We start from the raw sequence: 57,671 nt of genomic DNA on the forward strand, positions 1-57,671 counted from the left end.
GAGAGACATCTTCTCGACGGTCGAAGATTCGGCAAAAGCAGCATTGTTGACCAGGGATGCGATACCGGAAGCTTGGTCCGCGTCCACATTCCCGCGTAGCGGGAGGCGACGTTGACCACACTGGCCACCGATGGACTAATACGAGTGATCAGCCTCACTGCGAGGCCAACTTTCCCTGCCCGTTCGCCGATCAGCTCTCTCACATCATCTCCTACAGCGAAATTTCTAGAAGTCGAAATCCATGGCCTGGATCCAGCAGTAACAACGCTCGGCGGAAGGTGAAGTCCGATGGTGAAGAGCCGGAACGTAAGTCGGTATCTGGCCAAGCTGGCAGCAGTGCTGCTGTTGGTGAGCTTGGCGACATTTCTACTCCTGGAGTTGATTCCGGGAGATCCGATCGATGCTTTGCTTCCGGACGGGGCCACAGAGGAGATGCGGGCCGCGGCGAACGAACGATTCGGTCTCGACGGACCGATGTTCCAGCGTTACTTCGAATGGCTCGGTAGTGCCTTACAAGGCGATCTCGGACGATCGATTCAATCGCAAATGCCCGTGGCCGATGCGATTGTCGATCGTCTACCCGTCACTCTGGAACTTGCCTTCGTGTCGATTCTGCTCGCACTCCTGATCGCGGTTCCTGTAGGCGTGTATTCGGCGTACCGACCCGGTGGTCTCGTCGACAGGATCACAACATTGATCTGCGCTGTGACACTGTCGATTCCGAGCTTTCTCCTGGGGGTGCTGCTGGTTTTCGTTTTTGCAGTCACCCTGGGCGCACTTCCTGTTACCGGATGGACTCCTCTGTCCGAGGGCCTGATACCCCACCTGCGCAGCTTGGCTCTTCCCGTGATAACGCTCGCCGCATTGGAGGCTGTCGGCTTCATTCGGTTGCTACGCAACGACATGATCGCGACACTTCAGCAGGATTTTGTCCTTTCTGCACGAGCACGCGGGCTTTCCGCTCCGCGGATTCTTTTGACCCACGCACTGCGTCCCTCCGCCTTCTCACTCCTGACAGTCATGGGAGTAACGCTCGGACGTCTGATCGGCGGGACCGTGATCGTGGAATCACTCTTCTCACTTCCAGGGCTGGGTTCTCTTGTGCTGACATCGATTACCGGCCGAGACCTGTTCATGATTCAAGGCATTGTTCTGGTCGTCGCCGTGGGCTACGTACTCATCAACGCACTGGTGGACCTCACCTATCCCTTGCTAGATCCGAGAGTGAGAACAACATGAGCGTAACTGGATCATCACGCGACTCCACGTCCGTTGATGTCTTGCCACAGGTCTCCTTCGAAGCGCCGAACGGTCTGGAAGGTGACCCACACACGCTCCCCGTTGTGCCCGAAGAGGTCAAACGCCGTCGGCGCCGACGGCGAGACGTCGGCGCCGGGCTCGGCGCAGCATGGATGGTGATCATCGTTCTCGCCGCAGTTTTTGCGGACTTACTACCGCTTCCCGCATATGACCAGATCAGCAATGTGTACTCGCTACCACCCTTTCGCGACATGGGGCACATTCTCGGCACTGATCAGCTCGGCCGAGATCAACTCAGCAGGGCGCTCTACGGAGCGCGGGTCTCCCTCGCCGTCGCAATCGGCGCAACGCTGTTGGCACTGACGGTCGGAACCATCGTGGGCCTTCTCTCCGGATACTTCCGGGGCGCAGTCGACACGATACTGGGCATCAGCACCGATGCGGTGCTTGCTTTTCCACCGCTCATCCTGCTGATCGCCCTGGTTGCGGTACAGGAACCAAGCGCGACCACGTTGGCTCTTGGACTCGGAGCGGTAGGCGCTCCTACCTTCGCCCGAATCGCGCGAGCCAACACAATTGCCTTCGCTTCCCGGGAATTCGTCACTGCAGCAAGGTCGATGGGTTGCACCGATCTGCGGATCATCATTCGGGAAATTCTGCCGAACGTGTTGCTGCCGGTGGTTTCGTTTGCCACCATCGTTGCAGCGGGTCTCGTTGTTGCCGAGGGGTCATTGAGCTTTCTGGGCTTGGGAATTCCACCGCCTACCCCGAGCTGGGGCGGCATGATCGCTGCAGGACGCGAAAGCCTTTACGAAACACCATTTCTGGTTCTCGTGCCAGGTGTCTTCTTCTTTCTGACGGTGTTTTCACTCAACCGAATCGGCGACTGGGCTCGCGGCCGTGTGGGTCGGGAGTCTTCGCTGTGACTCCCGGAAGCAGGCAGAATGCCATGACAACACTTGACTCAGTCGGCATCGCCGACGAGCCGACTCCGTCTATTCTCGAGGTGTCTGATCTCCGCGTGTGGTTCGATACGCCACGCGGCATGGTTCGTGCGGTCGACGGCGTCACTCTCGACGTACAAGCGGGCCGCACCCTTGGAGTGGTGGGCGAGTCGGGATCCGGAAAATCGGTGCTGTCGCGAGCTGTGATGAACATCCTCGCACCGAGCGCTGTCATTCAACCTCGATCGCGAATCGAGATCGAGGGCCGGGACACCGCCTCCCTGTCCAAGGCGCAGGCTCGTGATCTGTGGGGATCACGCGTTGCCATGGTTTTTCAGGACCCGATGACGTCATTGACGCCGGTCCTGACGATCGGGCATCAGCTGACCGAGACACTGCGACGTCATATGACGATGAGTAAGGCCGATGCCCTGACCCGGGCCGAGGAACTTCTCACCTGGGTCGGCATCCCTGACCCACGCAAGCGCTTGAAGCAATACCCGCACAACATGTCCGGTGGTATGAGGCAGCGTGTGGTCATCGCACTCGCACTGGCATGCTCACCTCGCTTGCTCATTGCCGACGAACCCACCACCGCGCTCGACGTGACGGTCCAGCACCAGGTTCTCAACCTGCTGGCGCGGCTTCAGAGTGAGAACGGCATGGCGATGATTCTCATCACTCACGATCTCGGTGTCGTGGCCGGCCGCACCGACGAGATAGCCGTGATGTATGCCGGGCGCATCGTCGAACAGGCTCCGACAAATGCCCTCTTCACGGAAATGCGTCACCCGTATACGCAGGCACTACTACGATCGATTCCGCGCGTCTCGGATCCGAGTCACACTCGCCTTCAAGCGATTCCCGGACGACCACCGTCCGTGATCGACCCGGCGCCTGGTTGCGCTTTTGCCGCCAGATGTCTCCATGCGCGGCCACGGTGCCTGGTCGAAACGCCGGCGCTGATGCCCACCAACGGGATCAACGATCGTCACCGGCATGCGTGTTTCTTTCCTGTCGGGACTCCATCCGGGGACCAGGCTCTCGCCGACAACGTGCGCGAAGGTCGTTCTGCAGCAGGTCTTCCCGTCGACGAAAGGAACGTGCTCTGACATGGCCGGTACTGGTACCGCACACTTGAGAGAAGCCGAGAATCCGGTGCTTCGAGTGCACAATCTTGTTGTCGAATACTCCACCGGAGGCGGCGAGAAGTTCGCGGCCGTAGCCGACATCAGTCTCGACATACTTCGCGGCGAAACCTTGGGTTTGGTGGGCGAATCCGGTTGCGGCAAATCCACAGTCGCAAAAGCGATCATGCAACTTCCCAGACCGACGTCCGGTGAAGTGTTATTCGACGGCCGTGACCTCGCCGCGATGTCCGCTTCCGAGTTGCGCTCCGAGCGTCGCAAGCTGCAAATGATCTTTCAGGATCCTATTTCCTCACTCAACCCTCTGCGTCGCGTTCGGCATATCGTTGGCGAAGGCCTCGACGTAGCGGGTAAGGGCAGTCGAGCCGAACGGGCCGCGGCCGTCGACAACATGTTGTCGGTCGTCGGACTGGATCCGGAAGTCGCCGGAGATCGTCGTCCACATGAATTCTCCGGCGGTCAGTGCCAACGGATTTCGATCGCGCGAGCCATTGTCGTCGAACCCGATCTGGTGGTGTGCGACGAGCCGGTATCCGCACTTGACGTCTCGGTACAGGCACAAATCCTGAACCTCCTCGAAGACATGAAGGAACGGTACGGATTGACCCTGCTGTTCATCGCCCACGACCTCGCGGTGGTGAAGAACGTCAGCGATCGAGTGGTGGTGATGTACCTGGGAAAGATCTGCGAGGTCGCTTCCCCGGACTCGCTGTATGCAGCACCTCGCCATCCGTACACCGAGGCTCTTCTCGCCGCAATTCCCGAACCCGACCCCATGGCGGCGCCGACCGGCGACGCACTTGTCGGTGAATTGCCGTCACCACACGATCCGCCCAGCGGATGTAGGTTTCGCACGCGATGCCCGAGGGCGGATTCGCTCTGTTCTGCAGAGGAACCCGTGATCCGCGAAGTTGCGCCGAACCATTTTGTCGCATGCCATTTTCCACTGTCCGAACCGAACGATAGGAAGCAGCCATGACTACAAGCACACGCCATCCCATGACACCAGCGGTGCCACCGCAATTCATCGAGGACATCTACACGCCCGACGAGACGGCAGTCCTCTTCGACATCGTCCGCAACAACGGACCGTGGCGGCTCATTGCAGCTCACCATTTCAAAAGCGCTGAGGAGTACCTCGCCGTCTCGGGGCCGAAGAATCGCGATCCTGATGTGAAGCTGGAGTTGTCCGATCTCCTGACACCGACCTTCCGCAGCTACTTCGGCGATCGGGGTGTGGCTTACGAGGACAAAGCACACGAACTTTACTTCAACAGGCGACTCCTCGACATGATCAAAGGCATCCACGGTGCCTCTTATGCAGTTCCGAGCAGCTACCTCTTCAACCTCCGCGCACCGGCACACAGCTACGACGCCGGTCACTTCGACGGCGCCAGCTGGCGCGGGGTCGACATGGGCAACGCACCTCTATGGTTGATCAGCGTCATGGCGAAGTCCGGACTGTTCGAGCGCTGGGAAATCAAGACCGGACAGGTTATCGCGTACTACTACAACTCCGACATCGATGGCGGTTTCACCTACTGGCCCGACGGCCCGGACCTCGCACCGAGTCGATTCGCCGCTCCGTTCTGGAACAGCGGACTTCTCACCAACAACGAGAAGATGTTCCATCGGGGTGAGGCGAGCGGTCCTCGCGACAAGCGGTCCATCCCCAAGCTCCAACTCGATTCCGTCATCGAAGGAGTCGGCACAGACGAATGGGTCATTCGCAACGGATCCGAAGAGATCGCCCGATATCACGATAGCGACATGCGCTTTCTTTTCCACTACAGCGCAAATGTTTTCGATGATCTTACGGACGTCAAACGGTACCTCGATCACACCGACGATCTGACAGTCGAGCAAGCCATCGGCATGCTGATCGACGACCTCGACGCCCGTGGCGTGTCGTACACGAGCCCATCGGATCCGCTCAACGACGCCGACTTCGTCGCGACACTCACGCACACGTACGCGATGGCGCCGTCGCACTACCCCGCAGAAGCTCCGCTGGACATCATGCGTAGCAAACACGGAAAAAAGTCCTAGTCACCGCCCCCACGGGCTCGATTCAAATCTCCCGCTACGCGAGACGATCATTTCTGCAAGGGTTTCGACCAGAAGTAGGTTAAAAGCATGGCAGGCGAGAAGGTATACGTGATAGACCGGATCATCACGGAACCGGGGTGCGGGAAGAAGTTCGTCGATGCGTACACAACCGAGTACGTACCAGCGGCGCAGCGCCGCGGCATGATCCTGAAAAATGTTCTCGTCAGTCCCCCTCTATGGGTCGAGGACGAAACCAACATCGTGACGATCAGCTGGGCGGTGGAGGGCACGTCCGGCTGGTGGAATATGACACGCCAGGGTCGAGCCGATCCGGAGTCCAGCCAGTGGTGGGAACGGCATTCTGCGTTGATAGTCGAGCGCAGTCGCACCATGGCCGCTGAAGCAGCCGATATCGAAGGGCTCTCCGATGTATAACGTCACTCGAATCGTCCACGCTGCCGAGAATGCAACGACCGAGACGTGGGACGCCGCCGTGGCCTCTGTGACAGCGGCGGCCGAAGCGTCGGGTGCTACCCGCCAGATTGTATCGAGAACACTGCCGGGCGTGATCAACGGCGGCGATTTGATCGTCCACTTACAGTTCAGCGACGAACATTCGTGGGAAATGACGAGCGGCGCCCTCGACGGCAGCTTCGAGCATCCCGCGATCGAGCGGTTCCACGGCGTTGAGTACCAGTCAGGAACGAGCGGACGGTCGGCGATCGACACCCGTAACAGTGTCTACCGAACGTTGCTCCTGCGAGTTGCGCCCGGCACCGAACCGAGCAGCATCGAGCATTTCGAAAGCGATTTGTTGCGGATGCCTGCGCTCGTCTCGTCGATCGGTGCATGGCGGCTGAGCCGTGTAACAACTGCCGTCGGTCCGACGCCGTGGACACATGTGTGGGAGCAGGAATTCACCGACCATGCCTCGTTGCTCGGACAGTACCTCGATCATCCGATTCATTGGGGTGTCGTAGACCGTTGGTTCGATCCGGAATGCACCGAGGTCATCGTCCGTGATCGGGTCTGCCACAGCTTCTGTGCGCTCGGCACACCAATCTTGCTCGGTACTTAGAACGCTGTTCGGTAACGGTTAGGACATTGTCTGGAAGACGGAGACGTTGAAGCGGCGACCACTGAACATCACATCGCCTACGGAAGTCTCACCGACACCACCTGGTGACTGATCGAACCGAAACTGCCGATCTCGCAAAGTCTGCGTGGTCACCCTTTCTGCAACAATCACCAGATCACGGAAGACGTCGTGTCGGTTCCGGACCGGAATCCAACAGCAGCCCACCAGGGGATCGGGGACACGATCTTGGCCGGCCTCGTGTGCCCACACCGACGCTCGAGCCTCGTCCACTGGACCGTGTTGGTGGACTAGTCGACTTGTCGCGTCCACCAACACGGGACGAAGTCATTTGCGGCCCAAGCGGGCGAACCCACTGTGCACCCAACCGTACCGGGATCTCAGCACAAAGATTCACCGACTCAGCGGCGGCAACGACGACCCCTGACCTTCTCACCGGACCGGTAAGACCGGAGACTCTCCCGCGTTTCCGCTGGCGATGAAGGAAATTGTCATGCCACGGACGGGCCAGGGTGGGGCGATATGCGCCCAAATGCGGAATCGGCGCCAAGGCTCAGTCTTAATCCAACCGAACTTATCTGCGATCTCGAGGCACCGAAGTGGCTACCGCAGAGCCTGATAATCGAAATGCAATCGATTCGGACGAGGCGCGGCCTCGACCAGTTCCGAGTCGATTCCAGGCAACCGCGTAGTCGAGGATCTTCTGCGCTCCCGCCAGCGGCAGGCGCTCACAACTCGGTACGTGGCTCTGAGCAGTATGTATCTGGATCAAGCATGTGTGGATCAGCAGACAGGTCCGGAACTCAACGCACGAATGTCCTGCATCGGGATCGCTCGCCGATGCAGGACATTTCGACGCGCTGCAGATGTATGTCCGACGTCATTCCAGGAGAAACCTCAAGAAATACCAGAACTCCTCAGGAGCCTGAATGGCACCGAACCACCCAGGCTCCCTGCAACGCACAGACCGCTACAAACCTGTCATTTCTGCACCCACGCCAGTTCTGGACGGAACCAATACTGGTATGCCGGCTCCACACCGTGGACGGACGTAGGAGTGATCAGGGTGGAAACAGAGGGACGCCAGAAGTGGTAGGCGGTTGTATCGATGATTTGTCTGATCGCCGTCTTGTAGGCCTCGTTCACGACAATCGGGTCATTCGAAGAATGTGTCGTTTCCAATGCTTGATCGACGATCGGATCAGAGTAGCCGGCGGTGTTGCTCGAACCTTTCGTGTGGAACACCTTGTATAGGTTGTCCGGATGCGCACCACCCAGCGAATTGAGTATGAGATCGTAGTTGCCAGAGATCAATGCAGACGAAAAGCCGGCTCCGTCAAGTGGCTTGACCTCTAGCTTCAGACCATCCACCTGCTCGAGTTGAGCTTGCAGCAGCTCCGCCACCTGGGTCAGGCTGGGACTACCTGCTGTCGTGACATACGACAGCACAACATCGCCACCACCGTTACGGGCACGGTACTCGTCAATCAACTTCTGAGCACCTGCGACATCGTTGTCCGGCCATACGGCGGTCTCGTCGTGGAGCGGGTTTCCCTCCGGTATGAAGTGATCGGCCACCGCGTCATCGGGAAAGACCGCAGCCATGATCTGGTCATTGTCGATCAACTTGCCCACAGCTCTCCGAACCCCCGGATCAGCCAGTGCCCCGCGGCTGCTCAACCGGACACCCTGTCCACCAAGAAGATTCGTCGAGACAAGATCCATGCCCGCATTCTTCGCCCGGGAGGGGTACTTGGCGCCGCTGACCATCATCACGTTGACATCACCAGACTGGAGGGCATTGAAGCGCTGGTCGTCTGCGGGGATTGTCTTGACCACGACGCGGTCGACATACGGCCGCGGCTGGTCCCAGTAGCCCGGGTTACGGTCGAGAACCATCTCGGTGCCTCGGGCCCAGGACGTCATCACGAAAGGACCTGCACCAACCGGGGAATTGCCGAAATCTGCACCCTTCTGCGTTATCGCGGTAGGTGACCCGACGAATGCCAGCGACTCGGTCAACATAAACGGAAGTTGATGATTAACTTCGGTTGCAGTCACTGTAAGCGTGGTTTCATCCACCACGCTCCACGAAATTGATTTGGCTGCAGCCATACTGGGTGAGAGCATCTTCGGATCCAGAATGCGCTGCCAATTGAAGGCAACAGCCTCGGCATTAAAGGGCGTTCCGTCGGTGAAGGTCAGACCGGGACGCAGCGCGAGAGTCCAAACTTTGCCATCCTCACTGGAAAAGGACTCTGCCATACCAGGCGAAACTTCACTAGACGCGATGTCGTAGTAGAGCAGTGCGCCGTAGACCGCCTGACACGGCGCCAATCCAATCCCATTGGCGCATGTAACAGGATCCACCGACTGCGCGTCCGAGTTGTAAGAGAAGGTGAGAGTGCCTCCACGCTGGGGCTCGCCTGCCTGACCACTCGGAGCTGCAGTCGAGTCGCTCGAGCACGACGACAGCAATAGGGTCAGTGCGGCGCCGGCACTCAGCGCCATGAGAATGCGAGATCGAGTTTTCAATCGGTAACTCCTCTGGTGATGATGCTGGGTTGATAGTTGTATGCGTCCTGAATTTCGAACCGAATGACCTCTGGGGCCTTGTCGAACCTGAACATTGGGCGCCAGGGGGATGATCGATCTGGGTAGCTTTTGTCCCTCATCTTCCCCGAGGCGCACCTCCACTGCGACAACAAAGACGAAGCGATTGACGTCATGCGATGCGAAGCTCTTTGTTACTCAGTAGAATAGAAGCCCAAGAGGCAGTAGACGACTGCATTGTCGGCATAACGATGAATGCTGTCATCCACTTTCGCGATTGTGCTTCCGCCCCATTAGGCGACGGACTTCTGTATTAGCTCATCCATCGAATGTTCAGGCAAGGCCTTCTCCCATGTGGCGGACAGCACTCATCCGTCGCCAGATGCAGGAATTCCAAATTCGCACGGCGGCAATGACATTTATCTACGCAATGGAATCACTCATCAGTTCGTGGACTCTCGTGAATCATCGCACTCCGACTGCCGCCCGCAGGTGCTCTTATCGAGATCTCAGCGGGCCTGCAATCTGCCAATACGTACACAAGTCTGTGACGCAGTCGCATCCAACGATCAGAATACCGAGCCTCGTCCGTCCTCCCACGGGACTCGAGAATCGAGAAGCACCTTGTCCAGAGCATTCCGAGCAATGATATAGCTACTCGCGTCCATGACCTCGTCGAAGTTGTCGCGAAGCAACTCCATACTCAATTCGCCTTGCCCGGCCTGGAATCCGGTTGCGATACCCACAAAGACCCTCCGCATGTGATCGCCGCCGATAGCGAACATCTCGCCACTGACCGGAACATCGTCATGAACGAGGAAAGCTGCTGCCGCCGCTGCAGCTTCAGGCGGATAGTACTTGTCCATACCCGCTGAGATGGTGTCACCCATCAGCCCGGTCATGCGTGCCGCAGCAGTGGGCATTACGCAGTTGACTTTTATATTCTTGTCGCCGGCGGCTGCTCGATAAGCAAGGTTACGAGTGAGTCCCCACGTTGCGCCCTTGGCCGCTGGGTAACCAGCGGAGCTGTTCATCCCAAGAAACGCAGACGAGGACACATTGAGAATTCTCCCAAAATTCCTGCCCCACATATGTTTCCATGCCGACTTCGTCACAAAGAAGGCGCCACCGGCCGCAACCATCAGATCGGCTACGTATTGTTCGTCGGTGTTCTCGTCGATAGGACCACGCGCCACTACTGCGCCCGCGTTGTTGACGACTACATCGACGTGACCCCAGGTTGCCAATGCTTGGTCGATGATCGCACTACCTCCGGAACCTGTTGCGACGGAATCGAAGTTGGCTTCGGCAACCCCACCGGCATCAACAATTTCCGCCGCGGTTCTCTTCGCCGGACTCTCGTCTGCGCCGCCGCCGTGAATGCTCCCTCCCAGATCGTTCACCAGAACTTTCGCTCCCCGCTCAGCGAGAGCCAGTGCATACGCACGACCCAGGCCGTTTCCTGCACCCGTTACTACAGCAACCTTTTCATCGAATCTCATCTCGACCACTGTTCACGCCCTCGTTAGTTCCGATACGTCAAGGCACCAGTGTCACTGGGCTGATCAACGGCGATTCGCTCGGAATCGGCGACGGTAAATCCTGAGGTACGAGGACACATCGTGTACCGGTAAAGATAGTTGTCATGCATTTGTTGTTGTGATTGCAGAGCGAACGAACCGCTGAGTCGGCCGCGATTCGGTTGATCAGGTCCGGCTCCCGTAGCAGCGCACGTCCCATCGCGACAAACTCGAAACCTTCCGACATCGCACGATCCATGGTCTGCTTGTTCGTCACGCCGCCGAGAAGAATCATCGGCATGTCGACAGCTGACCGGATCTGTAGAGCATCATCGAGTAGGTACCCGTCGTAATAGGGGTACTCGCGAAGGACATGCTTGCCGACAAGCTTGATTCCCGATCGAACAGGTTCGGGCACAGCAGCAGCGAACTCCGTGATCGGGGAATCCCCCTTGAACAAGTACATAGGATTGAGCAGCGAACTTCCCGCAGTCATCTCCAGAGCGTCGACAGTGCCCGACTGCTCGATCCACTGCGCGACCTGGCATGCTTCGTCGATCCAAAAGCCGCCAGGGACACCGTCATCCATATTCAATTTGGTGATGATGCCCAGGCGATCCTGTGCTGCCTCACGCACCTCGTGAAGGATCTCGAGCGCCAGTCGGGCTCGATTCTGCAGTGAGCCACCGTATTTGTCTTCACGCCGGTTCAGTTTCGGACTGAGGAAGGAACTTGCCAGATAATTGTGCCCGAGATGCACCTCCACGGCGTCGAACCCCGCGTCGATCGCCATTCTCGCGGCATTTCCGTGCGCCTTCACAACCCTTGTGATGTCTTCTCGTGTAGCTGGGCCGACGGCGCGAAAGAACTGCTTGTTGAAATGCCGACTCGGAGCAATGGGCCGAGTGCCAGTCGACTTCCCGTTATTGACCGGCCCCGAGTGTCCTATCTGAGCCGAGATCGCCGCGCCCGCATCGTGAACCGCATCGGTCAGCTTGCGGAGACCTGGCATAGCCTCGTCGCGCCAAACAATCTGATGGCCGTCGGTGCGTCCATCAGGTGCCACGGCGCAGTAGGCAACGGTCGTCATGGCAACACCGCCACGGGCATGTGCGACGTGGAAGTCGATCAACGGGTCGGTAACCAGACCGTCGCGAGCCATATTCTCGTAAGTGGCTGCCTTGATAGTGCGATTACGCAGGCGAACCGGGCCAAGCTTCGCCGACGAGAAAATATCGGGTCCATCAGATCGAGTCATGTCTTCTCTCATCGTCCAATCACTTGCCGACGGAAATAGGTTCAGGTAGAGAAAAAGCCCCGTTCGGGCGAAAACGTAAACACCCGAACGGGACTCGCAAGCTCACTCTGCCGCGTTTGCAGCCATCTCCTTGGCCCACAACCACTCGTGGCCCCAATAGCTGTCCGCAGTGATTTCTTCCGACGTGTAATAACTCTCGTCGACCAGGGCTCCCTCGGTTCCGAACTCGATGTCCCAGCCACCCGGAACCCGGACGTAGAACGAGATCATCTTGTCGTTTGTGTGTCGGCCCAGTGTCGACGAAACAGGGAAGTCCCGTTTCATCACCTGGTCCAACGCACGTCCAACCGTGTCCAGATCCTCGACCTCGACCATCACATGCACCAAGCCTGGGTCTTTGCCTTCTGGAACAGGCATCAGAGCAAGACTGTGGTGACGCTGATTCACTCCGAGGAACCGGATGCGCATGGGCCCGTACTCCGGCGGAGCCGGCATTCGGAAAGCGCCTCGGGGCAGGAATTCCAGTGTCTCGGTGTAAAAGCGATACGTTTCGTCGAAATTCGGGCTCGGCACGACGACGTGACCCAAGCCCTGATCACCCGTAACGAACTTCTGACCGTAGCCGGTCAGTACAGGGCTGTGATCAAGCACCGGCCCGTGGAAGAACTCCAACGGTGTTCCGCCCGGATCGTCCATCGAGAATGCCTCCTCGACACCACGGGCATCGGCTTCTTCGAGGGACATCGGCTTGACTACGTGCCCCAAACCCTCGAGTCGCTCGCGCAGTCGCGCAAGCGCCGACTGATCACGAACCTCCCATCCGACGGCCGTCACCCGGTCGATCGCAGCCGGTGCGATCACCAGACGCGCACCACGCTCATCCATCCGTAGGTGTAGCGCTCCCTCTTCGGGGCCGGATCCTTCGGCGAATCCCAATACGTCGAAGGCCAACTCCCGCCATCTGTCGATGTCGGTTGCGTCCACCCTGACATACCCCAGGGCCTTGATCTCGCTCATATTTCCTCACTGACTTTGAATGATACTGCGCAGGAATAACATCGACGCTCAGATCATGATGCGTAGTGTTCCCTGCGGCTCTGCCCCGAGTGAACTGAGCGCCGACGAGTGGTACGGAATACTCGACACGTGAATAGCGTGGTGCAGACCCGCATGCGCATCTCGCCAGAATCGTTGCAGCGGATTGTCGTTCCGAAGTGCATTGCCGCCTGATCGGTCGAAAATCTCGTCGGCAGCACGCACGGCACGCCAGGCCGCGCGAGTCTGGTTCCGCCGCACAAGTGCTCGTTCCTCGAATGAAATCGTCTGCCCTGCATCAACCTTGTCGAATATGCGGTCGACTTGACTCAACAACTGCTGCCGCGATGCGTCGATTTCCGATGCAGCCTCACCGAGGGCGTGCAAGGTGTATGGATCATCCTTGATCGCTGCGCCCGTTGCCCCGACCCGCTCACGCTGATAGGCGATCCCGGCTGCGAGAACACCTTCCGCGATCCCGATAGTGGCGGAGGTAATCCCAAGCGGGAACATCGTCGACCAGGGCATCTTGTACAGCGTCTCGGTAACGCCGTACTCCTGCGCAGCGGTACCGTCGATGACCTTACCCGCGTCCATTACTCGGTAGCTCGGAATAAATTGGTTTGTGACAATGATGTCCTTACTTCCGGTACCGCGCAGGCCAACGACATCCCAACTGTCCTCGACTATTTCGTAGTCGGATCGAGGCAGAATGACATGCAGCCCCTGCGGTGGCATGAGCGGCGCACCGTTCTTGTCGCCGATCATCGCTCCGAGGAAGATCCAGTCACAGTGGTCGGTACCGGAAGAAAACTGCCAGCGACCGGACACGATGTAACCGCCGTCAACCGGGGTCGCGACGCCACCCGGCATGTACGGCGATGCCTGCCACGTGTCACTGTCCGAACCCAGCACTTCCTGCTGAACCTTGGGATCCGCCATAGCCAACTGCCACGGATGCACGCCGACGATGCCGGCCACCCAGCCCGCCGAACCGTACACGCTGGCAGTCTTCATCACCGCTTCGGAAAAGTCTCGGGGATGTGCTTCGAACCCGTCGTACTCCTTGCGTGCGAGCATGCGGATGATCCCAGAGCTCTTGAGACCCTTCGCCATGTCGTCGGGCAGTCGACCTAGCGACTCTGCTTCTTCTGCGCGAGCACGCAGGTCGTCTGCGAGAGCGACGATGTTGTCAAGAACTTGATGGCTCACAGTGCTTCTCCTGAAGATTTTCGAAATGTGTCGGGATTCAGGACGCGGGCGCCGGAATCGCGCTACGTCCGGCAGCTAGGTTGGCATCGATCTCTTCCTGCCAACTCGTCAAAGCTCGTTCGGTATCGATCTCGTACTCGAAGCGATTGACCATTTCCGGTTCGATGTTTTCGACATCCACGTAGAATTGCTGGTACCAACGGCGCAATTGGTATACCGGCCCATCCTCTTCCGACAGAAGAGGATTATCGATGGGAGACTTGTTCTTCCAGATCTCGATGTCTTGCTCGAAACCTATTGCGACGCCGCCGGCAATCGTGTCCGCGATCTCTGCGGCCACCTCATCCGACACGCCCTCCGGCTTCTTGACGATGACGCCGTATTGCAGAACGAATGAAGTCGGAGAAATCGGGTAATGGCAGTTGATCAGGATGATGTTCGGGTCATCTTCGAGGGATTCGGTCCACAATTTGTCAATCATGTACGAAGGCCCGAAATATGATGCATCTGATGCACTTTCGCGGTCATAGTTGCTTCCGATGCTTGCGTCGACAGCGTCAGCTCGTGGCTTCGATCGCATAACTTGGGTTGCGACGTGACCTTCGAAGACATTCCGGAAGTATTGCGGCATCCCATAATGGACGTAGAAGAAGTGAGCCATGTCCACGACATTGTCGACGATCTCTCGACAGTTCGACCCTTCTACCTTCAGCGTTTTCCAAGTCCAGTCGGTCCATTCCGGATCTCCATAGACCGCAATTTCGGGAATGGTGACTTCTTCCGTCGGTTTACTACCCTGCGGGTCGTGCCAGACGTACAGCTGTCCGTTGCGCTCGAGAGTGGTCCACGACTTCGTTCGCGCAAGGGGAGGAACACGCCGCGCGTAAGGGATTTCGGCACACTTGCCATCACCCCTCCAACGCCAATCGTGGAATGGGCAGGCGATCGTGTCACCTTTCACGGCGCCGAGTGCCAGATTCCCTCCCATGTGTGGGCAGAAGGCATTGAGTACGTTGACTTTTCCGTTTTCTCCCGCGAAAACAACCAGTTCTGTTCCGAACGCGGAGATCTGGTGCGGCTTCCCGTCCTTGAAATCGCGTAGCAACCCTAGACAGTGCCAACCACGGGCAAACCGGACCGGCGGCGCACCTGCCTCGATCGTTCTTACCTCTTCGGAATTCGTTGCGGTAGAGCTCATGTGAAACCTCCTGCGTTTCGATCGTAAAGCGCCCCGAAGGTGAATGTGATCAGCCTCTCAACGAAAACCGGCCGACAGATGGCGCGTTCCCGAAGAACGGGAGAGTAATCGGGTGCTGCGACCGTCTCGACTGGACACGACACATCCGGATCTCACGAGGGGAACCAGAGATATCTCTACCTGGTCTGGGAGCCACCGTTGAAGTCGATGGTCTGCCCCGTCATACCCCCGGATTCATCGGACGCCAAGTAAGCACATGCCGCGCCTACTTCGATGGCATCCCCCAGACGCCGGATCGGTATGGTTGCGATGATGTCGTTGATCATCTCCTCGGGCATCTTCTCCTCGAGATTCTTCTGATGCCCTAACGCCAGAATGTTTGCAGTGACGCCGAATTGGCCAGTCTCCGCAGCAAGGTGACGGATAAAGCCCTCGACACCGCTCTTTCCCGTCGCGTACATCGAGACCCCGATATTCTGGCCGGTACGAGCAGAACCTGACGAGATCTGAACGACACGACCCCATCCTGCGTCACACATGCCTTCGAGAACCACCTGGACACAATTGAAAGCACCGAAGATATTGAGATCGATCGGCGCACGCCATTGCTCCGGTGTGAGCTGCCGGAACGGAAGGTTGAACCGCCCCTCGGCAATTCCGGCATTGTTCACGAGAATGTCCACATGCCGCCCGAACAGCGTCTCCGCAGCGCGCACATGCTCGACAACCGCGTCGTAGTCGGTGACGTCAAAGGCGGAAGCGAGCGCTCGACCGCCCTCTTCCTCGATAGCTGCCGCCACTTTCTCTGCACGATCGGCAAACAGATCGTTCACGATTACAGCTGCGCCCTGGCGCGCAAGCACCGTGGCAATCCCTGCTCCGACACTCTGACCTGCGCCGGTCACAAGTGCGACCCGACCTTCCAAGCTGAACACGAAGGTTTCTCCTCTCGATAGACACGAACGCCACGTCGACGACGTGTGATCCAGTCCACAACTTTATATGACAAAAGTCAACTGTCTGGACAAATTATTGGATCCAATAATGTGGCAAGAAATCCTGCCTTGACATAGAGCTCACATCGTCAACGAATCGTGAACGCCGACAGATCAGGCTCGCGCAACATCGTCCAGAAGTCGACCATGCGCCAAGGGCTTGGGAGGATCACACGACCTGCCCGATTGCGGTAGTAGGTGTGCGCACCGGTCGCGATAGTCCACACTGTGTTCTCCAGTTGCGCTGCGACTCTGGCGTTGTACTCCACGGCTGCCTCGGCAGTCACTTCGATGGAATTGCCGCCGTTTTCCACGAGGATCTGCAGGCATTCGAAGATGTAGTGCAGGACGGATTCTGTAGGAAAATTGTGCCCACCACCGTGTCCGGGACTGGTATTCGGGGCCGACGTCACGAAAAGGTTCGGGAAGCCTGGGACTGTACCGCCAAGGTAAGCGAACGGATCATCGCCCCGCCACTCGTCATTCAGAACACGACCCTCACGCCCGACGATATCCATCGGAGACAGAAAATCGAGAGTGAAACCCGTGGCGTAAATGATGACATCCACTTCATGTGTCCGGCCGTCGGCAGTAACCACCCCACTCGGAACAATCTTCTCGATGCGCTCACTCGTCAGGCCAACGTGCGGAAGTTTGAGCGAGGCATAGAAATTGCCGGGATCCCGGATCAACCGCTTGCCGGCCGGCGCGTAATCGGGGGTGAGCTCGGCCAGAAGATCCGGCCGATCGGCAAACATACTGTGCAGGTAGGCAAGCCCTGTTTGCATCACTCGATCGTTCGCGGCCGAAATAGACACGTTGTTCTTCGCCCACTCCGGATCTGCACGAATGTTGTCGTACAGGTTGTCGCTCAGACCCCAATAGGTCTTGAGTCGAAACCACTGGTTGTAGAACGGCAACCGCGCGAGGAGCCAGCGCTCGGTGTCCGGCACGACGCCCGAACCCGGAGCACCCGGCATCACCCAGTGTGGTTGCCTTTGAAAGAGAGTCAGATCGGAAACGGAGTCTGCGATCTCTCCTACCACCTGCACCGCGGTAGCTCCCGCACCGATTACTGCGACTCGCTTGCCTTGGAGATCTGCATCTTTCCACTGGGCAGTGTGCATGGAGATGCCCTCGAAGTCTTCGATTCCGGAGACCTCCGGAAACTTCGGGCGGTTCAAGAATCCGAAAGCAGTGATGACGATGGTCGCCCGCGAGGTTTGCATCGTGCCGTCGACGGCACGAATCGATAACTCCCACTCCGAATCTCGTTCGATCCATCGAAGTCCGGTGACCTCGGTGTCGAAACTGATGTGCTCCTTGATGCCGTGCGATTCCACGACCCGTCGCAGATACTGCTGGTACTCGTTGCCCACGGGGTAGTACCGAGTCCAGTCTGCATTCAGATCGAACGAATACGAGTAGTACAGACTGGGAGTATCCACAGCCACTCCGGGGTACGTGTTCATTCGCCATGTGCCCCCGATGTCGTTGCTCTGTTCGAAAATCTCGTATTCGTAGCCGAAGCGCTCCGCCATGATTCCCGCAGCGATACCGGCCATGCCCGCACCGAGGACAGCGATTCGCATGCCCGGCTTCGGAGACTTGGTTCGCGGTACAACCGATTGCGACGGAACAAAGCCGCTCTGTTCCAACAGCAGAGGCAGAAATTCGGGCGACACTTTCTCGCCCACTGCGATCTCGACCATGCGTGCGAACACGTCGAGGTCTCCGACAAGCAGTTCCGGGACGCTCGGCGCAGCGCCGAGCGCTCCTAGTAGAAGATCCGTTACCGATGCACGAGCACCAGCTTCCATCGTGACCACAGGCAGCGCATTGCGCCCCTCTCCCGGCCGACGGCTGATCGACGACGCGTATCGATCGAGAAGTGTCAGATCACCGGTCGCGTGTGCGGCGCATAACAGCAGGATCGCCGGATCCGCATCCTGCAGGTTCCTGGCGAGAGTCTCACGGTCAAGCGCAACAGGTTCCTGGTCGAATGTTTCCACAGCAGCTTGGTCGGTCGATTCGTTCATATGCCTTCTCTATCGTTATTGGTATAGGAAATTGGATCCAGCAAAATGCAGATGGACCCGTTCTCTCCATTCCACCGAATGGGGCAGAACGGTAGGTCAGTGCGCCGGCCGCGTCGCTCCACCAGCGCGAAGCATCAGACTGGTACTTGCTTCGCCACCGTGTCGGTGCAAATTCATCAGATTCACAAGTTGCTCGTTGTCACCCACAGACAACGCTGCGATCATTTCGTCGTGCTCGCGCACCACTCGAGCGCGCCCTTCAGGGTCGTACAGGTACACGGCGTGATAGGGCATAGCCAGCGTCCACAATCGGCGCAATTCCGAAACGATCAATTGCAGCGGCGACCGATCGAACATCGCGAAATGAAACTCCCGATTTCGCATACGCATCAGTAGGTAATCCTCCGAATCGGCCGCTGCAGCCACTGCGACGGCCAAATCTTTGACTTCCGCCAGAGCCGCATCGTCGAAAACCGGTAGAGACAGAAGCACTTCCTTCTCGAGTGCAGCCCGCATGAGGTAGATCTGATCGAACTCCGACTTTTCCAGCCGCGCTACGGCGTACCCGACATTGTGTACGTGCCGGACAAGGCCCTCCGAGGTGAGTTGCCGCAGTCCTTCCCGGATAGGCAGTCGGCTGACGCCCAGGCGTTCTGCCATGGTTTCCTGCCGAATCTGTTGTCCCGGCAGCAGTTCCCCGGTGATGATCATTCGCTCGATCTCCGCAACGACCCGAGATGCTGCCTGCTCCGAGACCGATCGCCCCTGAGCTACTACTCCGCCGGTCGACGACGACTCGGTCTCGAGCTGGCGCGCTTTCGATCTGGGGGACACGAATTTCTCCTCTAGGACATTTTTCTCGACGGTTCCGATGCTCAGCGTGGCGATCGGCACCGATCTCGGATACACCATTGTTGCATCACCGCTGTCTGCTGCCGTTGCCTCTCGGTCGCGTCTCGCCGCCGCTAAGCGAGAGTGTCTATCGACTCCGCGTCGTATCCCATGGCCGCCAGAACCTCGACGGTGTGAGCGCCGCACTTCACCGCCGGAGTCTGAGCGGCCGTCTTCGCATTGCCCAGCGAGATAGGAACACCGATTCCCCGGTATCCGTCACGTTCGACAAATAGCTCACGATGGCGCACTTGAGGTGACTGCAGCGCCTGCGCCACTGTGTTTACCGGACTGCACGGAACACCAGCTTCGGTGAGCCGGGCACCCAACTCCTCGCGTCGCCAGGTCTCGATCAGAGGCGCGATCAGCGCAATTAACTCCTCGCGGTGTTTATGGCGGTCACGATTGGCAACGAAGCGAGGATCCGTAACGATCTCGGGAACACCGAGAACCGCTGCAAGCGAGGCGAACTGCCTGTCATTTGCTGCACTGATGAAGAAATCACCGTCACGTGTAGCAAAGACCTGATAGGGCACGACTGTCGGATGGAGCTCGCCGGTCCGCTGGGGCACAACACCACTGACCGTCCAATTCGCGGCGTGGGGATGAAGAATCGAGATCACCGCGTCGAGAAGTGCAATGTCGACCAGTTGCCCGTTCCCGGTCCTCGTCCGATCGAGGACGGCTAGCAGAACTCCGCTGAACGCCAAGTTCGCTGCCACGATGTCGACGATCGGAACACCAACTCGAAGCGGATTGCCCTCTGGATACCCGTTAACGCTCATCAATCCGCCGAACGATTGCAGTACTGCGTCGTAACCGGGTAGGCCGCCCATCGGGCCATCGACACCGAATCCCGTTATCCTGCAATAGATCATGCCTGGATTCGCCGGAGCGAGAACGGACTCGTAGTCGAATCCCCATGCAGCGAGCGTCCCGGCCTTGAAGTTCTCGACCACTACGTCGGCAGCTCTCAGGAGATGCCCGAGTACCTCACGCCCCTGTTCGGTTCGCAGGTCGAGGCAGATGTTGTCCTTACTGTGGTTCATGCCGCCGTAGTAAGCACTGATTCCGTCCTCGTCGAACGGTGGCCCCCAACCCCGGGTTTCGTCCCCGCTGGGAGCCTCTACCTTGAGCACGTCCGCGCCGTGATCCGCAAGCATCTGAGCAGCGTACGGTCCGGCCAGAACGCGGCTCAGATCCAGAACACGCAACCCGGAAAGGACGCCGTCACGATCCGTCGACCGCCACGCCGCTCGGCCGTCGATCACGACGGGTGGTGTGACGGCATTGGCTTCGCTCGACGACGTGAACACACTCATGCGCTGATCTCTCCCTTCACGATGTCCCTACCCGGTTCGAAACCGGTAACTACGTCCCACAGATCAAACCCCTGATCGAGCACCCGAGAGGCCACCTGATCGGCCCAGTACTCCTCTGATTCCCATCTCTCACGCCACGCCCAGAGCGATGTGGTCGAACGACCGAGCGCATGTTCGGAGGTAAATCCAATGGCACCGTGGATTTGGTGTCCGGCAGCTCCGATCTCACGCGCCGATGCAAACACGAAGCTGGCCGCGGCAGCTACGTCCACTGCCGACGACGGCGCGTCGGCGTCAACTGATTCGCGCGCCGTCGCTGCTGCTGTCTCGACAGCCTTCGTAACGCTTGCCAACTGGGCCAGGCGCTGTTGCACAGCCTGGAACTTCGCCAAGGGTCGGCCGAACTGAGTTCGTTCACCGGCGTATCGGACGGTCGCATCACAGACCGCGCGTGCGGCCGCAGCCGACGCAGTCGTGTACGCCAACGCTCCGCGTCGGATCACATCGTCTCGAACTACGTTCTCGGCGCAGCCGTGGCAGGTAACCGGCGTTCCGCTGAGCACTATGTCGTTCACCGGAATTCCGGTCGTATCCGTCCCGGGCAACACCGTGACCGATGCGTGGTCCGTGGATACCAGCGCAACATGGCAGGTCGGCTCGCGTGGGATCACGACAACAACAGTTCGCGCCAGTTCACCCCACACGACTGCCTCGAGTCGACCGTCGAGAATCAGGCCGCCGGCGCCATCGTCACGCACAGCGATTTCGCCCTTCGTCGATACCGTTGCAATGTCGTCGCCAAGACTCAAACCGGCTTCGGCAGCAATCCAGGCGGCCAACACACTGTGCTCCACGATCGGTGTTGCGGCACCGCGACGAGAGAGGACACTCACGATTTCGAGCGCGTCGGAAAGGCTTCCACCGCTTCCACCCGATTCTTCCGGCACTCCCAGCGTGGTGAAACCGGCGTCATGCAACGCACGCCATACTGCGTCGTCCGCATGCTGGAGGGGCACCTCGTGGCTTGGGCCGGCGCGGTCGATCATCGCGTTCGCGGCATCGATGAGATCCGCTCGATATTCACTCATCTGAGCCCCATTCCGCGTCCGATGATGGAGCGCAGGATTTCGTTGGTTCCGCCACGAAGGGTGAACGCTGGTGTGTGCAACAGGCTCTGCGCAAGCAATTCCGCAAACGGATCCTCGGTGTGCAGACGCGCGGCCACGGCACTCGATCGCCGGACGACGTCGACGAGGTCCCCCTCGAAAGTCGAACCCAGATCCTTGACCATCGCAGCCATGACGTCGGGCGACCGTCCTGCCGCCAGTTCCGTGGCGACGATCAACGACATCCTGCGCAATGTCCACGCTCGGGACGTGAGCATGCCCAAAGCCACGCGTTGTTCTGGCGTAGCTCCCTGTGCTCGTAGCCTTTCCGCCCACGCCCGCAGCAACGGCATCGTGCTCAGATACCGCTCCGGCCCCGAACGTTCGAAGGCGAGTTCACTCATTACCTGCACCCAGCCGTCGGCCCGTGTCCCGAGTAGCGCCGAGCCGGGAATCTTCGCATCGTGGAAGATGACTTCGTTGAAATGCGCCGCTCCGTCGATGCTCCGGATCGGGCGAATCTCGATGTTCGGGTTCGGTAGGTCCACCACGAACTGAGACAGTCCCCCGTGGCGGCCCGACTCGTCAGTGTCTGTACGGGCGAGAACGATCATGGCGTGCGCGAGATGCGCTCCGGTGGTCCATACCTTCGTTCCGGTCAGACGCCAGCTGTCGCCGTCCTCGACGGCCTTGGTTCGAACGGATGCCAAGTCGGACCCGGCATCCGGTTCGCTCATTCCGATGGCAAAAAAGGTTGTACCGGAGGCAATTCCGGGAAGATAGCGTTCCTTCTGCTCCTCGGTGCCGAACTTCAGCAGGTTTGGTGCCGTTTGCCGGTCCGCGATCCAATGGGCGGCAACGGGCGCTCCGTGCGCAAGCATCTCCTCGGCGACGACCAGTCGCTCGAGGGGGCTGCGGCCATGCCCTCCATAGGCAGTAGGCACGACCATGCCGAGCCAACCTCGCTCTCCGACTCGCGCACTGAAAGCAGGGTCGAAGCCAGCCATCCAACTATCGCATTGTGGGATGAAAGTCCCGGTGCTGATCTCGGCCGCGAGAAATTTGCGAACTTCGTTTCGCAATTCTCGATGCGTCGAATCAGCACTTCCAGTAGTTGGCGCCATCTCGGTGGCGGTCACAGCACCCTCCTCGTCCGGTCTGTCGAAGACCCGTCGAACTCACCATACGTTATTGGATCCAATTTATGATTCTTTTTAGATGATCCGTGTACCGTGGGTGACACTTCACCCCCGATGCTCGGTAGATATTTCCTCGACGGAGGCTCACAGAAATCATGACCATGTCCGCCACACCACACTCGAAATCGAGCCGGACGAATCATCAACTGGACCCCGAGGTCGCGGCGATGGCCGAGACCATGAAGCGGAACAACGTTCCTCGATCCCACGAAAGAGGGGTCGAGGAATCCCGGCGCGCACTCGAGTCGATTGTGCGCGGCCCCGGACCCGACATGCGCACCGTCGAGACGACGTCGTTCACTGGAATACACGGCGAAGTACCTGTGCGCGTATACATTCCATTCACGGCACCTGAGACGGGAGCGCCCGCACTCGTTTGGTTCCACGGCGGCGGCATGATCATGGGTTCGCTCGATTCCTTCGATCTGCTCGCGCGTGAGATCGCCGCCGCGACCTCTGCGTTGATCCTGAACGTCGACTATCGGCTCGCACCGGAACATCGGTACCCCGTCGCGAATGACGAAGCCTACGAAGCACTTGCATGGGCCCACAGCGAAGCCGATCGTTTCGGCATCGATCCACTCCGTATCGGCGTAGGCGGAGACAGCGCCGGCGGGAGCCTGGCTGCCGCGACAGCGCTTCGGTCAAGGAACGAGCACGGTCCTCACATCGCACAACAAGTCCTGATCTACCCAGGCCTCGAGCGTCGGCAGGACCGGCCCTCGATGCGCGAGTTCGGCGACAGCCCGTTCCTGTGCACGGCCGACATCGACTGGATGAAGTCGTTGTACCTCGGCGAGGATTCCAGCCGCGACGACGAGTACGGTGTCCCAGCACTGGCATCCGACCTCACGGACCTGCCGCCCGCGGTCGTCGTATCGGGATACGCCGATCCGCTGCGTGACGCGGTGGAAGATTACGGCCATCGACTCCAAGACGCAGGGGTGCCCACGGCAATCATTCGCTACCCCGGCGTAGCGCACGGATTCTTCATGCAGACGCAGTCGGTAAAACGCGCTCGAATCGCCATGTCGGAGGTTGGCGGACTCGTCGCAGCACGGTTCGCCGGCACTCGGTGACTCCCCCGGAGCGGGAAGCGGACTACGATTCCTTCGGTGTCACGTACTCCATCCCTTCCTGTCGCACTGCTTCGATACATCGACCTTCTTGCCTTCTCCTCACACAGCAGTGCAAGCCGGCGACGTTTCGAGTCGGCTACCGGTGTGGCCGTTCCTCGTTCAGGCATCGAGACGCTGGAGATTCTCGCGAACAGCCCGCTCACAGGGAGTGAGCTCGCCGCAACTCTCCGGGTCGACATCACACAATCGAGTCGTCAGGTGACACGCCTGGTGCGAGCAGGACTAGTGATCAAAGAGCGTGCACCGGACGACGGCCGGCGCATCGTGCACTTCCTGTCCGACTACGGATTGCAAGTTGTGCTCAGATGGCAGAGATCGTGGTTGACGGAAATGCGACGCCCCCTGGACACGTGGGCGGACGACGACGTCAATGGGTTTGCCGACTGGATCGAGTGCGCAGTCGACCGAGTTCGGAGAACGCTTCCCGTTCCCGCTGGAACGGAACCGGATGTCGCCGAGCAGAGCGGAACCCGGATTGCGATATCGGAGATCGCCGGAAACCCCGTAGAAGCAAGGTGTTTGAGCGCGATCGCAGATTTTGTCTATCTGATCGGTCGAGCCGATTTCGATGCTGCCCTCGCCAAAGCGCGCGTATCACTCAGTCCCTCCCAGTACTTCGTTCTTCAAGACATCGGGTGGTTCGGGCCGACGAGCGTATCGGACGTTGTTTCGCGACTCGCGCTCGATCAAGCCGCCGCGTCCCGGACTATTTCGTTTCTGGAATCGGAAAACCTGGTCCTCCGAACCGACGGAGGAAGCGATCGACGCAGTCGTCCTGTCGAAACGACGGCAAGTGGCGCGTCCATACTGGCCCGGATACGAACCTCTCGACTCGACAGCCTGCGGAACCTATTCGCCGATATCGACCAGGACCTGGCGCAGCACTACGCAGTGCTTACCGATCACTACCTCGACGACGTTCTGAGTACTGCCGACATGACGGCGGTCCGATACGGCTGAGTACCGGGGGTCGACAGCGGGTCAGGGAACTCGTGCGGCCGTCACTCGGTTACGCACGAACAACACCGACCCGAGTACCGTTGCCGCAAAGCAGGTAAAGGCACCGAGCAGTAGTCCCGCTCTGCCTCCCCACTCCTGACACACCCAACCCGCAATTGGCGCGCCGACCGCCGAGGACCCAATGAACGCGGCCGACCATAAAGACATGACCCGCCCTCGCATCGCCGGATCCGCTTCGAGCTGCAGAGAGCTACTCACTGTCACCGCAAACGAAACACTGCACATCCCGACGGCCACCAACACCGCCAGCAAAATCCATTGCGCCGGCGAAACAGCGGCCACTACAAGAGCCAACCCGAATACCGCGCAGCTGGTAAGCAACGGCATGACCCCCGTCCTGCCCCACGCAGCCATCAGCAAACCGCCGATCACAGCACCGATCGCCATAGCCGTCGTCATGAACCCGTACATCTGCGCGTCGGCTCCGAACGTCTGCGTGGCGACAATCGGGAAAACCACGTGAAATTCGTACGTCAAACATCCAACCAAAGCCATCATCAGAAGTGGCGTCAGAAGTTTCGTCTCGGACCGCACATAGGCCAGACCATCTCTCATCTGACGCTTGACCCGGCCGATACCCGGCGCAGCGACCAGTGCCGAGACATCCAATCGGGCAAGCGATACGACCACGGCGCCGTACCCCACGGCATTGACCAGAAAACAGATCCCCAATCCGCCCGCAGCAATCGTCACGCCGGCGAGCGCCGGTCCCACGGCCCTGGCCACGCTGCCCACAGTCGAGTTCAGGCTGACCGCGTTACGAAGATCTCCGTGACCGACCAACTCCGCGACAAATGCCTGCCTGGCCGGATTCTCGAAGCACTGCACCAAACCGAACAGACCGGCAATCACGTACACGTGCCACAAAGCGACGACGTCGAGGACAACCAGAACTCCGAGGACGAGGGCGAGCAATCCCAACGTCGTCTGCAATCCGATCATCAAAGTGCGCCTGTCGAATCGATCGGCGATCACTCCCCCGTACGGTCCGAGCAGCAACATCGGAATCGTTTGCAACGCCAACACGATGCCGATTGCCGTCGCAGAACCGGTTAACTCGAGAACCAACCAGGACTGAGCAATCGTCTGCATCCAATTGCCCGTCAACGAGACCGACTGCCCCGACATGAACAATCGAAAATTAGGATTCGACAGCGAAGCAAACGTCCTCGCTTGCAGACCCCGAATCCCGTCGACGACAGCCGTCATCGCACTGTCTCAGAACTGTTCGGTGCCGAACGCTCATCCGAGTGCATAATCAGAACAGGATCATTCCGCGAATAATCGACGCCGCCCGCATGTCCTCGAACGCCTCGTTGATCTCATCCAACACGTACGTCTTGGTGACCATTTCGTCGAGAAGGATCTTTCCCTCCATGTACATCCGTAGCAGTAGCGGAATATCCGAACGCGGATTGGCATTGCCGTACCACGATCCCGAAATCGACTTCCGCATCGACGTCAGACCGATCAAACTCAGATCAACTGTCATCTCGAGCGGATCGCCGATCGAAACCTGGACACACACACCACCTTTGCCCAACATATTCACCGCAGGAGCCAACAGATCCCGCGACATCTTGCCTACCGTGATCACCACGACGTCCGCCATCGCGCCCCACGTCAGGTCAACGAGAAGTGACTGCGCCTCTTCGATATCGGCCGCCGTATGAGTTGCACCGAAGCGCTTCGCCTCCGATCGCTTGAACTCGGACGGGTCGACGACAACAACATGACGCGCACCAGCCTGAGCCGCGCCCTGCACGGCACCACATCCCACACCACCCATGCCCAGAACCACGACGGTATCGCCGGCTGTCACCTTGCCCACGTACACCGACGAACCCCACCCTGTGGTGACACCGCACCCGACCAAAGCCGCCTTGTCCAATGGCACGTCATTGGTGATCTTCACGCATGAGGCCTGATTGACCACCGTGTACTCGGAAAACGTCCCGACGATGCACATCAGGCGAGCATCCTTGCCCCGCACGTGATGTCGCGAGGTATCGTCACTGATCTGCGTGCCGACACCGATATGCGCGCCCATGTCGCACACGCTCGACATCCCCCTCGCGCACGCGCGACAACGCCCACACGCCGGAATGAAACTGAACACCACATGGTCACCTGGGGCCAGGTCCGTGACGCCGGAACCGATACGCTCCACCACACCTGAACCTTCGTGGCCGCCGATGAACGGGTACTGCATAACGTTCGTGCCGTCACGCATATGCTCGTCGGAATGACATAGCCCCGTGGCCGTCATCTTAACCAGCACCTCACCGTTTTTGGGCTCGTCGAGCTCGATCTCCTCCACCGACCACGGCTCTCCCGGAGCCCACAACACCGCCGCACGAGTCTTCACTATTCGACCTCTCCCTCTTCTCGCGCCGACCCCGCCAACTGATCGGCACTGACGTAAATCGACTGATACTCCACAAACGACGCCAAACCCTCAGGACCGAACTCGCGGCCGATGCCACTGGACTTGAAACCACCGAACGGCGAACCCAGATCCATCTGGTAGTAATTCACCCCGAACGTGCCGGTACGGACGCCACGCGCAATATCGATCCCGCGCTGTTCGTCGCGAGTCCACACCGAGCCCGCCAATCCGAATTCACTGGCATTCGCCAACGCAACAGCCTGCTCCACCCCGTCGTACGGGATCACCGCCACAACAGGGCCGAATACCTCTTCCTGCGCTAATTCACTCGAATTGTCCACGTCCGCTACAACTGTCGGTTCTACGAACCATCCGTCCGGAAGCGACTTCGGGCGTCCACCGCCGGTTACCACGCGGGCACCCGAAGCCTTGGCCGCGTCGACATAGCCGAGCACCCGATCTCGATGAGCACTCGACACCATCGGTCCACAGGTCACCTCCGGATTCAACGGATCGCCGAGAACCAACGAACGAGCGGCCTGTTCCACCACCTCCACCACCTCGTCGTAGCGCGATCGAGGTGCCAGAACACGCGAATGCAGAACACATGCCTGCCCATTGTTGATGAACGACGTCGAGTTCAGGTTTGCCGCAAAGACATCCAGATCGGCATCCTCACACACGATCGAGGCCGACTTACCACCCAGCTCGAGCGTCACCCGCCGCACCAGCCGGCCACACGACTCCCCGATCCGACGCCCCGCAGCGGTACTACCGGTGAACGACACCTTGTCGACACCGGGATGTGCCACCAAGGCTGCACTGACTGCCCGATCTGCGGGTACAACATTGAGCACACCCGGCGGCAACCCCGCTGCCTCCGCAGCATCCGCCAGCACAAACGCATCCAGCGCCGTCTCCGGCGACGGCTTCACCACCACCGAACACCCGGCGGCAAGCGCCGGGGCAATCTTTGCCACGGCAATCAGCAGCGGAAAATTCCACGGAACAATAGCTGCCACCACACCGACCGGTGCCTTCCGAACAATTGTCGCCCCACGGCCACTGGGTCTGATCTCCTCCAACCATCCGGATTCGATCAGATCGGCGTACTGGTGCAAAAGCCTCACCGGCACAGCAATATTAGCCCCGCGCGACACTGCTATCGGCGACCCGTTCTCACGACTGATCAGCTCCGCCGTGGCATCACCGCGCACCGACAACTCCTCCGCGAAGCGCCGCAGAACCTGTGCACGCTCTACGGGGGTCAAACGCGGCCACGGTCCCGAATCGAAAGCCGCTCGCGCTGCCTGCACCGCCGAATCGACATCCGCCAAGCCTCCCAAAGGCGCTGCCCCCAAAGGCTTTCCGGTTGCCGCCTCGAGCAGCATCAGTGAATCACCAGACGCCGGGGGAAGCCAACGACCGCCGATAAACAAATCATCCCGTGAATAATCAGACATCATCACTACTTCGCCTCCACAACAACTCATCCAAAAGAACAGCTTCCCAACGCATCTATCCGCCTTCCCCACATACGGGAGGCGGATAGATGTTCAAACAAATCAGAGTTGAAGCTTGGGAATCGTGCAATGCAGATCAACACCGTCCTGCAGCGTCAATTGACAGGACAGCCGCGAGGTCTCCTCACGGTCCGTAGCCGCGCAGTCGAGCATGTCGTCCTCGTCTTCACTTGGCCCGGAAAACTTGTCCATGTCCGACTCGGCAAGGAAAACGTGGCACGTCGCGCACGAGAGCACCCCACCGCACTGTCCGACAATCCCACTAACTCCGTTTCTTACAGCGGTCTGCATCACGGAGTCGCCGGCAACACCGTCGATCACCTTCTCCGACCCGTCCGCCTGCGTGTAGAAAACCTTTGGCATGTGTGCCCCCCTACCAGGCGACCGGGAGAGACGTGATCGGCTGCACAAGATTGTCGAAATCGACAACGACGTCGCCCGCGAGTCGAATATCAGGCAAGCGCCGGAACAACTCGGCGATGCCGACCTGCATCTCCATTCGCGCAAGTGGCGCACCAAGGCAATGATGCAGGCCGTAGCTCAAAGTCAAATGCGGATTGTCTGCGCGGGTGACATCGAAACGCTCGCCATCCTCGACCGCGATCCCGTCATGGGCTGTCGCTGCAGGATCAACGAGAATCGCCTCGCCCTCAGCCACGAGCTGACCGTCGAGTTCGATGTCCTCGGTGGCAACAAACGGAACCAAACCGCCACTGCCGGCGATATCTTGACCGAGTTCGAATCGTCCGTGCCGCAGAATCTCCTCCACCGCTGTCGGCGCAACGCCGTCGACGTCCTCGAGTAGGACGGCGAGCTGGTCGGGATTATTCAGAAGCGAGTACACACCCGAGCAAATGAAGTTGGCGGTATTGTCGAAGCCGGCGACAATGAGAATCAATGCGATCGGCATAATTTCAGCGTCGGTAAGGCTGTCGTCTTTGTCTCGCGCGTTGGCCAAATCGCTGAGCAGATCCTCGCGCGGCTCACGACGACGCTCGTCGATCAAGGCCATCATGTACTGGATTAGCTCACCCATGTTGGTCATGACCTCTTCCTCGGGCATATTCGCCACCGCAAGAGTCGCGGAACTCCACTTTTGGAATTTCGACCGATCCTCCGGAGGGACTCCGAGAAGATTGCAGATCATCTGAATGGGCAACGCAACGGCGTAGTCGTCGACGAGGTTGGACGGTGAGCCCTTTGCTACCATCTCGTCGATAAGGGTGTTCGCGAATTCGACTGCCGAATCACGCATACCGCGAACACGTTTCGGCGAGATGGACTTCTGAACCAACCGACGGAGCTTACTGTGCTGGGGCGGATCCTCGAACTGAATGGTCGTCTTGAGGAAGTCCGGGAACTCCACGAAGTAGGGGACCTTACGTTCACCTGTGCGGAAAGGCTCACGCACGAACCGAGGATCGCTGAGCATGGCGCGGGCAGTGCTGTTGCGGTGGATGATCCAGACGTCACCGCCGATCGGCATCGTCACCTTGGTCATCGGTCGATCGGCTGCGATTGCCTTGTACCGGGCGGCAGCTTCGGTGGGCGGGACCGCGGCAAACGGATACGTAGTGTCCGCTACGGGTTCTTCAACGGTAGTCATGTCATCTCCAAAGAGGATGTGAGGCAGAGAGAGTCAAGAAGCCGGTACATGCGGCGGGGTGACGACCTGGGGTACGGCATCGGTGGTAACTGCCATGATCTCGTCGAACCGGTTTGCAACCGTTTCGATCGACAACTCGGGATCGGCAATACCAACCGTGTTGACAATTGCCATGCGATTCACTGCGCCGCCTGCCACGTTGAACACCTCACCGGTCACTGCAGTATCAGCGTGGACCAGATATGCACCGACAGGTGCCACCTGCTCAGCTCGAAGCGAAGTACGCATGTATTCAAGGACTTCGGGCGGCAGACCACCCGCTGCGGCCTCCGCCATTCGCGTACTCGCGCCGGGCGCAATAGCGTTGACCTTGATTCCGTGTTCAGCGCCTTCAAGTGCAAGATTTCGGGTCAGTCCGAACACAGCGCCCTTGGAGCTACCGTAATGGGTCATCATCGAGTTACCCAACATCGCCGCCGAGACAGTGTTGACGATTCTGCCGGAACCGGATTCGACGAGGTGCGGCCAGGCAGCACGCGCGAGCATGAGCGAGCCGAAGTAGTGAACGTCCAAGTGGCGCTGGTATTCTTCGTCCGCAACTTCGGTCCAGGAAGCGGTGCGCACTATTCCGGCATTGTTAATGACGGCGTCGAGTCGTCCAAAGTTGGAGACTGCCGCCGCGACCAACGCGCGTGCTCCTTCATCGGTGGATACGTCGGCAGTGCAGGCTACGGCGCGTCCCCCGGTAGCAGCGATTTCAGCAGCCACATCAGCAGCGGGGTTGTCGCCGTCAACTCCCGACCCGTCGGTTCGGGCACCAAGATCACCGACCACCACGCTTGCACCCCGTGCTCCGAGCAGCAATGCATACTCTCGCCCGATTCCGCGCCCGGCTCCGGTGATGACAACAACACGATCGTCGAAACGTAACTCGCTCATACTCTTTCCTCTTCCAGGGCTATGCGGTGCAGGATCAATCGTGTCTGGCAGATCAGGGACGGGTGCCGCCGCCACTGTGATGGACTTCGGCCGACCAGATCGACGCGAGTGCTTCGCGCGCAGACTTCTCGAAATCGAACACCTCGACACCTACCGTGACAAAGAGAGTTGAGCGATCCGAACCGCCCAGCATGCAGGCAGACCCGACACCCCGCTCGAGAGGAATCGCGATCGCATCGGTGATCTCGCCGCCCTCCACGAAACGGCCGACGTATCCACTTCCCGGCATAGCCGCCCAGACGCCACCGTCGGAGTCCAGGCAAATACCGTCCGGAAGGAACGGGGCCGGTGCAAATTCGCGGGGGTTCGACAGCGTGCCGTCAGCCGCACGATCGATGACGAGAAGCCGGTTGGCAAATGCCTCTGCCGTGTACAGGCGAGTTCCATCCTCGGAGAGGGCAATTCCGTTGGCTCCCATGAGCGGACCGATCGAGTCGATTGCAGCGGCGGAGCCATCCATCTCGACCGAGATCAGCGGTGCCGCTACCGGCTCCGCACCGTTGAAGAGATCGAACCCGAGCTGCGTGACGTAGGCACGACCGTCTGCGTCGACCACCATGTCGTTGACAGGCCCCGGCGCGTGCGCGGACAGATCCGAGTACTCCTCCAAGGATTCGCCGTCGAACACCAGCACCAGCTTTTCATGCATGGACGTGACGATCATGCGTCCGTCGGGCAGCCAACCGAATCCTCCCAGCACGATAGGAACTGTGGTGTCAGCCGCCCGCGAGGTCGCGTCGACTACCGTGCGGACCTCACCGGTCGCGTCAACAGTCTTGATCGTCGACGTATACATGTCCGAGAACCACAGGGCGCCGTCGTGCCAGCGGGGGCACTCCGGCCACGAGAATCCCTTGGCAATCTCGTTCGCTTCGAGGATGCGTGCGCCTGCAACTGCGTCAGCAACGGCATTGGTCATGACTTTTCCTTCCGTGGCGGCGTCCATGCGCTCGCCGTAAACAACGAAACATGCTGCTATGCAAGGGATCCAAAGGCGAACCTTGGGCATGTGATGCCGTTCACACTACTTGGTATATGCGGATTGTCAACTAATTTCTTTGACGCCCGGTAACTTGGGACTCAAAATTGGATCCAGATTTGACCTGACGATACCCATTCGAGCACTACGCCGAAGCAATTCACAAGAACTATTCGGGGACGGCACACCCGACGCACAAGAAGAGCGTCGGCCCAACGGGATTACCCGTACTAATTTCCGGCGAACTGAGCGAGCCTTGGATAGCCGCCCGCCGAACCAACAGGAGGATCTACGATGACGCTGCAGAAATTGACGTGTGAAGTGTGTGACCGTTGCGTACTCGTCGAAAAGTTCAGCACTGCCCACACCACCATCCAGTGGGTCGACGACGCGAACGACTGCACGTTCATCGCGGAAGCGCACCGCCCCCTGGGAGACAACGACCGGGCCTGCCCGGCGTTGCGACGCAGCATCGACAACGCGGTGCGCTCACAGGAACTTACCGAGAGCCGGATCGAACTACCAAGTGTCAGTTAAGGTTCAGTCCAGTAGGAACTCACATCAGGGCGTGGCCTACGGGCCTGAACCGAGGAACGAGTTCGGGTTGACCGCGAGCGCCCTCGTCCACCGCCACGGCCAACCCGAACTCGATTGTCATTCAAGCTTCACAGGTCCCCAATCGCTCCTAACTCTCGTCGAGCACTCCGCGAAGCATCGTCCAGATATCACGACGAGCGGGTTCCGTGAACGAGAGCGACGTGAACGTCAGAAATCCGTGAAACAGTCCGTCGAAACGGTGATGCCGGACGGGCACGCCGGCCATCTCCAGCATCTGCGCGTACGTGTCCCCCGATGTGCAGGGCGGATCCAGCTCGGCGGTGACGATTACCGCCGGCGGTAGGCCGGCAAGAGTCTCTGCCCGCGTCGGAACCACACGCGGATCGTCGGTCCCGTGGGGAGCATACTGCTGCCAGTACCACTTCATCGCCGAGGTGGTGTTGTAGTGACCAGTGCCGTACAGCCGATACGATTCCGTCTCGAAATCATCATCTATCACCGGGTACATGAGAACCTGTGCCGCAATTGCCGGGCCACCTCGATCTCTCGCGGCAATAGATACCGTGGCTGCTAGATTTCCACCGGCGCTGTCGCCGGCGAGGACGATCTTGGACGGATCTGCGCCAAACTCGCCCGCGTTCTTCGCCACCCACTCCAAGGCTGCGTACACATCATCGTGCGCAGCCGGAGCCTGATGTTCGGGAGCAAGCCTGTAGTCGACCGCAACCACAACAGCGCCAACGCCTTCCGCCATCGAGCGACAGAATTCGTCATGACTGTCCAGGTCGCAGAATACAAAACCACCGCCGTGAGCGAACACTACAACCGGCAGATCTTGGCGATCTTCGTGCGGCCGGAACACCCTCAACGGCAAGTCTCCCCCGGGACCGTCGATGGTGAGATCGTCAACCGCAAGCATGTCGGGTAGAGCCTGCAGTGGAGCACGTCGACTACGGATCAGCTCACGCAATTCGACTGGTGGAAATTTTGTGACGTCCGGGAATCCGGATTCCAGCGCGGAAAGCATTGCCGCAACTTCGGGATGCACTGCCATGAATGATCTCCTGATCGTCTACGAATTCTGTTATCTGGGTGTGGAAATCGTCTGTTACGGGGCCACCGCACCATCCAGTTCAAATCCTTTGTATCCGGCCTCCGCAACCTCGCGCAAGATTTGCCCATAGACGCCGAAGCCGCCGATGTAGGGCATGAACACTCGGGGCTTGCCGGGAATATTGGCTCCCATGTACCACGAATTCGCTATGGGAAAGAGAGTTGCCGACGCTCGGTCGTTGCATTCCTCGACCCACGTCTCCACCGCCTCGGCGCTCGCTTCGATTGTTTCGGCACCGTGCTCGGCCATGTAATCCAGGCAGTTTGCAATCCAATTGACGTGTTGTTCAGCGGCGAGGACCATATTCGACAGCACACTCGGACTGCCAGGCCCGGTCACGATGAACATGTTCGGAAAGCCGTGCACACCCAGTCCGAGATATGTACGCGGTCCGGCGGACCATTCGCTGCCGAGCTGACGGCCCCCGCGCCCGCGAATGTCGATGCGATTCAACGATCCGGTCATCGCATCGAAACCGGTTGCGTAAACGATCATATCGAGTTCGAAGTCCTCGGCGCTCGTCTTGATACCGTCGGCGGTAATGCGATCGATCGGTGCCTTGCGCAAGTCCACGAGCGAGACGTTGTCGCGATTGAACGTCTCGTAATACCCGTCATCGGTCACAATGCGCTTGGTACCGATCGGATGATCCTTCGGTGTCAGCGCCTCGGCAATCTCCGGATCGTGCACCAGTTCACGTATCTTCGCCTCCGCGAACCTACGCGCCGTGTCGTTGGCTTCGATGCTCGCGGTCTGATCAGGAAAGGCTTTACCGAAAAGGACTCCCCCACGCTTCCACCATTCCTCGTACACGCGGGTTCGCTCGGCGTCGTCGACCTCCATCGCGCGCTTGGGATACGGAGTGAATGGCGACCCACCACCGCTCATCCATGAAAGCCTTCGCCGCTCTGCGTAATTCGCCTTGCTTTCGTGCCTTGCCTCCGGAGCCAACGGATGGTTACCGGCTGGGATCGAGTAGTTGGCGCTACGCTGGAAGACGTACACATGTTCCGCAGACTCCGCGATCAGCGGTATCGATTGAATACCCGACGAGCCGGTTCCGATGACGCCAACGCGTTTGCCTCCGAAGTCAACTCCGTCGTGCGGCCACTGCCCGGTGTGGTACGACTCGCCTGTGTAATCGTCTCGCCCGGCTATATCAGGCAGATTCGCGGCCGACAGGCATCCCGTCGCGAAAATGCAAAATTTCGCTGACGCTTGATCGTTCCCTTCGGTGACGACATGCCATCTCGACGTGGATTCGTCGAACGTAGCCGAGGCGATTCGGGTATCGAACTGGAAGCTCCGATTCAGGTCGAACCGTTCCGCCACGTGTTCGAGATAGCTCAATATCTCCGGCTGGGTGGCGTAACGCTCACTCCACTCCCAATCCTGCTGAAGCTCTTCGGAGAACGAGTAGGAGTAGTCCAAGCTTTCGATGTCGCATCGCGCGCCAGGATAGCGGTTGTGATACCAGGTTCCACCAACGCCCGAAGCCGATTCGTATCCCTGAACCCTCAATCCCCGTTGCCGCAGGGTATGCACTGCGTACATCCCCGCTATACCCGCTCCGACAACTATTACGTCGACGTCGGCACTACTCTTGCCCACACTTTTACTGGTACTCACGATGCGACATCCCTCTCGAAATCCGTCGCCGATGTCCGACAACCGGAACACTTGCGTGCCGCCACGATAAGTTGCCCAACAGGCGATGAGAACCAGATCTCCCGTCCAGCGGTCGCCCCACAACAATGACCCTCGACCGGTGAGCTGCTTCACAAATCCACCACGCCGTGTCATGATTCCTAATAGGAATACCGAAGTACAAGGCTTTTGGTGGAGAAACAGCGGAACAGGAGCTAGCCCAATGACGATCCAGTCGACGATCGACCGCTCAACCCCGAGCGCCTTTCTCGATCGCGTTTCTCTTCTGCTCGACACCTTCGACGGGAGCGCAAACCTGACGCTGGCTCAGATTGTTCGCCGCACAGGATTGCCGCGTTCATCGGCACATCGCATGCTCGAGCATCTCGTCCAACTGCGATGGCTACAGCGTGACGGTCACGACTACACGCTGGGCTTGCGTCTGATGGAACTCGGATCATTGGCGGTGCGACAGGACCGACTGCACTCGGCCATCATTCCGCACCTACACGAACTGCATCGTGCCACCGGACTCGCGGTTCAACTTGCAGCCCTCGACGGCGACGAACTCGTATTTCACGAGTACGTCGGCGGCCGACTTGCCGGCGCTGTCCCGAATCGCGTCGGCTCACGCGACAAAGCAGACCGGGTTGCACTCGGCAGGATCTTGCTGGCGTACAACGGAGCATCAGGAGCGTCGTACGACCGACTTCGTGAAACCGGTATCGCATGTGAGCGGCATACACCGATCGAAGGATTCGGCTCGATCGCCGCCCCAATCGGGCCAATTGGGTCGGCATCAACGGCACTATCGCTCTCCGGACCGAGTCACCAACTCCCCTTGAATCCACCAGATCCACGGCTGACGGAAATCCTGGTCAGTACCGCTACCGCAGTCTGGCGTCGCGTCAACAACCATGTTGTTCCAACAATGCAGCGCAGCAAGACCTTACGGTCAACTCCGCACGGATCAACGGCTCGCTGATCCCATCTGCATCGCAACTGTTCAGGGAAGTTCAGTCAGACAGGGGCTTCCGGACTTCATCGTCAACAGACTTCCATATTCCCGGATCGACCGGAGTCGGTAGGCCGAGTTCGTCGACACGACTCTGCGCGAACAGTTCGGCAGCTTCGTCAATTTCTTCGAGTAAATCATAAGCCAGGTCGATCTCGGCTTGGAAGTGGCGTGCCGCCCAGCGGAGACTCATCTTCGAAAACGCCCATCCCGGTTCACCTTCCGAATGATCGGCATGCTGGGTTGCTTTAGCCATCTTTTCTTCGACGTTCGCGATGTGATTGCAGACGATCGCCTTCAAGTGATCCGGATCGTTCAGATGCCCCATCCACAAACGCAACATGACACCGTGCTTCAGTACCGGAAACTCAACGGGCGACTCCCGCGACCATATCCGGACGGCGTCGACTCCGGACTGCGTTATTCCATAGACGCGGCGGGTGCGTTCGCCCCATTCGGAGATCTCTCGCGATTGAACGAAGCCAACTGTCTCGAGTTTCTTCAACTCTGTGTAGACCTGACTGAGCGACGGACTCCAGTAATAAAACCCCACGCTCCAATCTGCCCACTTCTTCAGATCGGTGCCGCTCAATTCTTCACCGAACGTGAGCATTCCCAGCACTGCCCAACTCGTCGCGGGCAAAGCCGGTAAGGATGCGTCATTGAGATCGGGCACGGACCAAGACTAACAACGACATGCATTCACAGCCTAAGGCTGTCCCCGCTGAATGGAACACCCACTTTTCCTCCCGACTGACGGGAATGCCAGCTCCGGTGACATCCGTGAAACCCCAGAATTGCTTCTGCACATCACGTGCCGACAGTCACCGAGGGAGACGAATGTCCCTACCACACATACCTACTGACGATGCTCTACACATGATTCAAAGCGATCGTCGCGAACCCGGCAACGAAGCGCGACCGGATGCCGCGCAGTTCAGATATACACTCGGAAACTTCTGCAGCGGAGTCACCGTGATCACCGGCCTGTCCTCGGACGGGCACCCGATCGGCTTCGCCTGCCAATCATTCACTTCGTTGTCGATCGACCCGCCGCAGATACTCGTATGCCCCGGCAAGACCTCGACGAGTTGGCCACGCATCGCCGCCACCGGCCGCTTCACAGCAAACGTCCTCGCACACGACCAACAAGCTGTGTGCGTTGCGTTCGGGTCATCCACCGGCACCAAATTCGAATCTGCACCGTGGACGACCCGACACGGGGCCGTTCTGATAGCGAACGCACTTGCTTGGATCGACTGCGACATCGAGACGGTCCACGACGGCGGCGACCACCACATCGTTGTCGGTGCAGTTCGTGAGCTCCGCGTCGAGCGAGAGAACGAGTCGCCCCTGGTTTTCTTCCGAGGCAGCTACGGCCTCTGAAGCAGTCCCGAACAGAGCATTTCGGCAAAAGTAGCCGTAACTCCGATCAGACCTCCGCCGACTACCCGGACAGCAAATATGCAGCCACGCATCGATGCACCGGATTTTCCCGCGAGGTGGGTCAGTCGTTTGCGAAGACCAACCCACCGTCGTTAGGGTGACGACCATCACAGCATTGAGGTCAAGGTCAGGAGATCCGGTGAGAAGTACACGCAACGTAGACGATCTGGTATCTGTCGTCGATCGAATTTCGGTCATCCTCGAATCGTTCAAAGGGGCAGGCCCTCTGACGCTTTCACAGATAACCCACAAGACCGGAATTCCTCGTTCGACCGCTCACCGACTTCTCGAGCAACTTGTAGAGGCGCAATGGGTTGCGCGAGAAGAGCACCGGTACGAATTCGGCACCAGATCATACGAAGTCGGACAATGGGCACTCAATCAGAACCGACTCCGTCATGGTGCTCTTCCCGTATTGAACCGACTGGCTCGCTCTTCCGGACTCACGGTGCATCTTGCAGTCCTGAACAAGGGTGACGCTCTGTATCTGGATCGCATCCCCGGTCGGAAGCCCCTGTCGCTTCCGACCAAGGTGGGAGCCCGGATCCCAGCGCACCTGACCGGCGTAGGCAAAGCCATATTGGCCAATCTCGAACCCGAACGAATGCACGACGCGACGGCGGGTCCGCTTCGTCAGTCGACGCCTTACAGCATCACCTCGCACGAGCGGCTCCACGAGGAACTCGAACGCGTCCGCGATCACGGCGTGGCGATGGATCGTGAAGAATCAGTGCCGGGGATCGGCTGTGTTGCAACATCAATCGGCCCCCGGGACCACCACTACGGCAATCGGGCAGCGATCTCGGTCTGTGGGCCCATCGAAGACATGAAGATGAATCAGCTTGTCGGCACGGTTCGCATCGCAGCTCGAAACATCTGGGACGCGTGCGTTGCGAATGACCTCAAATCAGGGGACCATCGCGAAGCTTCGTAACCCTAGGTCTTTGCATCCATTGGCGCACAGTCTATTCCTCCACGAATCGTGGCCGGCAGAAGTCGAACGATCTGCCGGCCACGCATCTTTCGTTGCAGCGCACACGCACTCCTACAATCAGTACCGGGCAGACGAGTGGAAGCCGGGAGTGGCGTCGACCCTTAACCGAGTCAACGACCGATAACTGATAAGCCACCGACCGCCTTCCTGGCGGTACTCCTCATGGTAATGACCGTACCCGTGCAAATGCTCTTCATGATCTCCGTTCGTCCACCACAGTTTGTCCTCCATCGCCCAGACACCGCGCGCAGTAGTGTTCGACGTCAATTCGATCTCTGGCGTATGCCCGTGATGAACTGATGCGATCTTGGTGGCGCCATCGAGCAGCGCACTGATCGTGCGCGCCAATCGTTCGTTACCCACAACGCGATTCGCAACACCGTCAGTCTGCGGCTGCCTGTCGATGGGCGCGCCTCCCCACGTCTCCGAGACAACGTCTTCAGTATGTAGAGTCGGATATATTTCCCATTGCTTGTTGTCCATGCAACGTAATCGGGCAGCAAAAGTATTCTTGATACTTTCGATGGCCAGGAGTTGTTCGCCCACGGTCAAAGTGATTTCGTTTCCCATCTCGCAAGGGTGCCAGCGCGCCTGCCTGCGGACAACGGCTTGTTCCGATGAACGGACAACTCACCACGGTGAAATGCTGTGCGACGGCGGCGGCAATCTGCGGCCCAGTTGCCGACTCGAAACGATAACCCACCAATGGGATTCACCCTGGCGAACACCCTCGAGAAGGTATTGCGTAGAGATTCAACATATTTGCAGTGAGGATACCGAACATGCAGAACGAGACAGTGGAATGCGACGTGCTGGTCGTGGGTTCCGGCGGCGGAGCGCTTACCGGAGCGTATACCGCTGCAGCACAGGGCTTGAAGACCATCGTTGTTGAGAAGACAGCTAGATTCGGCGGTACCTCCGCCTACTCGGGCGCAGCAATCTGGCTTGCTGGAACGTCTGTTCAGGAACGCGCCGGAATCGGTGATTCCCCCGAAAAGGCTCGCACCTATCTTCGCGCCCTCCTCGGAGACGACGAACTAGAACGCCAGGAGGCGTTTGTCGACACAGCCTCGAGGGTTGTCGAATTCCTGGAGAAGGATCCGAACATAGAGTTCGAGTGGCGGCCCTTTCCCGATTACTACAAGCGCCCTGGTCGTATGGACTCCGGTCGAGCAATCAATCCGATCGATCTGCCCAGCAGCGACATTGGAGAGCTCCGCCATCTGGTACGGCCGGAGCCCGGTGTCGACCGCGCCGGCGGGTCGCAGCCCGAGGAGACCTTGGTAGGCGGACGCGCTTTGATCGGCCGACTATTGCTTGCACTCGAGGCAACCGGACATGCGGATCTACGCAGCAACACCGCTGCCCAAAAGCTGATCGTCGATGATGGGCGCGTAGTCGGAATCGAAGCCACTGCCCCTGACGGCGCCATCATCCACATCAGAGCCAAACACGGTGTGCTGCTTGCCGCAGGTGGAATCGAAGGCAGCGACGAGATACGAGCAGCGCACAGCACTCCCGGGCGAGCACAGTGGAGCATGGGTCCACGCGGGGCCAATACCGGCGACCTCTTGACTGCTGCGGTCGCACTCGGCGCCGACACCGATCTGCTGGACGAGGCCTGGTGGTGCCCGGGTATCGAACTCCCCGATGGTAGAGGAGCTTTCCTGGTCGGTATCCGCGGCGGAATCGTTGTCGACGCGCATGGTGACCGCTACCTCAACGAGTCACTTCCCTACGATCAATTCGGCCGCGCGATGATCGCCCAGAACAAGTCGATACAGGCGATTCCGTCCTATTTGGTGTTCGATTCGAGAGAAGGGGAAGGCGTCCTTCCCGCGATTTCGGTTCCGTCCGTCAGTGCGGCCGATCACTTAGCCGCTGAAACCTGGGTACGAGCAGACACCATCGAAGCCCTCGCAGCAGCGATCAATGTGCCTGCAGCGAATCTGACTACAACCGTTGAGCGGTTCAATGACTTCGCAAAGCATGGAGTCGACGAAGACTTTGCGCGCGGCGAAGATCCGTACGACCTGTTCTTCTGCCCGCCGTCGAATTCGGGCGGCTCCCCCAACCCTGCGCTGCATGGGATTTCACAAGGACCGTTCTACGCCGCACGGATCGTTCTCAGCGATCTCGGCACAAAGGGCGGCCTCCGGACGGACGCCGACGCGCGTGTTCTTCGACCGGATGGCTCCGCCATCGACGGCCTCTACGCGGCTGGCAATACGGCAGCATCCCTGACCGGTCGACACTACCCCGGGCCCGGTATCCCACTCGGAACGGCAATGGTGTTTTCCTATCGGGCAATCGAACACATGATGAAGTAATCCACTGTGCACGAACAATTTTCAAAGGAGCTAGTGTGATCGATCCTCAGTATTACGGACCGTGGGCAGTTATCGCGGGCGGTTCCGAAGGCGTAGGCGCGAGTTTTGCCGACGAGCTCAGTAAGATCGGCGTCAATCTCGTACTCATTGCCCGCAAGCCGGATCCTCTCGAAGAAACTGCAGCAAAAGCACGCGCCAACGGTGTCGAAGTACGCACTCTCGCACTCGATCTGCTTGTTCCGGACGCGCTCGACCAAATTCGTGTCCTCACCGACGACCTCGAGGTGGGCCTGCTCATCTTCAATGCCGGCGCAAACAGCTACGGGCATGAGTTTGTCACCGGCGACCTCGACGGATTCCGGGGCATCATCGAACTGAATGTCAACAAGCAGCTCGAACTCTCGCATCATTTCGGCGGATTGATGAAAGATCGCGGACGCGGTGGCATCCTGCTGCTCGGTTCACTGTCGGGCTACATCGGCTCCGAGCAGTTGGGCATCTACGCCGCATCCAAGGCCTTCGGACGAATCTTCGCCGAAAGCCTGTGGCTTGAATTGGCTCCCTATGGCGTGCATGTTCTCGAGTTGATCCTCGGACTCACGAGGACCCCGGCGATGGTTCGCGCTGGACTGAATTTCGATCTGCCCGGAATGAAGGCCTCCGAGCCAGAAGATGTTGCGCGCGAGGGGCTAGAGCACCTCGCGGACGGTCCGATCTGGATTACAACAGGCAATCAGGAGTCGGCCGAGCGACAGAGCGGGTTCCCCCGTAACACTCTGGTCAAGGGTGCTGCCGATGCGATGCGCGCTCTGCTGAATCGCTCCTGATCCGCGCATACTCCACAGGGTGCACTCGCAGATCGTGAGTACACCCTGTGGGATTTGTCCGCGGACCGCATCGAGTCGCTCCGTCAGTGAAAATCAGTTGCTTACACCGGCTCCCAAAAGCGCACGAGCCTGCGGACTCCCGTCGAGAACGTGTCCGGTGCGGAGTTCGACCTGCCATACTCCGTCAACCTTGACCAGTTCCCAACGATTCGCGGTAATCCGAAGTACCTTGAATCCAGCTGGATTCTCGGGATCCTTGATCACAAGCTGTGAATGACAGGTCGCGACAGCGTTGTTGCCATCGATTCGAATATGCGCCGGCGTCATCATATGTGCGCTACCGTTCATGATCCAGTTCTGGTGAGCGGCACTGTGGACCATTGTGCGGATCTCGCCACGACCATGCATAGGACCGGAATCGACGTGATAGACGCCATTTTCGAGCCACATACCTGCAACCACGTCGGCAGAGCCACTATCCACGGCAGGACCGTACGTGGTGAGGAGTTCGGTGATCGCCAGCTTGTCCTCGAGAAGTTCCACACGGGCGCACAAGGATTCAATCAAATTGGTGGAGTCGTTCATATTCCGGCCCTTCGTATGAGAGATGTTTGAATCAGGAAGTAGTGAAATCGACACCCTCGGAGAGTGCAATACGGTGCAACTCGTTGACTTGATCGCAGTAGTGCCCGACGTCCGTTGCATGAATCGAACTACTCGCGATGGTTGCGCCGGCATCTCGCACTCCGGCCAGAGCGCGGGAGGTCGATTCGGAATCACCGAGTGGGTCGAGTGCTGCCCCAGTGGACAGGACGACATCGAAACCGTCGGGGAGCGTCGCCACTGCAAGCATCTCTTCGAGTTCGGACAGCTGCAGCCCGAACGGTACCCAGCCGTCGCCGTGCGTTGTCGCGCGGCGCAACGACCGCTTCGTCCGCCCACCGATCCACAGTGGCACACGCGGCTGCAGCGCGTGTGGTTCCACGACAAACCCCGTGTAACTGTAGAACTCGCCATGAAACTCTGGACACGGGACTGATAGTGAAACACGAAGCGCAGCAAGAGAATCGTCCGCTCGGGAACCTCGGCTTTCGAAGGGTGCGCCGATGAGTTCGAATTCCTCCTCTAGTGATCCGACCCCGAGCCCCAGAACCAGGCGACCGTTGCTGACTCGATCGAGTGTCCCGTACCGCTTCGCGATCTCGAGTGGATGGTGATACCCGAGAACAAGCACCTGAGTCGCAAGACGGATGTTATCCGTTCGTGCTGCCAAGAAACCCAGCGTGGCGAGTGGATCCCAGTACGTTCCACCGCGTTCCAATGCAATCGCTTCGGGTACGGCGATGTGCTCGCTGCACGTGAGATGATGAAATCCGAGCCGATCAGCCGTCTCCGCGATCTGCGCGACCTCGTTGATTCCGGCACTCGACTCCCAGCCGGCTCGAGTATTCGGATGCTGAATCAGAACTGGTGTAACGATTCCCAGGTGCATCGGACAGTCATATCCGACTACCTGGAGTCGACGGAATTCGAATGACCGTCAGGCGGGAGGACTTTCACTTCCAGCACCGAGGTTCTCTCTGATCGGGAGGAGCGATGGTGCGCATCCGACTATGGTGGCACCGTTGGGAATATGACGACTGAACTGAGCTACGAGGACACTCTGAAAGAGCTGCAGACCGATCTCGGTGTGCTCCGGTATCACGAGGCCGGCGACGGTCCGCCGCTGGTGCTGCTGCACGGATCAGGTCCCGGAGTCACCGGCTGGCGCAACTACCGCGGCGTTCTCGCGGACTTCGCCGAGCACTTCCACTGCTACGTTCTCGAGTTCCCCGGCTTCGGCGTCAGCGACCCGGGCGACGGCCACCCGATGATGATGGCTCAGGCTTCGGTCAGCGCGTTCCTCGACGGACTCGGCCTCGGTCCCGTCCACCTGATCGGCAACTCCATGGGCGGCATCGTCGCCACCAAGGTCGCGATCGACGAACCGCACCGCGTCAGCAAGCTCGTCACCATCGGCGGCATGGGCAAGAACACCTTCTCGCCCGGCCCCGGTGAAGGCATCAAGCTCCTCATGGAATTCACCGACAACCCCACCCGCGAAGCCCTGATCCGTTGGCTGCAGTCGATGGTCTTCGACCCGGCAGTTGTCACCGAGCAGCTCATCGAAGAGCGTTGGGCGCTCGCCACCGAGCCGACGACCCTCGAGATCGCACGCCGGATGTACAGCAGCAAAGCCATGGCCGCTATGGGCGCCGCCGCTGCTGCGTCGACGGATGTGCCGTACTGGGCACAGTTGAACAAGATCAAGGCCCCGACACTGCTCACCTGGGGTCGCGATGACCGCGTCAGCCCCGTCGACATGGCGATTCTGCCGATGCGCGACATTCCCAACGGTGAAGTGCACATCTTCCCCAGGTGCGGTCACTGGACGATGATCGAGGCCCGCGACGCCTGGGTCTCGGCCGTTCTGGCATTCCTTACCCGTGCAGAAGCCGATCAATAGAGAAAAGTCAGGCGCTGATCTTGCGCTTCGACGCCAAGGTACGTTCCAGGAACGCGATACTCAGATCAACGATCGTGCGCCCTTCGCGCAGCGCCTTGCCGATCACCGGGAAGGCATGGATCTGCCCACTCCAGATGTGGGTTTCGACGGTTTGCTCTGCCTTGATGAAGTTTTCGGTCATTATTTCGACGTCCGGGCGCATCAGTTCGTACTCGGCGCACACCAGAAACGAGGGCGCAAGCAACTTCGGATCGGCGTTGATCGGTGACTGCTCGCCGACAATGTTGTCCGGTCCGTTCAACCATCGATCCTTGAGTTTCTCGACCTGCGACATCGGCAGGTACGCATCGCGTTTCATGAAATCAGGATCGTGCTCTTCGAGGTCTACGTTGAGGAGCGGCGAGTACCCGACAACGGCGGCCGGGCGTGTGATTCCGCGCAGCGCTGCTATCTCGGCGACCTTCATTGCCAGGTAGCCGCCTGCCGAATCACCGGCAACCACAATCTTGTTCGGGTCTTCCGCGGTCTCGAGAAGTGCCGTGTACGCGGCCATGGCGTCAACCACGGACGTGCCGATCGACCCTTCGGGCAATTGCCGGTACCGAACGGAGATCACCGGGACGCCGGCTTTGGCGGACAGGAGGCCACACAGTGCTCGGTGGGTGGCAAGTCCGCAGAAGATGAATCCACCGCCGTGGAAGTAGAGAATGGTGGCTCCCTCGAGCGCGCCGGTAGCGCGGCGCGGGTGCGTGACCTTCTCGCAGGAAACCCCGCCCATCGTCAGCGGTTCGATGTCGAGATTCTTGGGCTTGGGCAGGCGGTCGGCAAGTGCGTCGAGCTTTTCGAGTTGCCGGATCCCGCGGTCACTGGTCGGCCAGTAGGTGAATGCGGGCTTCACAAATGTCCTGGTCACAGCAAAGATGAACCGTGCGCGCGGGCTCACGTTCCAGTGCCATACCGTCGAATCTCGCGTCCGCATAGCGTCCTCCCAGGTCAAGGCATTTTGTGTATCCGAGTTACACATACCTTGACTGAACGATAACCGACGCAATTTCGACAGGACAGGCTGGCGCCCGAACTCAGTATCCGAGTTCTTCGAGCCGTCGCAGAATTTCCTCCACTATCTCGACTGGACTACCACCGACGTCGATGATGATCGCCTGTTCATCCGGGTCGATCGGCTCGAGCGTGGAGATCTGCGAGTCCAGCAGTGACGGCGGCATGTAGTGGTCGAGGCGCGCAGTCAGCCGCTGGCCGATCTGATCGCGCGAACCGGCAAGATGAACGAACACGACGTTCTCACCCCGCAGTATGTCGCGGTAACTGCGTTTGAGTGCCGAGCACGTGACGATGCCCGGCTGCCCTGCATCGGTATGTTGCGTGATCCACTGCGCGATCTTGTCCAACCACGGCCAACGGTCGTCGTCGTTCAACGGATGCCCGGTAGCCATCTTCTCGATGTTGGCCTGCGGGTGCAGATCGTCGCCCTCTTGGAGATCCCAGCCCATCGCGCCGGCAATCATTCCGCCGACAGTCGATTTGCCGGAGCCCGATACACCCATCACGACAAGCACGGGATTCTTCTGTGCTGCTTTCTCAGTCATGCCCAACCCCTAGATAATTGCGCTCAGGACAAGGACACCGGCAAGTCCGGACACCGAGATAATGCACTCCATCACCGTCCACGTCTTGAGGTTCTGCACAACGGTGACGCCGAGGTATTCCTTGACCAACCAGAATCCTGCGTCGTTGACGTGTGAAAGGAAGAGCGAACCCGCGCCGATTGCCAGCACCATCAACGAAACGTGAGTCGAAGAGAGCTCGGCGGCAACAGGAGCCAGGATCCCGGAGGCCGTGACTGTCGCCACGGTTGCCGAACCTGTTGCGACGCGGATCAATACAGCGACCAGCCACGCGAGGAAGAGCACCGGCAAGCTGCTGCCCTTGATCGCGTCGGCAATCACGTCAGCGATACCGGTGTCGATAAGCACCTGCTTGAAACCACCACCGGCGCCGACGATCAGCAGGATGCCGGCAATCGGCGGCAGTGAACTCTCGAGTGACTTCGAAATGGCCTTGCGATCCATTCCGCCGCCGCGTCCGAGCAGCACCATGCCGACCAGAACTGCGAGTCCCAAAGCAACAACCGGGGTTCCGAGGAAGTCCAGTACCGATTTGGGGAGCGATTCGGAATCAGGGGCGATGACCTCGGCCAGAGCTTTGCCGAGCATGAGCACCACGGGAAGCATGATCGAGGCAAGAGTGGCCGCAAAACTGGGGCGCTGCACCTTCTCCTCTTCGCCCCGATCCTCGCCTGTGACAAAGAGATCGGGAACTTTGACATCTACCCAGCGGGCAGCGATCTTGCCGAAGACCGGGCCGGCCAGGATCACCGTCGGGATGGCAACGAGTACACCAAGTGCCAATGTCAGACCGAGGTTGGCGTTCAACGCGGAAACGGCGACCAGCGGTCCGGGGTGCGGCGGAACCAAACCGTGCATCGCAGACAGACCCGCGAGGGTGGGAATCGCGATACGAATCAAGGACTGCCCGGACCGCCTGGCCACCAGAATGATGACGGGCATCAACAGGACGAGGCCGATCTCGAAGAACATCGGCAGACCGATGACGGCGCCAACCAGAGCCATCGTCCACGGCAGCGCCCGGTCACTTGATCGACTGACGAGGGTGTCCACTATTCGATCAGCACCGCCGGAGTCGGCCAGCAGTTTGCCGAACATGGCACCGAAGCCGATGAGAATGCCGACGCCGCCCATCGTCGAGCCGAACCCTGTCGCGAAGGCCGCAACGGACTCAGCCGATCCGAGCCCTGCAGCCAATCCGACGCCTACCGCTCCGATCGACAGAGCAAGGAAGGGGTGCAGATCGAGCCAGGTGATGAGCGCGATGATCACGGCGACGCCCGCAACGGCGGCGATGATCAGTCGAGCATCGCTTCCAGCCGGGACGACCTCGGCTGCCAGCAGTGCTGTGGTGTTCATAGGGACTCCAGTCCAACGAGTGATGGAGGTCACTGTTCCTCAATTAACCTACAATTTCAAGACCAGACACTAATTTGTAGTATTTATCGGACTTTCATCGGGCTTAATCCATACACATGGGACGATCTACGCATGGCCTCACTCCCGTTTCAGCAACTGCATGACTCGATGCTGGAACAACTGGGTCAGGACATCGTCAGTGGTGCCCTCGCGCCGGGCACCACGATCTCCGCGGATGAAATCGCAACCCGCTACGACGTGTCCCGCACAGTCATCCGGGAAGTCGTGCGAGTACTCGAATCACTCGGCCTCGCATCGGTGCGTCGACGCGTCGGAATCACGATCCTCGGATCGGAGCATTGGAACGCGCTCGATCCCACTGTCATCCGCTGGCAATTGGCCGGCCCCGGCCGGTTCGAGCAACTGTCGATCCTCAGCGAACTACGCTCGGGAATCGAGCCTCTGGCTGCTCGCTTGGCCGCGACCCGAGCCACTCCGCAGCAGTGCGGCGCGCTCACTGCGGCGGTGATCGGAATGTCAGCTACCTCACGGGCTGCAGACACCGACGCCTATCTGGGGCATGATTCGGACTTTCATCGCACACTGCTCGCAGCGTCCGGAAACCCCATGCTGCGTGCGATGTCACAGATCGTCGTCGAGATCCTCGAGGGCCGAACCCGCCACGCCCTGATGCCCCACGAAGCTGATCCGGAAGCCATTCACCTGCACGGAGTGGTCGCGTCGGCAATCCAGTCCGGTGACGCCGACGCCGCCGAAGCCGCGATGCGGTCGATAGTCGCGGAGTCCGCCGACGCCGTCGAAACCATGCGTACATCCGCGCCGCCGAGCACGACGTAAGTAAGCCGAGCCACAGACTCTGCCGATTTGCTCCGCAACCGCTCCGCAAGTGGAACGCTTGGAACCATGACATCACTCGCTACGCCCGAGAGCGCACTCTGATGGCCCGCCCGGTACGCGTCGTTGTACTCGGCGCAGGATCCTGGGGAACCACGGTTGCCGGGCTGGCCGCCCGCAACACCCCCACCTTGTTGTGGGCACGCAGTGCGGACACCGCTGACGAGATCAACTCCCAGCGCACCAACAGCAGGTACCTCGGTGAACGCAGGCTTCCGAAAGGCTTGAAAGCGACATCCGACCTGGTTCAGGCAGCGCGCGAGGCCGACGTTCTGGTCTGCGGCGTTCCGTCGCATGCCGTTCGTTCCACACTTGCCGAGATCTCCAACGAGGTTCGCGCGTGGGTACCGATCCTGTCGCTCGCGAAGGGTCTCGAACCCGGTACGCGTCAGCGACCCACCGAGGTGATCGCCGAGTGCCTGCCCGGACACCCTGTCGGGCTTCTCGCCGGACCCAACATCGCCAAGGAGATTGTCGACGGCATGGCCGCCGCCTCCGTCGTCGCGACGCAGGACGACCGCGTTGCCGCAGCACTGCAGCCACTCTTTGCGTCGTCGGTGTTCCGCGTCTATCGCAACACCGACGTCCTGGGATGTGAACTCGGCGGCGTCCTCAAGAACATCGTCGCGATTGCGTCCGGAATGGCCGACGGTCTTGGCGTCGGCGACAACACCCGCGCCATGGTGTTGGCTCGTGGGCTCGCGGAGATGACCCGGATGGGCGAAGCGATGGGCGCCAATCCACGAACCTTTGCCGGCTTGACCGGCGTCGGCGATCTGATTGCCACCTGCATGGCTCCCACCTCCCGCAACCGCCGGGTGGGCGAAGCACTGGCGCAGGGGCTGACAGTCGAGGAAGCCGTCGAGAAGCTGGGTCAAGTTGCCGAGGGCGTGAAAACCGCTCCGACGGTCATGGCTCTGGCCCGCGAGTACGGCGTGGACATGCCGATCGCGGCGGAGGTCGAGGCGGTCATCGCCGGCCGTCAAAGCGCCAACGACGCTTACCGAGGTTTGCAGAGGGTGGCTGCAGGCGACGAGGAAGACATCGCGTGATTAATATCTACAGGTATCTAGCCCATTAGCTAGATACCTGTAGATAGATCAATCGATACTCAAGCAATCACTGGACGCAGGATCCACCAACCGCCGACAGCCAGCACTCCCACGTTCACCACGAAGAACAACGTGACCCACACGATCGCGGGTATCGGCGAGAGTCTGGCCAGTTGATCCGCGTCGGAATCCGGCGCACCGCCGCGGCGGCTCCGCTGACGCTGCAGTTCGACGACCGGGCGGGGTCCGGCAAACAGCAGGAAGAGCGTCAAGAAGTATGCGGCAGCCACTTGCAGTTCCGCCGATCCCCACCAGACGAGAGCAAACAGCGCCGCCCCCACAACGGCAAGCGAGAACACTCCGTACAGGTTGCGGATCAACACCATCATCACCGCAACAACAAACAGTCCGATCCACAACACCAACACCGCCCGTTGCGCACCCAACAAGGCGGCCGCTCCCAGTCCGAGAATCGACGGACCCACATAGCCCGCGAACGTCATCACGATGACGCCGAATCCTGTCGGTTTACCCGAGGAGATGGCAACCCCCGACGTATCCGAGTGCAGCCGAAGACCTTTCAACCGTCGGCCGACCAGGACAGCAACAATGAGATGAGCGCCCTCGTGTGCGATGGTCACGACGTTGCGGGCAACCTGCCACAGGTGTGGTTCGAGGACGATCACCACGGCGACAAGCGCTGCCAGCGGAACTACCCAGGCTTGCGGAGCAGGGCTGATCGCCGTAACCCGATCCCACGCGGTCTCGAGCGCGTTCACTCTGCCTGCCCACGCAAGTAGCGGCCGAAGTGCGGCACCGTGAATCCGATCGAGCCGCGCTCCGCGGAGTAGATCAGTCCCTTCTTGATCAGCCCGTCACGCGCCGGCGACAACGATGCGGGCTTGCGTCCGAGTTCAACCGCGATCGCTGCCGTCGCCACCGGCCCGTCGTCACCGGACAGATCTGCCATGGCACGCATGTACTCCCGCTCTGCCGGAGTTGCTCTCTCATACCGTGATCCGAAGAACCCGACTGCCAATTCCTCCTCGGCCGTCGGAGCACCTACCCGCACATCGTCTTTCGTGATCGGACTCGACGCGGCCACATCCCACGTGGCTTTTCCGTAGGCCTGAACAAAATAGGGGTAGCCGTCCGCCGCGTCGTACAGAGCGTCGAGCGCTGCGTCTGTGAACTCGACATCCTCACGTGCGGCGGGTGCGATTAACGCCTGGTCTGCCGCATCACGTTCGAGTCGATCGATCCGGTGGTAGCTGAACAGCCGCTCCGAATAGCTTTTCGATGCCGACAACACTGCAGGCAGGTGCGGAAGTCCCGCTCCGACCACGATCAAAGGTGCTGCGTCCTGACTCAATTCGTGGCAGGCCCCACAGATCGCCGATACGTCTGCCGCACCGAGATCCTGCATTTCGTCGATGAAAATCGCGATACCGACACCGACGTCCCGCGCCAACGACGACGCATCCATCAGCAGTTCGACCAAGTCGATTTCGATGTCGCCGCTGTCGGCCCTCCCCTTGAGCGCCGGGGCGTCAATACCTGGTTGCCACCGCTCACGCATCCCCTTGTCTGCCGTCGCCCGGAGCGCAAACGATTTCAGAACACCGAGAAACTGCTCGACCCGCTCAGGATCGCGATGCGAGACCGCAATCTCCCGGACGGCCATGTGCAGGGCCGACGACAGTGGGCGTCGTAGGTCTTGGTCGGGGCGAGCCTCGATCTTGCCCGTCCCCCAGCTCTTCGAGATGGCCGCCGACCTGAGCTGGTTCAGCAGCACAGTCTTTCCCACACCGCGGAGCCCGGTCAGGACAACACTGCGTTCGGGTCGACCGCGGGCAATGCGCTCGAGCACGACGTCGAACGCGTCTATCTGCTTGTCTCGACCGGCCAATTCCGGCGGCCGTTGGCCGGCGCCAGGGGCATATGGATTGCGTACGGGGTCCATGCCCATCGACGGTACAAGTCAGCTAGCCGAATATGCCGTCATCTAGGGCGTGTCCTAGAGAGAACTAGTAAGCGCAATATCGGCGGGAGCTCGTCGGAGGAGTCCGCCAACCGTTGCCTTTGAGCTGACTGAAAAACTCAGTGTGGACGGCCTGGGTACTGCGAGAGCACTTTGTTCCGATACGCGCGGAACTCGTCGAAGCTCCCGGTGAGGGCCTGTAAAAGTTCGGCGGGGCTCTCCACCCAAGCCGCGTCGTCGAGTTCCGGAAGGTCTTCAGGCGCGTGGTTGCGCTGCGGCACAAGAAACGTCGGATCACCAGAGGGGTTGACGATCATGAAACCGGCGGCGACACACAGCTCGTAGATGAACGCGCACTCTGCAGCAGAAAGGCTGGCGTGGAAGATGCCGCCGCTCAAAGGATCGCCCTGGTCCAGTGGGTCGAGGTACAGGTCAGAGAACGATCGTCGAAGCTCAGAGGCTTGCCGTCGAGATCGAAGATCTCTCCTCCGTACCGGCCCGCAACGAGTTGCAGGCCACGCCGTTCGAGGAAGTCGGCGACGCCGCCGCGGTCGGCATCAACCTGCTCGTCCTGCTTGATGCGCATGAAGGTCAACGAGAAGCCCATGTCGGCACACTAACCCGAACGCGCCGACTAACCGGCGCATTCGATCACGACCTGGACCGCGCCTTTGTCGGCGCGGCGATGGCTGAGCCAGTACCCCCCGACATCCATTCGGTGAGCAGGGTTTGCCACGACCCGCAGTGGCAGCGCAGGTAGGTGACAGTCCCTTCGCTGGTCCGATGACGCGATTCGATTTCCCACCGGTGGATGCACCTGACGCTGGCAAGTTCTGTTTTATTCATACGACAACCATGATGTAATGCCATTATGCATCTCAACCCTTACGGCGAATATGCGGTGACTTTGGCCGCCGACCTGGCCAATCGCCATCCCCAGAACCTGAATGAACTCGTCGAACGTTGCGTCGAGGCGGGCATCATTCTCGATTTCCCCATTGCTGAGAAAGACCTCGGAGAGACGCTCGACCTCCTGATCGAATGGTCGAAAATCGTCGACGTCACAGATGAGAATGCCCGTGCCGAACTGGTGAACGTCATGTTGGAGCAAGCGTCGGCCTACCCGCGCATGACCAATCACGCGGGCGATGGCTGGCATCTGCACTACCGCGATCCACAGCAGTCGCTTGCCGAGGTCCTGAAAGCCTTGTTTTCAGTTGGGACGGCACTACACCTCGTGGGCCGCGGAATGCATCGTCTGGGCCGATGTTCCCTCGAGGAGTGCACCAACATCTATGCCGACACCTCACGCAACGGCAGACAACGGTACTGCTCCCCGACCTGTTCAAATCGAGACGCGGTACGACGCCATCGCGCGCGAACCTGAACTCGCTACGAGGTGGGCACGACTACATCTATGCCCGAGCCGCCTTGGAAGTCGAAGCTCCCGAGATTGGCGCCGAGGCTCTCGCTGTTGCTGCCGGTGTTGACGGCACTGCCGTTACCGCTACCCGAATCACTACTTCCGGCGGAGATCCGCTCCCAGGCCTCGATGAGATCGTTCACACTCTCGAACCCGAGACCTTCCAACGAGCCTGAAACACTTCCCGTTCCGAGCCCTTCGAAGAATCCGCCGACAACCACAACTTCGGGCAAGCTTATTGCCGGAAGCGTCGTGATCGGCGGAATGAGGCTCGGAATGAACACGCAGGCACCGACAACCGCGTAAACCCCGGTGGGAATATCGGTGACAGTCTTGGTCAGCTCTCGCTGCGGAAGGACTCCGAACAGATCACCGATGTTCGTAACCTGTGGATAGACAAGGACACCGGGATCGAGCAACGACGCCGGGTCACTGATGACGGCGGGCAGATTCCTGATATCGACAATCGCCGGTGTGCAGTTGATCAGGCTCAGTCGCGGATTCGGATTCTTGATAGTGAACGTAATGTTGTTGCCCGACACACTCACCGAGAGCGGGGGTGGCAATACAACCCGTTCTGCCGACGCAGCAGCCGGCGTCAGAAATGCCATTCCGATCGCCGCAGCGGACGCCAGTGCAATTCCGCTGAGAATTCTGGTGAATCCACGTGTGGCCATAACCTTCTCCGCTCAGCTGCCGAACAGTCCTGTGAGACTACCGGTATTGATGCCGCCGAGGGGACCGCCGATGATAACCACGGCGGGAGTTCCGATTGTCGGGGTGAGTCCACTTCCGTCGCGGAAGTCGACGCATCCGCCGACAACGGCGTACGTACCGTCGGGAAGATCAGGTGCAGTCTTGGTAACGGTCGAGCCCACTCCGACTCCGAAAAGCGTGGATGGATCCGAAACATCCGGATAAACAACAACATTCGGATCGAGTAGTTTGCCGGGCTCCTGGGCAACAGCCGCCGCGTCCGCCGCGTTCAGGACAAATACCTGGCACCACGAGGTGATCGTCGTGTTGGTATTGCGCACCGTCAGCGTCAGGTCGTTACCGTCAACCGAGTACGACACCTCGGGAGCCGTCGTTGCTGCCGACGCGACTGCCGGGTTGATCAGCACCCCGACACCGAGCGCTGCCGCTGCTACAGCGACGGTCCCGACTACACGACGAACTGCACTTCGGCGCTGTATCTGCATTGACATCCCTCTCGATCACGTTCGACGGCATCCAGCAAAGGGTAGAACCACCCATCCCGCCGGGTCGTTCGAACCGCCGGAGTCGCATGGACCGAAGGCAGATCAAGGACCAATGTCCCGCATGCGGTTACACCCGAGTCGCCACTGCGCCGCGAACCAGACCACGACGCTCGAGGATGGGACGAACTCCCTCACCGAACTGGTAGGTTTCCTCGAGATGCGGATAGCCCGACAAGATGAAGTGGTCCAACCCGATTGCCGCGTATTCCGCAATTCTGTCGGCAACTTCCTCGTGCGAACCGACCAGAGCGGTACCCGCACCACCGCGCACCAATCCGACTCCCGTCCACAGGTTGGGCGCAATTTCCAGTGAACGCGCACCGATGCCTTCCCGGTATGCGGATCCACCGCCATGCAGTTCGTTCATCAGGCGCTGGCCCTCCGAATTCGACCGGGCGAGGTTCGCCTGCGCACGCTCCACCGTCGCCGGATCCAGAGCGCCGAGCAGACGATCAGCCTCAGCCCAGGCTTCTTCGGCCGTGTCACGACTGATGACATGCAAACGAATTCCGTAATCGAGCCGCCGCCCCTGGATCTCCGCCAAGTCCCTGATCCACGCGATTTTCGCGGCAACAGCAGATGGTGTTTCACCCCAGGTGAGGTAGGTATCGGCAAAGCGCGAAGCGACGGTTCCCGCAGCGGGCGACGATCCGCCGAAGAAGACGGGCGGAACCGGGTCCGGAAGGCGATGCAGCTCAGCATTTTCCACGCTGACGTACTCGCCGGAGAAATCGACCGGACCGTTGCCTGCCCACAGTTGACGGACGACGTCGAGGTACTCGCCGCAACGCGCGTAACGCTGATTCTTGTCCAGGAAGTCGCCGAACGTCCGCTGCTCGTAGTCCTCGCCGCCGGTCACGACGTTCAGGAGCAACCGTCCACCTGATTGCCACTGAAATGTTGCTGCCATCTGAGCTGCCAACGTCGGACTCGTCAGGCCGGGCCGCAGAGCGACAAGGAATTTCAGGGTTTCAGTGGTGTCGATCATCATCGCCGTCGTCAGCCAGGCATCCTCGCACCAGGCTCCCGTGGGAGTGAGGACTGCTTCGAAGCCGTTGGCCTCGGCTGCGGCGCCGATCTGATTGAGGTACTTCAGTGTGGCCGGTCGATCTCCGGACATGCCACTGCCGTGGCCACCGGCCATCAGATTCCGGGAATCGCCATAGGTGGGCAGGTACCAGTGGAAGCGCAAGGACATGGCAGTTCCTTCGGATCGACAACAACAAACAGGGGCAAAGACTCCATTAGACCGTTCGAGCGCGCCCGGCAACAGGGTTGAAATCGCGATGATTCTTACCGTCAGCCACCGCACATATACAGATATTCGTTAATCTTGTGAATTTTCTAGATACGGATAGAAACACCGGTCAAAGGCAAATTTATCGATACGCGATCGCATCGGATACATCCGTGTATCGTTTAGGAAACCAGCACAAGGAGGTACCGATGACGGATGTTGACACCTCCCCTACAAAACGTGTCACTAAACGTCGAGGTCAAACGCGTCAACGACTTCTCGACGCCGCCGCTGAGGTTTTTGGCGACCAGGGATTCGGACACGCAACCGTCGAGCAGATCTGCGAACGAGGCGGATACTCACGTGGCGCCTTCTACTCCAACTTCGACTCCCTTGATCAACTGTTTTTTGCCATGTGGGAACAAAAGTCCGCCGCGATGCTCGCTGACCTGAAGTCAGCCACCGCCGCAATCAGTACCGACTCCCTCGACATGACTGCCGTCGTCGGACGGATTGTTTCCGTAGTCCCGGTAGACGCGCAGTGGTACCGGATCAATGCCGAGTTCACGGCGCACGCACTCCGCAACGATGCACTGCGAACTGCAGTGGCCGACCGCGAAGACGCGATACTCCAGACTTTGCTTCCCCTGGTGCAGTCCGCACTCGGTGACGTCGGACGGCGCATCGTGGGAGATCCGACCACATTGGGGCGCGCCCTGGTCGCGGTTCACGACGGCACCAGCGTGCAGTGCCTGGTCGATCCCGACACCGACGCCGCGTTTGCCCTTCGCCTCGACATCTTTACTCGAATCCTGCTGTCCTACACCGAACCAATCCCGACCCACCAATCATCAGAGGAGTCCCCATGAGCGAGCATGCCGACGTCATCGTTGTCGGGGCCGGGCTTGCCGGCCTTGTCGCCACCTACGAACTGACCCGGGCGGGACGCAAAGTCCTTGTCGTAGAACAGGAAAATGCAGCCAACCTCGGCGCTCAGGCGTTCTGGTCACTCGGTGGACTGTTCCTCGTCAACAGTCCGGAACAACGCCGACTCGGCATCAAGGACTCACTCGACCTCGCCATGCAGGACTGGATGGGTACCGCGGCCTTCGACCGGGATCGTGAAGACCACTGGCCCCGCCAATGGGCAAAGGCGTACGTCGAATTCGCGGCCGGCGACAAGCGTCAGTACCTGCACGACTTGGGGCTTCGATTGATGCCCAACGTCGGCTGGGCCGAGCGCGGCCGCGGAATGGCTCTCGGACACGGCAATTCAGTACCACGATTCCATCTCACCTGGGGAACTGGCCCCGGCGTCGTCGACGTGTTCCTGAGCCGAGTGATCGCCGCCCAGAAACGCGGACTGGTCACGTTCAAGCACCGCCACCAGGTCGATCAACTGGTGGTCACCGACGGCGCTGTCACCGGCGTCCGCGGCACCGTTCTGGAACCTTCCAACAACCTTCGCGGAGTTGAGAGTTCCCGGACCCCGGTCGGCGAATTCGAGTTCGCCGCACAGGCTGTCGTGGTGACCTCCGGCGGAATCGGCGGCAACTACGAGCTGGTGAAGAAGAACTGGCCGGAACGACTCGGCAAGGCGCCGAAGCACATGCTGACCGGCGTACCCGCACACGTCGACGGACGGATGCTCGAAATCACCGAATCCGCGGGCGGAAACATCGTCAACCGCGACCGCATGTGGCACTACACAGAAGGCATCCAGAACTGGAATCCCATCTGGCCCAACCACGGAATCCGCATCATCCCCGGACCGTCGTCGATGTGGTTCGACGCTACCGGCAAGCGTCTGCCGGTACCCAACTTCCCCGGGTTCGACACGATGGGCACCTTCAAGTACATCCTCGACAGCGGCCACGAGTAC

The 57,671-nt window shown here is 59.7% G+C and carries 56 protein-coding genes (1 of these 56 running past the window's edge); 21 read left to right on the forward strand and 35 right to left on the reverse strand.

Translation table 11 applies throughout. From position 1 onward, the window contains the following. Positions 1-288 precede the first annotated feature (288 nt). From FEZ60_RS27240 to FEZ60_RS27270, 7 genes are all read left to right on the forward strand, one after another. Positions 289-1,239 carry an ABC transporter permease gene (locus tag FEZ60_RS27240; RefSeq protein ID WP_045065210.1) on the forward strand — a complete coding sequence of 317 codons (951 nt, stop codon included), beginning with the start codon at positions 289-291 and terminating at the stop codon, positions 1,237-1,239. Further along, entirely contained in the window at positions 1,236-2,186 is a 951-nt protein-coding gene (locus tag FEZ60_RS27245) for an ABC transporter permease (RefSeq protein ID WP_052683381.1), read from the forward strand. The genes FEZ60_RS27240 and FEZ60_RS27245 overlap by 4 nt, the downstream gene beginning before the upstream one ends. Positions 2,187-2,209: 23 nt before the next feature. Next, positions 2,210-3,316: an ABC transporter ATP-binding protein gene (locus tag FEZ60_RS27250; RefSeq protein WP_045065212.1), complete on the forward strand. Its 1,107-nt coding sequence runs from the start codon at positions 2,210-2,212 to the stop codon at positions 3,314-3,316. A gap of 1 nt (position 3,317) precedes the next feature. After that, a complete protein-coding gene (locus FEZ60_RS27255) occupies positions 3,318-4,331 on the forward strand; it encodes an oligopeptide/dipeptide ABC transporter ATP-binding protein (RefSeq protein ID WP_172937556.1) in 1,014 nt (337 codons plus the stop codon). Next, positions 4,328-5,401 (forward strand): hypothetical protein, encoded by a 1,074-nt coding sequence (locus tag FEZ60_RS27260; protein ID WP_172937557.1) that lies wholly within the window; start codon positions 4,328-4,330, stop codon positions 5,399-5,401. Before FEZ60_RS27255 ends, FEZ60_RS27260 begins: the two co-directional genes overlap by 4 nt. Before the next feature lie 87 nt (positions 5,402-5,488). Next, entirely contained in the window at positions 5,489-5,836 is a 348-nt protein-coding gene (locus FEZ60_RS27265) for a hypothetical protein (RefSeq protein ID WP_172937558.1), read from the forward strand. Then, complete coding sequence (locus FEZ60_RS27270; protein WP_172937559.1) at positions 5,829-6,479, forward strand: Dabb family protein; 651 nt, start codon at positions 5,829-5,831, stop codon at positions 6,477-6,479. Before FEZ60_RS27265 ends, FEZ60_RS27270 begins: the two co-directional genes overlap by 8 nt. A 999-nt stretch (positions 6,480-7,478) precedes the next feature. Here FEZ60_RS27270 and FEZ60_RS27275 read toward each other — a convergent pair. The 12 genes from FEZ60_RS27275 to FEZ60_RS27330 form a co-directional block, all read right to left on the reverse strand. Beyond that, positions 7,479-8,867 carry an ABC transporter substrate-binding protein gene (locus FEZ60_RS27275; protein WP_346343421.1) on the reverse strand — a complete coding sequence of 463 codons (1,389 nt, stop codon included), beginning with the start codon at positions 8,865-8,867 and terminating at the stop codon, positions 7,479-7,481. A 752-nt stretch (positions 8,868-9,619) separates the two neighbouring features. Beyond that, positions 9,620-10,552, reverse strand: a complete 933-nt coding sequence (locus FEZ60_RS27280; protein ID WP_172937561.1) for an SDR family NAD(P)-dependent oxidoreductase — start codon at positions 10,550-10,552, stop codon at positions 9,620-9,622. Positions 10,553-10,589: 37 nt separating this feature from the next. Next, complete coding sequence (locus FEZ60_RS27285) at positions 10,590-11,828, reverse strand: NADH:flavin oxidoreductase (protein ID WP_172937562.1); 1,239 nt, start codon at positions 11,826-11,828, stop codon at positions 10,590-10,592. Positions 11,829-11,930: 102 nt separating this feature from the next. Beyond that, positions 11,931-12,845, reverse strand: coding sequence for a VOC family protein (locus FEZ60_RS27290; RefSeq protein WP_045065228.1), 915 nt, complete (start codon positions 12,843-12,845; stop codon positions 11,931-11,933). Positions 12,846-12,893: 48 nt separating this feature from the next. Further along, positions 12,894-14,075, reverse strand: coding sequence for an acyl-CoA dehydrogenase family protein (locus FEZ60_RS27295; protein WP_045065230.1), 1,182 nt, complete (start codon positions 14,073-14,075; stop codon positions 12,894-12,896). A gap of 37 nt (positions 14,076-14,112) precedes the next feature. Further along, positions 14,113-15,273 carry a Rieske 2Fe-2S domain-containing protein gene (locus tag FEZ60_RS27300; protein ID WP_172937563.1) on the reverse strand — a complete coding sequence of 387 codons (1,161 nt, stop codon included), beginning with the start codon at positions 15,271-15,273 and terminating at the stop codon, positions 14,113-14,115. A gap of 176 nt (positions 15,274-15,449) precedes the next feature. After that, positions 15,450-16,208, reverse strand: coding sequence for an SDR family NAD(P)-dependent oxidoreductase (locus FEZ60_RS27305; protein ID WP_172937564.1), 759 nt, complete (start codon positions 16,206-16,208; stop codon positions 15,450-15,452). Positions 16,209-16,357: 149 nt separating this feature from the next. Next, positions 16,358-18,307: an NAD(P)/FAD-dependent oxidoreductase gene (locus FEZ60_RS27310; RefSeq protein WP_172937565.1), complete on the reverse strand. Its 1,950-nt coding sequence runs from the start codon at positions 18,305-18,307 to the stop codon at positions 16,358-16,360. A gap of 96 nt (positions 18,308-18,403) precedes the next feature. Further along, positions 18,404-19,141: a GntR family transcriptional regulator gene (locus FEZ60_RS27315; RefSeq protein ID WP_308191086.1), complete on the reverse strand. Its 738-nt coding sequence runs from the start codon at positions 19,139-19,141 to the stop codon at positions 18,404-18,406. 131 nt (positions 19,142-19,272) lie between these two features. Further along, positions 19,273-20,520, reverse strand: a complete 1,248-nt coding sequence (locus FEZ60_RS27320; protein WP_172937567.1) for a CoA transferase — start codon at positions 20,518-20,520, stop codon at positions 19,273-19,275. Next, the gene (locus tag FEZ60_RS27325; protein ID WP_172937568.1) at positions 20,517-21,608 is read right to left on the reverse strand and encodes an acyl-CoA dehydrogenase; all 1,092 of its coding nucleotides are present in this window, start codon (positions 21,606-21,608) and stop codon (positions 20,517-20,519) included. The genes FEZ60_RS27320 and FEZ60_RS27325 overlap by 4 nt, the downstream gene beginning before the upstream one ends. Further along, on the reverse strand, positions 21,605-22,750 hold the full coding sequence (locus tag FEZ60_RS27330; RefSeq protein WP_045066739.1) for an acyl-CoA dehydrogenase family protein: 1,146 nt from the start codon (positions 22,748-22,750) through the stop codon (positions 21,605-21,607). Before FEZ60_RS27330 ends, FEZ60_RS27325 begins: the two co-directional genes overlap by 4 nt. Positions 22,751-22,992: 242 nt before the next feature. Here FEZ60_RS27330 and FEZ60_RS27335 point away from each other — a divergent pair, with 242 nt between their 5' ends. Both FEZ60_RS27335 and FEZ60_RS27340 read left to right on the forward strand, forming a co-directional pair. Then, entirely contained in the window at positions 22,993-23,904 is a 912-nt protein-coding gene (locus FEZ60_RS27335) for an alpha/beta hydrolase (protein WP_172937569.1), read from the forward strand. A 36-nt stretch (positions 23,905-23,940) separates the two neighbouring features. Further along, positions 23,941-24,924 (forward strand): MarR family transcriptional regulator, encoded by a 984-nt coding sequence (locus tag FEZ60_RS27340; protein ID WP_172937570.1) that lies wholly within the window; start codon positions 23,941-23,943, stop codon positions 24,922-24,924. 21 nt (positions 24,925-24,945) lie between these two features. On the opposite strand, the gene FEZ60_RS27345 is transcribed toward FEZ60_RS27340, so the two are convergent. From FEZ60_RS27345 to FEZ60_RS27375, 7 genes are all read right to left on the reverse strand, one after another. Continuing rightward, on the reverse strand, positions 24,946-26,193 hold the full coding sequence (locus FEZ60_RS27345) for an MFS transporter (protein WP_045065239.1): 1,248 nt from the start codon (positions 26,191-26,193) through the stop codon (positions 24,946-24,948). 49 nt (positions 26,194-26,242) lie between these two features. Next, a complete protein-coding gene (locus FEZ60_RS27350) occupies positions 26,243-27,352 on the reverse strand; it encodes an NDMA-dependent alcohol dehydrogenase (protein ID WP_045065241.1) in 1,110 nt (369 codons plus the stop codon). Then, complete coding sequence (locus FEZ60_RS27355) at positions 27,352-28,836, reverse strand: aldehyde dehydrogenase (RefSeq protein WP_106939752.1); 1,485 nt, start codon at positions 28,834-28,836, stop codon at positions 27,352-27,354. The genes FEZ60_RS27350 and FEZ60_RS27355 overlap by 1 nt, the downstream gene beginning before the upstream one ends. A 102-nt stretch (positions 28,837-28,938) precedes the next feature. Then, positions 28,939-29,259 carry a 2Fe-2S iron-sulfur cluster-binding protein gene (locus FEZ60_RS27360; protein WP_045065245.1) on the reverse strand — a complete coding sequence of 107 codons (321 nt, stop codon included), beginning with the start codon at positions 29,257-29,259 and terminating at the stop codon, positions 28,939-28,941. 10 nt (positions 29,260-29,269) lie between these two features. Further along, positions 29,270-30,502, reverse strand: a complete 1,233-nt coding sequence (locus tag FEZ60_RS27365; protein ID WP_172937571.1) for a cytochrome P450 — start codon at positions 30,500-30,502, stop codon at positions 29,270-29,272. 33 nt (positions 30,503-30,535) lie between these two features. After that, positions 30,536-31,441: an SDR family NAD(P)-dependent oxidoreductase gene (locus tag FEZ60_RS27370; RefSeq protein WP_045065249.1), complete on the reverse strand. Its 906-nt coding sequence runs from the start codon at positions 31,439-31,441 to the stop codon at positions 30,536-30,538. A 52-nt stretch (positions 31,442-31,493) separates the two neighbouring features. Further along, positions 31,494-32,420, reverse strand: coding sequence for an SMP-30/gluconolactonase/LRE family protein (locus FEZ60_RS27375; protein ID WP_172937572.1), 927 nt, complete (start codon positions 32,418-32,420; stop codon positions 31,494-31,496). A gap of 354 nt (positions 32,421-32,774) precedes the next feature. Between FEZ60_RS27375 and FEZ60_RS27380 the strand changes: the two genes are divergently transcribed. After that, positions 32,775-33,017, forward strand: a complete 243-nt coding sequence (locus FEZ60_RS27380; RefSeq protein ID WP_045065251.1) for a hypothetical protein — start codon at positions 32,775-32,777, stop codon at positions 33,015-33,017. Positions 33,018-33,165: 148 nt separating this feature from the next. On the opposite strand, the gene FEZ60_RS27385 is transcribed toward FEZ60_RS27380, so the two are convergent. Both FEZ60_RS27385 and FEZ60_RS27390 read right to left on the reverse strand, forming a co-directional pair. Then, complete coding sequence (locus FEZ60_RS27385) at positions 33,166-34,092, reverse strand: alpha/beta hydrolase (protein ID WP_172937573.1); 927 nt, start codon at positions 34,090-34,092, stop codon at positions 33,166-33,168. 54 nt (positions 34,093-34,146) lie between these two features. After that, the gene (locus tag FEZ60_RS27390; RefSeq protein ID WP_172937574.1) at positions 34,147-35,955 is read right to left on the reverse strand and encodes an NAD(P)/FAD-dependent oxidoreductase; all 1,809 of its coding nucleotides are present in this window, start codon (positions 35,953-35,955) and stop codon (positions 34,147-34,149) included. A 67-nt stretch (positions 35,956-36,022) separates the two neighbouring features. Here FEZ60_RS27390 and FEZ60_RS27395 point away from each other — a divergent pair, with 67 nt between their 5' ends. After that, complete coding sequence (locus FEZ60_RS27395; protein ID WP_172937575.1) at positions 36,023-36,784, forward strand: helix-turn-helix domain-containing protein; 762 nt, start codon at positions 36,023-36,025, stop codon at positions 36,782-36,784. 31 nt (positions 36,785-36,815) lie between these two features. Here FEZ60_RS27395 and FEZ60_RS27400 read toward each other — a convergent pair whose 3' ends face one another. Beyond that, positions 36,816-37,427, reverse strand: a complete 612-nt coding sequence (locus FEZ60_RS27400) for a PadR family transcriptional regulator (RefSeq protein WP_172937598.1) — start codon at positions 37,425-37,427, stop codon at positions 36,816-36,818. Between the two features lie 266 nt (positions 37,428-37,693). On the opposite strand from FEZ60_RS27400, the gene FEZ60_RS27405 reads away from it, so the two are divergent. Further along, positions 37,694-38,200 (forward strand): flavin reductase family protein, encoded by a 507-nt coding sequence (locus tag FEZ60_RS27405; protein ID WP_045065257.1) that lies wholly within the window; start codon positions 37,694-37,696, stop codon positions 38,198-38,200. Positions 38,201-38,399: 199 nt separating this feature from the next. Then, positions 38,400-39,194 (forward strand): IclR family transcriptional regulator, encoded by a 795-nt coding sequence (locus tag FEZ60_RS27410; protein ID WP_045065259.1) that lies wholly within the window; start codon positions 38,400-38,402, stop codon positions 39,192-39,194. Positions 39,195-39,311: 117 nt separating this feature from the next. On the opposite strand, the gene FEZ60_RS27415 is transcribed toward FEZ60_RS27410, so the two are convergent. Continuing rightward, positions 39,312-39,824 (reverse strand): nuclear transport factor 2 family protein, encoded by a 513-nt coding sequence (locus FEZ60_RS27415; protein WP_045065263.1) that lies wholly within the window; start codon positions 39,822-39,824, stop codon positions 39,312-39,314. Between the two features lie 212 nt (positions 39,825-40,036). Here FEZ60_RS27415 and FEZ60_RS27420 point away from each other — a divergent pair, with 212 nt between their 5' ends. Together FEZ60_RS27420 and FEZ60_RS27425 are read left to right on the forward strand one after the other, a co-directional pair. Further along, on the forward strand, positions 40,037-41,584 hold the full coding sequence (locus tag FEZ60_RS27420) for an FAD-dependent oxidoreductase (RefSeq protein WP_045065266.1): 1,548 nt from the start codon (positions 40,037-40,039) through the stop codon (positions 41,582-41,584). Between the two features lie 35 nt (positions 41,585-41,619). Further along, the gene (locus FEZ60_RS27425) at positions 41,620-42,411 is read left to right on the forward strand and encodes an SDR family NAD(P)-dependent oxidoreductase (protein WP_172937576.1); all 792 of its coding nucleotides are present in this window, start codon (positions 41,620-41,622) and stop codon (positions 42,409-42,411) included. Positions 42,412-42,504: 93 nt separating this feature from the next. On the opposite strand, the gene FEZ60_RS27430 is transcribed toward FEZ60_RS27425, so the two are convergent. Then, positions 42,505-42,996, reverse strand: a complete 492-nt coding sequence (locus tag FEZ60_RS27430; protein ID WP_045065271.1) for a nuclear transport factor 2 family protein — start codon at positions 42,994-42,996, stop codon at positions 42,505-42,507. Between the two features lie 31 nt (positions 42,997-43,027). Continuing rightward, positions 43,028-43,903: an LLM class F420-dependent oxidoreductase gene (locus FEZ60_RS27435; protein WP_172937577.1), complete on the reverse strand. Its 876-nt coding sequence runs from the start codon at positions 43,901-43,903 to the stop codon at positions 43,028-43,030. 141 nt (positions 43,904-44,044) lie between these two features. Between FEZ60_RS27435 and FEZ60_RS27440 the strand changes: the two genes are divergently transcribed. Beyond that, on the forward strand, positions 44,045-44,917 hold the full coding sequence (locus FEZ60_RS27440) for an alpha/beta fold hydrolase (protein WP_172937578.1): 873 nt from the start codon (positions 44,045-44,047) through the stop codon (positions 44,915-44,917). Between the two features lie 7 nt (positions 44,918-44,924). Here the strand turns inward: FEZ60_RS27440 and FEZ60_RS27445 are convergent, their stop codons facing one another. The 3 genes from FEZ60_RS27445 to FEZ60_RS27455 all read right to left on the reverse strand — a co-directional run bounded on the left by FEZ60_RS27445 (position 44,925) and on the right by FEZ60_RS27455 (position 47,919). Beyond that, positions 44,925-45,896: an alpha/beta hydrolase gene (locus FEZ60_RS27445; protein ID WP_116102636.1), complete on the reverse strand. Its 972-nt coding sequence runs from the start codon at positions 45,894-45,896 to the stop codon at positions 44,925-44,927. Positions 45,897-45,996: 100 nt separating this feature from the next. After that, a complete protein-coding gene (locus FEZ60_RS27450; protein WP_033233474.1) occupies positions 45,997-46,521 on the reverse strand; it encodes a gluconokinase in 525 nt (174 codons plus the stop codon). 9 nt (positions 46,522-46,530) lie between these two features. Then, positions 46,531-47,919 (reverse strand): gluconate:H+ symporter, encoded by a 1,389-nt coding sequence (locus tag FEZ60_RS27455; protein ID WP_033233479.1) that lies wholly within the window; start codon positions 47,917-47,919, stop codon positions 46,531-46,533. 132 nt (positions 47,920-48,051) lie between these two features. Here FEZ60_RS27455 and FEZ60_RS27460 point away from each other — a divergent pair, with 132 nt between their 5' ends. After that, complete coding sequence (locus FEZ60_RS27460; protein WP_172937579.1) at positions 48,052-48,777, forward strand: FCD domain-containing protein; 726 nt, start codon at positions 48,052-48,054, stop codon at positions 48,775-48,777. Positions 48,778-48,878: 101 nt separating this feature from the next. Beyond that, entirely contained in the window at positions 48,879-49,886 is a 1,008-nt protein-coding gene (locus tag FEZ60_RS27465; RefSeq protein WP_092804301.1) for an NAD(P)H-dependent glycerol-3-phosphate dehydrogenase, read from the forward strand. 59 nt (positions 49,887-49,945) lie between these two features. Here the strand turns inward: FEZ60_RS27465 and FEZ60_RS27470 are convergent, their stop codons facing one another. The 4 genes from FEZ60_RS27470 to FEZ60_RS32710 form a co-directional block, all read right to left on the reverse strand. Continuing rightward, positions 49,946-50,665 carry a M50 family metallopeptidase gene (locus tag FEZ60_RS27470; RefSeq protein ID WP_045065287.1) on the reverse strand — a complete coding sequence of 240 codons (720 nt, stop codon included), beginning with the start codon at positions 50,663-50,665 and terminating at the stop codon, positions 49,946-49,948. Continuing rightward, positions 50,662-51,849, reverse strand: a complete 1,188-nt coding sequence (locus FEZ60_RS27475) for an ATP-binding protein (protein ID WP_033233842.1) — start codon at positions 51,847-51,849, stop codon at positions 50,662-50,664. Before FEZ60_RS27475 ends, FEZ60_RS27470 begins: the two co-directional genes overlap by 4 nt. A 137-nt stretch (positions 51,850-51,986) precedes the next feature. Next, positions 51,987-52,265, reverse strand: coding sequence for a hypothetical protein (locus FEZ60_RS32705; RefSeq protein WP_242484875.1), 279 nt, complete (start codon positions 52,263-52,265; stop codon positions 51,987-51,989). Continuing rightward, positions 52,262-52,474, reverse strand: a complete 213-nt coding sequence (locus tag FEZ60_RS32710; RefSeq protein WP_242484876.1) for a hypothetical protein — start codon at positions 52,472-52,474, stop codon at positions 52,262-52,264. Before FEZ60_RS32710 ends, FEZ60_RS32705 begins: the two co-directional genes overlap by 4 nt. A 264-nt stretch (positions 52,475-52,738) precedes the next feature. On the opposite strand from FEZ60_RS32710, the gene FEZ60_RS27485 reads away from it, so the two are divergent. After that, positions 52,739-53,254, forward strand: a complete 516-nt coding sequence (locus FEZ60_RS27485) for a CGNR zinc finger domain-containing protein (protein WP_033233491.1) — start codon at positions 52,739-52,741, stop codon at positions 53,252-53,254. A 5-nt stretch (positions 53,255-53,259) separates the two neighbouring features. Here FEZ60_RS27485 and FEZ60_RS27490 read toward each other — a convergent pair whose 3' ends face one another. The 3 genes from FEZ60_RS27490 to FEZ60_RS27500 form a co-directional block, all read right to left on the reverse strand. Next, the gene (locus FEZ60_RS27490; RefSeq protein WP_092804307.1) at positions 53,260-53,967 is read right to left on the reverse strand and encodes a hypothetical protein; all 708 of its coding nucleotides are present in this window, start codon (positions 53,965-53,967) and stop codon (positions 53,260-53,262) included. Positions 53,968-53,979: 12 nt separating this feature from the next. Beyond that, complete coding sequence (locus FEZ60_RS27495; protein WP_172937580.1) at positions 53,980-54,492, reverse strand: hypothetical protein; 513 nt, start codon at positions 54,490-54,492, stop codon at positions 53,980-53,982. A 127-nt stretch (positions 54,493-54,619) separates the two neighbouring features. Next, on the reverse strand, positions 54,620-55,750 hold the full coding sequence (locus tag FEZ60_RS27500; protein WP_033233493.1) for an LLM class flavin-dependent oxidoreductase: 1,131 nt from the start codon (positions 55,748-55,750) through the stop codon (positions 54,620-54,622). Positions 55,751-55,998: 248 nt separating this feature from the next. On the opposite strand from FEZ60_RS27500, the gene FEZ60_RS27505 reads away from it, so the two are divergent. Next, positions 55,999-56,658 (forward strand): TetR/AcrR family transcriptional regulator, encoded by a 660-nt coding sequence (locus FEZ60_RS27505; RefSeq protein ID WP_172937581.1) that lies wholly within the window; start codon positions 55,999-56,001, stop codon positions 56,656-56,658. Next, positions 56,655-57,671 carry the 5' portion of an FAD-binding dehydrogenase gene (locus FEZ60_RS27510; RefSeq protein ID WP_172937582.1) on the forward strand. It continues 639 nt past the right edge of the window, so 1,017 of the gene's 1,656 nt are visible here — the first part of the coding sequence; it begins with the start codon at positions 56,655-56,657; its stop codon lies beyond the right edge, outside the window. The genes FEZ60_RS27505 and FEZ60_RS27510 overlap by 4 nt, the downstream gene beginning before the upstream one ends.

This window comes from Rhodococcus sp. MS16, assembly GCF_013277795.1.
Taxonomy (GTDB): domain Bacteria; phylum Actinomycetota; class Actinomycetes; order Mycobacteriales; family Mycobacteriaceae; genus Rhodococcus_F; species Rhodococcus_F globerula.

What these genes read in the sequence shown, in the direction of transcription:
- FEZ60_RS32710 (WP_242484876.1), bottom strand. Translation starts at nt 52,474, where the DNA reads ATGGGCTTCTCGTTGACCTTCATGCGCATCAAGCAGGACGAGCAGGTT.
- FEZ60_RS27490 (WP_092804307.1), bottom strand. Translation starts at nt 53,967, where the DNA reads ATGGCCACACGTGGATTCACCAGAATTCTCAGCGGAATTGCACTGGCG.
- FEZ60_RS27330 (WP_045066739.1), bottom strand. Translation starts at nt 22,750, where the DNA reads ATGGCGCCAACTACTGGAAGTGCTGATTCGACGCATCGAGAATTGCGA.
- FEZ60_RS27395 (WP_172937575.1), top strand. Translation starts at nt 36,023, where the DNA reads ATGACGATCCAGTCGACGATCGACCGCTCAACCCCGAGCGCCTTTCTC.
- FEZ60_RS27435 (WP_172937577.1), bottom strand. Translation starts at nt 43,903, where the DNA reads ATGCACCTGGGAATCGTTACACCAGTTCTGATTCAGCATCCGAATACT.
- FEZ60_RS27465 (WP_092804301.1), top strand. Translation starts at nt 48,879, where the DNA reads ATGGCCCGCCCGGTACGCGTCGTTGTACTCGGCGCAGGATCCTGGGGA.
- FEZ60_RS27285 (WP_172937562.1), bottom strand. Translation starts at nt 11,828, where the DNA reads ATGACTCGATCTGATGGACCCGATATTTTCTCGTCGGCGAAGCTTGGC.
- FEZ60_RS27400 (WP_172937598.1), bottom strand. Translation starts at nt 37,427, where the DNA reads ATGCTCACGTTCGGTGAAGAATTGAGCGGCACCGATCTGAAGAAGTGG.
- FEZ60_RS27265 (WP_172937558.1), top strand. Translation starts at nt 5,489, where the DNA reads ATGGCAGGCGAGAAGGTATACGTGATAGACCGGATCATCACGGAACCG.
- FEZ60_RS27260 (WP_172937557.1), top strand. Translation starts at nt 4,328, where the DNA reads ATGACTACAAGCACACGCCATCCCATGACACCAGCGGTGCCACCGCAA.
- FEZ60_RS27475 (WP_033233842.1), bottom strand. Translation starts at nt 51,849, where the DNA reads ATGGACCCCGTACGCAATCCATATGCCCCTGGCGCCGGCCAACGGCCG.
- FEZ60_RS27380 (WP_045065251.1), top strand. Translation starts at nt 32,775, where the DNA reads ATGACGCTGCAGAAATTGACGTGTGAAGTGTGTGACCGTTGCGTACTC.
- FEZ60_RS27440 (WP_172937578.1), top strand. Translation starts at nt 44,045, where the DNA reads ATGACGACTGAACTGAGCTACGAGGACACTCTGAAAGAGCTGCAGACC.
- FEZ60_RS27495 (WP_172937580.1), bottom strand. Translation starts at nt 54,492, where the DNA reads ATGCAGATACAGCGCCGAAGTGCAGTTCGTCGTGTAGTCGGGACCGTC.
- FEZ60_RS27255 (WP_172937556.1), top strand. Translation starts at nt 3,318, where the DNA reads ATGGCCGGTACTGGTACCGCACACTTGAGAGAAGCCGAGAATCCGGTG.
- FEZ60_RS27420 (WP_045065266.1), top strand. Translation starts at nt 40,037, where the DNA reads ATGCAGAACGAGACAGTGGAATGCGACGTGCTGGTCGTGGGTTCCGGC.
- FEZ60_RS27280 (WP_172937561.1), bottom strand. Translation starts at nt 10,552, where the DNA reads ATGAGATTCGATGAAAAGGTTGCTGTAGTAACGGGTGCAGGAAACGGC.
- FEZ60_RS27320 (WP_172937567.1), bottom strand. Translation starts at nt 20,520, where the DNA reads ATGAGTGTGTTCACGTCGTCGAGCGAAGCCAATGCCGTCACACCACCC.
- FEZ60_RS27460 (WP_172937579.1), top strand. Translation starts at nt 48,052, where the DNA reads ATGGCCTCACTCCCGTTTCAGCAACTGCATGACTCGATGCTGGAACAA.
- FEZ60_RS27430 (WP_045065271.1), bottom strand. Translation starts at nt 42,996, where the DNA reads ATGAACGACTCCACCAATTTGATTGAATCCTTGTGCGCCCGTGTGGAA.
- FEZ60_RS27365 (WP_172937571.1), bottom strand. Translation starts at nt 30,502, where the DNA reads ATGACTACCGTTGAAGAACCCGTAGCGGACACTACGTATCCGTTTGCC.
- FEZ60_RS27345 (WP_045065239.1), bottom strand. Translation starts at nt 26,193, where the DNA reads ATGACGGCTGTCGTCGACGGGATTCGGGGTCTGCAAGCGAGGACGTTT.
- FEZ60_RS27375 (WP_172937572.1), bottom strand. Translation starts at nt 32,420, where the DNA reads ATGACCAATGCCGTTGCTGACGCAGTTGCAGGCGCACGCATCCTCGAA.
- FEZ60_RS27405 (WP_045065257.1), top strand. Translation starts at nt 37,694, where the DNA reads ATGATTCAAAGCGATCGTCGCGAACCCGGCAACGAAGCGCGACCGGAT.
- FEZ60_RS27445 (WP_116102636.1), bottom strand. Translation starts at nt 45,896, where the DNA reads ATGCGGACGCGAGATTCGACGGTATGGCACTGGAACGTGAGCCCGCGC.
- FEZ60_RS27485 (WP_033233491.1), top strand. Translation starts at nt 52,739, where the DNA reads ATGCATCTCAACCCTTACGGCGAATATGCGGTGACTTTGGCCGCCGAC.
- FEZ60_RS27245 (WP_052683381.1), top strand. Translation starts at nt 1,236, where the DNA reads ATGAGCGTAACTGGATCATCACGCGACTCCACGTCCGTTGATGTCTTG.
- FEZ60_RS27505 (WP_172937581.1), top strand. Translation starts at nt 55,999, where the DNA reads ATGACGGATGTTGACACCTCCCCTACAAAACGTGTCACTAAACGTCGA.
- FEZ60_RS27355 (WP_106939752.1), bottom strand. Translation starts at nt 28,836, where the DNA reads ATGTCTGATTATTCACGGGATGATTTGTTTATCGGCGGTCGTTGGCTT.
- FEZ60_RS27250 (WP_045065212.1), top strand. Translation starts at nt 2,210, where the DNA reads ATGACAACACTTGACTCAGTCGGCATCGCCGACGAGCCGACTCCGTCT.
- FEZ60_RS27325 (WP_172937568.1), bottom strand. Translation starts at nt 21,608, where the DNA reads ATGAGTGAATATCGAGCGGATCTCATCGATGCCGCGAACGCGATGATC.
- FEZ60_RS27385 (WP_172937573.1), bottom strand. Translation starts at nt 34,092, where the DNA reads ATGGCAGTGCATCCCGAAGTTGCGGCAATGCTTTCCGCGCTGGAATCC.
- FEZ60_RS27240 (WP_045065210.1), top strand. Translation starts at nt 289, where the DNA reads ATGGTGAAGAGCCGGAACGTAAGTCGGTATCTGGCCAAGCTGGCAGCA.
- FEZ60_RS27450 (WP_033233474.1), bottom strand. Translation starts at nt 46,521, where the DNA reads ATGACTGAGAAAGCAGCACAGAAGAATCCCGTGCTTGTCGTGATGGGT.
- FEZ60_RS27290 (WP_045065228.1), bottom strand. Translation starts at nt 12,845, where the DNA reads ATGAGCGAGATCAAGGCCCTGGGGTATGTCAGGGTGGACGCAACCGAC.
- FEZ60_RS27455 (WP_033233479.1), bottom strand. Translation starts at nt 47,919, where the DNA reads ATGAACACCACAGCACTGCTGGCAGCCGAGGTCGTCCCGGCTGGAAGC.
- FEZ60_RS27500 (WP_033233493.1), bottom strand. Translation starts at nt 55,750, where the DNA reads ATGTCCTTGCGCTTCCACTGGTACCTGCCCACCTATGGCGATTCCCGG.
- FEZ60_RS27300 (WP_172937563.1), bottom strand. Translation starts at nt 15,273, where the DNA reads ATGAGCTCTACCGCAACGAATTCCGAAGAGGTAAGAACGATCGAGGCA.
- FEZ60_RS27360 (WP_045065245.1), bottom strand. Translation starts at nt 29,259, where the DNA reads ATGCCAAAGGTTTTCTACACGCAGGCGGACGGGTCGGAGAAGGTGATC.
- FEZ60_RS27270 (WP_172937559.1), top strand. Translation starts at nt 5,829, where the DNA reads ATGTATAACGTCACTCGAATCGTCCACGCTGCCGAGAATGCAACGACC.
- FEZ60_RS27390 (WP_172937574.1), bottom strand. Translation starts at nt 35,955, where the DNA reads ATGACACGGCGTGGTGGATTTGTGAAGCAGCTCACCGGTCGAGGGTCA.
- FEZ60_RS27335 (WP_172937569.1), top strand. Translation starts at nt 22,993, where the DNA reads ATGGCCGAGACCATGAAGCGGAACAACGTTCCTCGATCCCACGAAAGA.
- FEZ60_RS27310 (WP_172937565.1), bottom strand. Translation starts at nt 18,307, where the DNA reads ATGAACGAATCGACCGACCAAGCTGCTGTGGAAACATTCGACCAGGAA.
- FEZ60_RS27370 (WP_045065249.1), bottom strand. Translation starts at nt 31,441, where the DNA reads ATGAGCGAGTTACGTTTCGACGATCGTGTTGTTGTCATCACCGGAGCC.
- FEZ60_RS27415 (WP_045065263.1), bottom strand. Translation starts at nt 39,824, where the DNA reads ATGGGAAACGAAATCACTTTGACCGTGGGCGAACAACTCCTGGCCATC.